Source organism: Bacillus sp. BB081 (assembly GCF_008368895.1).
Lineage (GTDB): Bacteria > Bacillota > Bacilli > Bacillales > Bacillaceae_G > Bacillus_A > Bacillus_A wiedmannii.
Map to the genome: position 1 here is coordinate 173,014 of NZ_QOZX01000041.1, position 42,386 is coordinate 215,399.

44 protein-coding genes and 1 riboswitch (1 of these 45 running past the window's edge) are annotated in these 42,386 nt (G+C 34.5%); of the genes, 10 read left to right on the forward strand and 34 right to left on the reverse strand.

The genetic code is table 11. From position 1 onward, the window contains the following. The 5 genes from DN394_RS18765 to DN394_RS29030 all read right to left on the reverse strand — a co-directional run. On the reverse strand, nucleotides 1-1,280 hold the 5' portion of the coding sequence (locus DN394_RS18765) for a hypothetical protein (protein WP_179953654.1). 211 nt of this gene lie to the left of the window's left edge; the window shows 1,280 of its 1,491 coding nt (coding positions 1-1,280); the start codon lies at nucleotides 1,278-1,280; the stop codon falls past the left edge of the window. A 183-nt stretch (nucleotides 1,281-1,463) separates the two neighbouring features. Continuing rightward, nucleotides 1,464-2,513 (reverse strand): type 2 isopentenyl-diphosphate Delta-isomerase, encoded by a 1,050-nt coding sequence (locus tag DN394_RS18770; RefSeq protein WP_149294108.1) that lies wholly within the window; start codon nucleotides 2,511-2,513, stop codon nucleotides 1,464-1,466. 12 nt (nucleotides 2,514-2,525) lie between these two features. Further along, nucleotides 2,526-3,674, reverse strand: coding sequence for a 30S ribosomal protein S1 (gene rpsA / locus DN394_RS18775; protein WP_097994178.1), 1,149 nt, complete (start codon nucleotides 3,672-3,674; stop codon nucleotides 2,526-2,528). A 334-nt stretch (nucleotides 3,675-4,008) separates the two neighbouring features. Then, a complete protein-coding gene (gene cmk / locus DN394_RS18780) occupies nucleotides 4,009-4,686 on the reverse strand; it encodes a (d)CMP kinase (protein WP_000361262.1) in 678 nt (225 codons plus the stop codon). 128 nt (nucleotides 4,687-4,814) lie between these two features. Next, the gene (locus tag DN394_RS29030; RefSeq protein WP_000738047.1) at nucleotides 4,815-4,988 is read right to left on the reverse strand and encodes a YpfB family protein; all 174 of its coding nucleotides are present in this window, start codon (nucleotides 4,986-4,988) and stop codon (nucleotides 4,815-4,817) included. A gap of 180 nt (nucleotides 4,989-5,168) precedes the next feature. On the opposite strand from DN394_RS29030, the gene ansA reads away from it, so the two are divergent. After that, nucleotides 5,169-6,143, forward strand: a complete 975-nt coding sequence (gene ansA / locus DN394_RS18785; RefSeq protein ID WP_000822014.1) for an asparaginase — start codon at nucleotides 5,169-5,171, stop codon at nucleotides 6,141-6,143. A 36-nt stretch (nucleotides 6,144-6,179) separates the two neighbouring features. Here ansA and DN394_RS18790 read toward each other — a convergent pair whose 3' ends face one another. The 12 genes from DN394_RS18790 to DN394_RS18845 all read right to left on the reverse strand — a co-directional run bounded on the left by DN394_RS18790 (nucleotide 6,180) and on the right by DN394_RS18845 (nucleotide 16,177). Continuing rightward, the gene (locus DN394_RS18790) at nucleotides 6,180-7,160 is read right to left on the reverse strand and encodes a YpdA family putative bacillithiol disulfide reductase (protein WP_149294109.1); all 981 of its coding nucleotides are present in this window, start codon (nucleotides 7,158-7,160) and stop codon (nucleotides 6,180-6,182) included. 109 nt (nucleotides 7,161-7,269) lie between these two features. Beyond that, nucleotides 7,270-7,800, reverse strand: a complete 531-nt coding sequence (locus DN394_RS18795; protein ID WP_097914854.1) for a peptidoglycan recognition protein family protein — start codon at nucleotides 7,798-7,800, stop codon at nucleotides 7,270-7,272. 79 nt (nucleotides 7,801-7,879) lie between these two features. Then, entirely contained in the window at nucleotides 7,880-8,116 is a 237-nt protein-coding gene (locus DN394_RS18800; RefSeq protein WP_001983018.1) for a DUF3961 domain-containing protein, read from the reverse strand. Between the two features lie 93 nt (nucleotides 8,117-8,209). Next, entirely contained in the window at nucleotides 8,210-8,419 is a 210-nt protein-coding gene (locus tag DN394_RS18805) for a hypothetical protein (protein WP_000426773.1), read from the reverse strand. A 78-nt stretch (nucleotides 8,420-8,497) separates the two neighbouring features. Next, the gene (gene gudB / locus DN394_RS18810; RefSeq protein WP_000225171.1) at nucleotides 8,498-9,784 is read right to left on the reverse strand and encodes an NAD-specific glutamate dehydrogenase; all 1,287 of its coding nucleotides are present in this window, start codon (nucleotides 9,782-9,784) and stop codon (nucleotides 8,498-8,500) included. Between the two features lie 351 nt (nucleotides 9,785-10,135). Further along, the gene (locus tag DN394_RS18815) at nucleotides 10,136-10,744 is read right to left on the reverse strand and encodes a genetic competence negative regulator (RefSeq protein WP_001235391.1); all 609 of its coding nucleotides are present in this window, start codon (nucleotides 10,742-10,744) and stop codon (nucleotides 10,136-10,138) included. A gap of 77 nt (nucleotides 10,745-10,821) precedes the next feature. Then, nucleotides 10,822-11,697: a MerR family transcriptional regulator gene (locus DN394_RS18820; RefSeq protein WP_141523386.1), complete on the reverse strand. Its 876-nt coding sequence runs from the start codon at nucleotides 11,695-11,697 to the stop codon at nucleotides 10,822-10,824. Next, complete coding sequence (locus DN394_RS18825; protein ID WP_098110373.1) at nucleotides 11,697-12,473, reverse strand: metallophosphoesterase; 777 nt, start codon at nucleotides 12,471-12,473, stop codon at nucleotides 11,697-11,699. The genes DN394_RS18820 and DN394_RS18825 overlap by 1 nt, the downstream gene beginning before the upstream one ends. A gap of 58 nt (nucleotides 12,474-12,531) precedes the next feature. Further along, nucleotides 12,532-13,011 carry a LysM peptidoglycan-binding domain-containing protein gene (locus DN394_RS18830; protein WP_001231546.1) on the reverse strand — a complete coding sequence of 160 codons (480 nt, stop codon included), beginning with the start codon at nucleotides 13,009-13,011 and terminating at the stop codon, nucleotides 12,532-12,534. 22 nt (nucleotides 13,012-13,033) lie between these two features. Continuing rightward, nucleotides 13,034-13,597 (reverse strand): CPBP family intramembrane glutamic endopeptidase, encoded by a 564-nt coding sequence (locus tag DN394_RS18835; protein ID WP_001025770.1) that lies wholly within the window; start codon nucleotides 13,595-13,597, stop codon nucleotides 13,034-13,036. Beyond that, nucleotides 13,597-15,126: a RecQ family ATP-dependent DNA helicase gene (locus DN394_RS18840; RefSeq protein ID WP_046958919.1), complete on the reverse strand. Its 1,530-nt coding sequence runs from the start codon at nucleotides 15,124-15,126 to the stop codon at nucleotides 13,597-13,599. Before DN394_RS18840 ends, DN394_RS18835 begins: the two co-directional genes overlap by 1 nt. Further along, nucleotides 15,116-16,177 (reverse strand): YpbB family protein, encoded by a 1,062-nt coding sequence (locus DN394_RS18845; protein WP_097914852.1) that lies wholly within the window; start codon nucleotides 16,175-16,177, stop codon nucleotides 15,116-15,118. The genes DN394_RS18840 and DN394_RS18845 overlap by 11 nt, the downstream gene beginning before the upstream one ends. A 298-nt stretch (nucleotides 16,178-16,475) precedes the next feature. On the opposite strand from DN394_RS18845, the gene DN394_RS18850 reads away from it, so the two are divergent. After that, on the forward strand, nucleotides 16,476-16,724 hold the full coding sequence (locus DN394_RS18850; RefSeq protein WP_001151994.1) for a ferredoxin: 249 nt from the start codon (nucleotides 16,476-16,478) through the stop codon (nucleotides 16,722-16,724). 123 nt (nucleotides 16,725-16,847) lie between these two features. Here the strand turns inward: DN394_RS18850 and DN394_RS18855 are convergent, their stop codons facing one another. Further along, the gene (locus DN394_RS18855) at nucleotides 16,848-17,426 is read right to left on the reverse strand and encodes an ECF transporter S component (protein WP_000810851.1); all 579 of its coding nucleotides are present in this window, start codon (nucleotides 17,424-17,426) and stop codon (nucleotides 16,848-16,850) included. A 162-nt stretch (nucleotides 17,427-17,588) separates the two neighbouring features. Then, nucleotides 17,589-17,728, reverse strand: a riboswitch (FMN riboswitch). Between the two features lie 245 nt (nucleotides 17,729-17,973). On the opposite strand from DN394_RS18855, the gene DN394_RS18860 reads away from it, so the two are divergent. Continuing rightward, the gene (locus tag DN394_RS18860; RefSeq protein WP_000711800.1) at nucleotides 17,974-18,660 is read left to right on the forward strand and encodes a hypothetical protein; all 687 of its coding nucleotides are present in this window, start codon (nucleotides 17,974-17,976) and stop codon (nucleotides 18,658-18,660) included. 30 nt (nucleotides 18,661-18,690) lie between these two features. Here DN394_RS18860 and DN394_RS18865 read toward each other — a convergent pair whose 3' ends face one another. The 14 genes from DN394_RS18865 to DN394_RS18930 all read right to left on the reverse strand — a co-directional run bounded on the left by DN394_RS18865 (nucleotide 18,691) and on the right by DN394_RS18930 (nucleotide 31,737). Further along, nucleotides 18,691-19,305, reverse strand: coding sequence for a peptidoglycan DD-metalloendopeptidase family protein (locus tag DN394_RS18865; RefSeq protein WP_000866129.1), 615 nt, complete (start codon nucleotides 19,303-19,305; stop codon nucleotides 18,691-18,693). 87 nt (nucleotides 19,306-19,392) lie between these two features. Beyond that, complete coding sequence (locus DN394_RS18870) at nucleotides 19,393-19,974, reverse strand: cob(I)yrinic acid a,c-diamide adenosyltransferase (protein WP_060489586.1); 582 nt, start codon at nucleotides 19,972-19,974, stop codon at nucleotides 19,393-19,395. A 137-nt stretch (nucleotides 19,975-20,111) separates the two neighbouring features. Beyond that, nucleotides 20,112-21,887, reverse strand: a complete 1,776-nt coding sequence (gene resE, locus DN394_RS18875) for a sensor histidine kinase ResE (RefSeq protein ID WP_149294110.1) — start codon at nucleotides 21,885-21,887, stop codon at nucleotides 20,112-20,114. Next, nucleotides 21,887-22,603 carry a DNA-binding response regulator ResD gene (resD, locus tag DN394_RS18880; RefSeq protein ID WP_000426862.1) on the reverse strand — a complete coding sequence of 239 codons (717 nt, stop codon included), beginning with the start codon at nucleotides 22,601-22,603 and terminating at the stop codon, nucleotides 21,887-21,889. The genes resE and resD overlap by 1 nt, the downstream gene beginning before the upstream one ends. A gap of 302 nt (nucleotides 22,604-22,905) precedes the next feature. Next, complete coding sequence (gene resC / locus DN394_RS18885; protein WP_149294111.1) at nucleotides 22,906-24,063, reverse strand: cytochrome c biogenesis protein ResC; 1,158 nt, start codon at nucleotides 24,061-24,063, stop codon at nucleotides 22,906-22,908. 14 nt (nucleotides 24,064-24,077) lie between these two features. After that, nucleotides 24,078-25,703, reverse strand: a complete 1,626-nt coding sequence (resB, locus tag DN394_RS18890) for a cytochrome c biogenesis protein ResB (protein ID WP_149294112.1) — start codon at nucleotides 25,701-25,703, stop codon at nucleotides 24,078-24,080. 121 nt (nucleotides 25,704-25,824) lie between these two features. Beyond that, the gene (gene resA / locus DN394_RS18895) at nucleotides 25,825-26,346 is read right to left on the reverse strand and encodes a thiol-disulfide oxidoreductase ResA (RefSeq protein ID WP_000742211.1); all 522 of its coding nucleotides are present in this window, start codon (nucleotides 26,344-26,346) and stop codon (nucleotides 25,825-25,827) included. A gap of 94 nt (nucleotides 26,347-26,440) precedes the next feature. Further along, complete coding sequence (rluB, locus tag DN394_RS18900; RefSeq protein ID WP_046955231.1) at nucleotides 26,441-27,169, reverse strand: 23S rRNA pseudouridine(2605) synthase RluB; 729 nt, start codon at nucleotides 27,167-27,169, stop codon at nucleotides 26,441-26,443. A 292-nt stretch (nucleotides 27,170-27,461) separates the two neighbouring features. Next, the gene (gene spmB / locus DN394_RS18905) at nucleotides 27,462-27,992 is read right to left on the reverse strand and encodes a spore maturation protein SpmB (RefSeq protein ID WP_000029511.1); all 531 of its coding nucleotides are present in this window, start codon (nucleotides 27,990-27,992) and stop codon (nucleotides 27,462-27,464) included. Beyond that, nucleotides 27,989-28,585, reverse strand: a complete 597-nt coding sequence (gene spmA, locus DN394_RS18910) for a spore maturation protein SpmA (RefSeq protein WP_000247806.1) — start codon at nucleotides 28,583-28,585, stop codon at nucleotides 27,989-27,991. The genes spmB and spmA overlap by 4 nt, the downstream gene beginning before the upstream one ends. Beyond that, nucleotides 28,578-29,702, reverse strand: a complete 1,125-nt coding sequence (gene dacB, locus DN394_RS18915) for a D-alanyl-D-alanine carboxypeptidase DacB (protein WP_141475000.1) — start codon at nucleotides 29,700-29,702, stop codon at nucleotides 28,578-28,580. Before dacB ends, spmA begins: the two co-directional genes overlap by 8 nt. 111 nt (nucleotides 29,703-29,813) lie before the next feature. Continuing rightward, the gene (locus DN394_RS18920; protein ID WP_000082674.1) at nucleotides 29,814-30,728 is read right to left on the reverse strand and encodes a superoxide dismutase; all 915 of its coding nucleotides are present in this window, start codon (nucleotides 30,726-30,728) and stop codon (nucleotides 29,814-29,816) included. Between the two features lie 105 nt (nucleotides 30,729-30,833). Further along, nucleotides 30,834-31,325 carry a YpuI family protein gene (locus tag DN394_RS18925; RefSeq protein WP_000067570.1) on the reverse strand — a complete coding sequence of 164 codons (492 nt, stop codon included), beginning with the start codon at nucleotides 31,323-31,325 and terminating at the stop codon, nucleotides 30,834-30,836. A 22-nt stretch (nucleotides 31,326-31,347) separates the two neighbouring features. Beyond that, nucleotides 31,348-31,737 carry a hypothetical protein gene (locus DN394_RS18930; RefSeq protein ID WP_000583791.1) on the reverse strand — a complete coding sequence of 130 codons (390 nt, stop codon included), beginning with the start codon at nucleotides 31,735-31,737 and terminating at the stop codon, nucleotides 31,348-31,350. Between the two features lie 186 nt (nucleotides 31,738-31,923). On the opposite strand from DN394_RS18930, the gene mprF reads away from it, so the two are divergent. Beyond that, complete coding sequence (gene mprF / locus DN394_RS18935; RefSeq protein ID WP_097994158.1) at nucleotides 31,924-34,509, forward strand: bifunctional lysylphosphatidylglycerol flippase/synthetase MprF; 2,586 nt, start codon at nucleotides 31,924-31,926, stop codon at nucleotides 34,507-34,509. Nucleotides 34,510-34,513: 4 nt separating this feature from the next. Here mprF and DN394_RS18940 read toward each other — a convergent pair whose 3' ends face one another. After that, nucleotides 34,514-35,302 carry a hypothetical protein gene (locus DN394_RS18940; protein ID WP_149294113.1) on the reverse strand — a complete coding sequence of 263 codons (789 nt, stop codon included), beginning with the start codon at nucleotides 35,300-35,302 and terminating at the stop codon, nucleotides 34,514-34,516. 175 nt (nucleotides 35,303-35,477) lie between these two features. On the opposite strand from DN394_RS18940, the gene deoD reads away from it, so the two are divergent. The 4 genes from deoD (at nucleotide 35,478) to DN394_RS18960 (ending at nucleotide 39,105) form a co-directional block, all read left to right on the forward strand. Beyond that, nucleotides 35,478-36,185 (forward strand): purine-nucleoside phosphorylase, encoded by a 708-nt coding sequence (gene deoD, locus DN394_RS18945; RefSeq protein WP_000110707.1) that lies wholly within the window; start codon nucleotides 35,478-35,480, stop codon nucleotides 36,183-36,185. 156 nt (nucleotides 36,186-36,341) lie between these two features. Next, nucleotides 36,342-38,153 (forward strand): sensor histidine kinase, encoded by a 1,812-nt coding sequence (locus tag DN394_RS18950; protein WP_000797535.1) that lies wholly within the window; start codon nucleotides 36,342-36,344, stop codon nucleotides 38,151-38,153. A gap of 107 nt (nucleotides 38,154-38,260) precedes the next feature. After that, nucleotides 38,261-38,791, forward strand: coding sequence for a tyrosine-type recombinase/integrase (locus DN394_RS18955; protein ID WP_000806231.1), 531 nt, complete (start codon nucleotides 38,261-38,263; stop codon nucleotides 38,789-38,791). A 119-nt stretch (nucleotides 38,792-38,910) separates the two neighbouring features. Continuing rightward, nucleotides 38,911-39,105, forward strand: coding sequence for a DUF3924 domain-containing protein (locus DN394_RS18960; RefSeq protein WP_001094861.1), 195 nt, complete (start codon nucleotides 38,911-38,913; stop codon nucleotides 39,103-39,105). Nucleotides 39,106-39,402: 297 nt separating this feature from the next. Here DN394_RS18960 and DN394_RS18965 read toward each other — a convergent pair whose 3' ends face one another. Then, on the reverse strand, nucleotides 39,403-40,248 hold the full coding sequence (locus DN394_RS18965; protein ID WP_000897337.1) for a DUF72 domain-containing protein: 846 nt from the start codon (nucleotides 40,246-40,248) through the stop codon (nucleotides 39,403-39,405). A 160-nt stretch (nucleotides 40,249-40,408) separates the two neighbouring features. Between DN394_RS18965 and DN394_RS18970 the strand changes: the two genes are divergently transcribed. Both DN394_RS18970 and DN394_RS18975 read left to right on the forward strand, forming a co-directional pair. Further along, complete coding sequence (locus DN394_RS18970) at nucleotides 40,409-41,707, forward strand: ATP-binding protein (RefSeq protein WP_149294114.1); 1,299 nt, start codon at nucleotides 40,409-40,411, stop codon at nucleotides 41,705-41,707. A 95-nt stretch (nucleotides 41,708-41,802) separates the two neighbouring features. Then, nucleotides 41,803-42,386, forward strand: a 584-nt coding sequence (locus tag DN394_RS18975) for a collagen-like repeat preface domain-containing protein (protein ID WP_149294115.1), incomplete at its 3' end; no start/stop codon positions are given.

Here is a 42,386-nt window from a genome sequence, read left to right on the forward strand (position 1 = left end):
ATTTTAATAATATTTTGCTCTTTACTATTCGCTTTTTGTACCCTCTGCATAACGCTTGACAAATCACGCAATTGTGTTTTTCCAATTCCCCTCTCATTATATTTCTCAATCTTTAATTGGTACTGACAGTAAAGTACTAGCGCCTCATATTGATAAAAATTCTTCAAATAAAATTCTATTAATTTTTTTGCTATATTTTTATCAATAGCCATATAACATAATACCTGCTTTACTAACTCTTCTTCATCTATTTCCAAATCTAATTCATTCAAAATATCTACATTTTGGATGGCCCTATAGTCCTTCTTCTCATAAAAATTAAAAATATAGTTAATATCATATTCTTCTACTTGTTTTTTGATTTCCTTGCCAATCCCGATAATTCGCTCTAATGAAAAAAAGACGGTTATAAAGATAGATAACGTTTTAACTACATTAGAACTATTAAACACATCATTAGCTAATATTACAATAGGTATAAACAATACATAAACTACTAATTTTCTAACTAGTTCTATTACTTTATTAGAACTCGAATTCATCCATATTAACAAAAATAAAGAGAGACCAATCAAAGCGTTCATCTTAAGAGATATACCCCAAAAAATCATTTTCGTACAATAAGTCACGACAAAAAAGCTAATTAAAATTACTAACCAATAGCTAAACCGACTCTTGATAACCCTCGCTTTTTCTTCTGTTTTATTTAAATGATAAATGCGAATTGCACCACTTAAATACATAAAAAAATTAACATATTTTAAACTTCCTACACTTATATATCGTGTCATCCAAAAAAGAATTACTAGCCCAATTATTAATGCAAAAATCATATTTTCTTCAAGCATTATCAAATATACAAAAGACAACACACTTTGTACAATCAATCGAACCTTTATAGATTTAAATACCACTCTTATCACTTGACTAATTAACATAAAGATACATACGATAATTGTCCATTTTATGTACAGACTAAAACCGCTTATATATTCATTCGTAAATTTTACTAACTTATCTGTCATCATGATTAATTTGTTTTGCGTTTCGTAGCTAATATCCCCACGTAAAACCCCTTTAAGTATATCCAACAATTCAACAAAGTAATTTAATAATTCTATTATACCGACTTTTTTTAACAACATAGGAACCAACATTAATATACTAATAAAATATATTATATATAAAATCGCTATCAAATCTGATGTCTTTTTATTGTCTTCTCCTTGTTCTAATAAATGAATTCGAAATTTATCCATATAAAATGCTATATCCCTCAAAACATTTGCTCCTTTCTAATACTGCCTTTCTATATTACAGTAATAAATTCACTAAAGAATAACCTCTTTATACGCAATATTTTTGTATATATTAATGTATAAATTTAAAAACCTCTATACGCAATTCATATTAATTTAGTATCAACCGGATATAAATAATTCTCCAGTTGATACTAAATAACTTTATCTCCTACTATAATGCGCAGTATCAATACCACGTTGCGTTAACCAATGATACGTTTCGCCCTTTACAACAAGAGGTACAGACTGTAACTCTTCTATCGTCTTCGCACCAAGAGCTGTCATAATAAATTTCAAATCTGTATGTAAAAGATCAATTTCATCCACTAACTTCTCGATACCATCTTGCATTAAAACACGTAAAAAATATCCAGCAAACGCAGTTGTATTCGCCCCTAATGCGATTGCTTTCGCTACGTCAAGCGCTGTTTGTATACCCCCAGATGCAATAAAAGAGAGGTTATTGTTTGTAGAGGTTGCTTCAATAATCGAGGTTGCTGTTTGTATGCCCCAGTTATTAAAATAAGAAAGCATTCGCCGTCTTCTTTCATTTTCAACAGCAGCAAAATTTGTACCACCTTGTCCACCAATATCAATTGCCGTTACACCTATGCTGGCTAACTGTTGTACAGTTTCCTTACTCATACCAAATCCAACTTCTTTCACAATGACAGGAACTTTACTATTTAATACAATTTTTTCAATGCGCTGAAGTACACCAGTAAAGTCACGGTCTCCTTCTGGCATCGTTAACTCTTGTATGACATTTAAATGAATTTGCAATGCATTCGCTTCAATCATATCAACGGCACGCTCTGCCTGTTCGATAGTTGCCTCACTACCTAAATTAGCAAAGAAAACACCATTTGGGTTTACCTTTCTGATAATCTTATAAGAAGCAGCCTCACTTTCATCTTTTAACGCCGCCATTTGCGACCCTACAGCCATAGCAAGATTATGATGTTTCGCTACATATGCTAATTGCTTATTAATATGTAACGTTCTCTCTCCCCCACCACCAGTCATCGCATTGATAAAAATCGGCGAACTTAGTGAAAGTTCGCCGATTTTTGTTTCACATGTTATTGTGTCATAACTTGAATTTGGCAATCCTTGATGCACAAAATCAATATCATGAAAGCCATGCGTACGAGACTGACCAGTAGAAAGAGCGTATTCAATATGATCTAATTTACGTTTTGCCCTTACCACTTGTACCCCTCTTTATTTCTTTAATTTTTTCAGTTGTTCACCAATAATATCACTTAATTGGAAAGTAGCAGAATCAGCATTTGGTTCATACTGACTATAATCCTCAATTACATTATTTTCCTCAAGCGTTTCTTTTATACTTAAAGAAATACGTTTCTCTGCAACATGGACTTCAAGCACTTTCACTTTTACTTGTTGTCCCATTTCCAATACTTCATTTGGATTTTTCACGTGACGATTTGCAATTTGAGATACATGCACAAGACCTTCAACGCCAGGTAAAATTTCAACGAATGCACCGAATGTAACAAGACGTTTTACTACTCCCTCACGAATATCTCCAGCTTTTATTTCGCCAGCAACATTCTCCCAAGGTCCTGGCTGTGCTGCTTTAATTGATAAAGAAATACGTTGTGTATCAGCATCAACAGATAATACCTTTACCTTTACCTTTTGACCTTGCTCTAATACTTCAGAAGGTTGCTCTACACGTTCGTGTGAAATTTGTGAAATATGAACTAAACCGTCCACACCACCAACGTTAACGAAAGCACCAAAATCCGTTAATCGTTGCACTGTTCCTTCAACAACGTCTCCTTCTTTTAATGAAGAAATCGCTTCTTTTTTCTTAGAATCTAGTTCTAATTCTACTACTGCTTTATGCGAAAGGATTACACGATTTTTTTCGCGGTCTAATTCAACAATTTTCACGGCTAATGTTTTGCCTTTATAGTCAGTAAAATCTTCTACATAATGTACTTCTACAAGTGAAGCTGGGATAAAACCACGAACACCAAGGTCCACAACTAATCCACCATTCACGATATCTTTTACAGTAACATCAAACACATGACCAGAAGTAAATTTATCTTGTAATTCTACCCATGCTTTTTCTGCATCAACAGCACGTTTAGATAAGACAAGATCATCTTCTTCTAATTTAATAATTTTCAATTCTAGTATTTGATCTAATTCTACAACATCGCTTGCTTTTTCAATATGAACGTTAGCTAATTCACTAATTGGAATTACGCCATCTGTTTTGTATCCAACATTTACAAGCACTTGTTTCTCTTCAACTTTCGTTACAGAACCTGTAACAACGTCACCAACTTGTAATTCTTTTGAATCCATAACTTCTTCATTCATTTTCTCTACCATGGAAATACCTCCCTACAGAATTGACAAAGCATTTTTTATGTATATACGAAATGAAAACATATGTTTTCATTTGCATGTTTAAGAATTTATCATCACATACTCAGTTTTCATACATTTCACTAGAAAATATATTAAACCTATATAAATAGTATACAGCAAAATCATCTTGAAGAAAGTATGTTTTGAAATATAATAGCGAATATATTCTGAAAGTTTTATCCTTCTTTTACTAACTTCTTACAAATCTGAGCATTTGTCAAGGAAAGAGACTCACAATTCACGCATCCTTTACATTTCTATATAAACAAAAAAAGAAAGAGGTTATCCCCTTTCTTTATTTCGCAAACACTCCTGAAACAATACTCATAATTTTTTGGACAACTTCTTCAATTGATAAAGAAGTTGTATCTAATTCCAATGCATCATCAGCTTTCTTTAGAGGAGAAACCTCGCGTTCTGAATCTAATTTATCACGCTGAGCAATTTCTTTTTTTAACTGCTCTAAATTAGAATCGAAACCTTTATTTATATTTTCTAAATGTCTTCTTTCTGCTCTTTCTTCAACAGAAGCAAGCATAAAGATCTTCACTTCAGCATCTGGTAACACATGTGTACCAATATCACGGCCATCCATTACAACGCCGCCTTTTTCCGCTAACTCTTGTTGACGACGTACCATTTCTTCACGAACAAGGCGATGTTTCGCCACAATAGATACTCGATTCGTCACCTCAGGTGTACGAATTACTTCAGAAACATCTTGTCCATTTAAAAATACAAGTTGTGTATTTTCTCCTTGCTGAAACTCAATATTTACATTCTTTACAACTTCCATTAACTTCTCTTCATTTTCAATGTCCACTTTTTGTTCAAGGGCTGCATATGTAATCGTGCGGTACATTGCGCCTGTATCAATATAAACATAAGAAAGTTTCTTTGCCACAACTTTTGCAACCGTACTTTTTCCAGCAGCTGCTGGACCATCTATAGCAATTGAAATTCGTTTATCCATTGTAACACCTCATTTTTTCACTTATAAAACAAAACGAAAAGCAGGTATTCTCCTGCTTCTTCTCATTTGCTTCACGTCATTAAATCCTCAATTATTGTAGCATAATCCTCCATAGAAGAAAATGAAAACTACCTATTCACCTGTAAGATTTCTGCTTTGTTTTTTACCATGACACCTTCATAATAAACAATTTTAGATAAATATTTCACTGATGACTTATGTATAAATAACAATTGCACAACAGAAAGACAAATGAATTGTATTACTAATATACGAATAAAAATTTTCTCCATCTTTTTCAATGTAATTGCTCCCTCCTATCCTACATTTACACATTTCGTTTCGTGATTTTATACATCGTATATATAGCAGCTAACTTTATTGTCATTTTCGAGGCATACTTTTATACATTTCCATTGTCGAATTTACTCAAAACATGTTATGTTCTAAATGTATTTTTCAACTTGAAAGGGGTATAAGCATTGAAAAGAATCCTAGTTTTACACACAGGTGGAACAATTGCAATGGAGGAAGATAAAGAAACTGGGGTCGTACAACCAGGTGAAAAAAATCCTCTTTTAAAATTTATTCCTGATTTAGAAGGCGATGTTGATTTAATCGTTGAAGACGTGTTCCATCTACCATCTCCTCATATGACACCGAGCGAAATGTTACAATTACAAGTCATCATTGATGAAAGAGTAAAACAAGACAACATTCATGGCGTAGTCATTACGCATGGTACGGATACATTAGAAGAAACAGCCTATTTCTTAGATTTAACAGTGCAAGCAACTATTCCAATCGTTGTAACAGGTGCAATGCGTTCTAGTAATGAATTAGGTGCTGATGGTCTATATAATTTCTTATCGGCTGTAAAAGTAGCTAGCTGTAGTGAAGCTGCTGAAAAAGGTGTTTTAGTCGTATTAAACGACGAAATCCATTGCGCTACAAATGTAACGAAAACACATACAAGTAACGTGGCAACATTCCAGAGTCCACAGTATGGACCAATTGGTATGGTAACAAAGCGCGGCGTTGTATTCCATCATGCTTTAGTACACCATGAAACATATTCAGTAAATAAGGTTTCTAAAAACGTAGTTGTTCTAAAAGCATACGCTGGTATGGACGATACATTGTTAGCAGCAATTGAAAACCTTCCAGTAGATGGGATTGTTATTGAAGCACTTGGACAAGGTAATTTACCTCCAAGAACACTTCCTAGTCTAGAACGATTAATCGACAAAGGAATTCCTGTCGTATTAGTTTCTCGCTGTTTCAATGGCATCGTGCAAGATGTATATTCATATGAAGGTGGCGGCAAACAATTAAAAGATATGGGTATTGTATTCACATACGGTTTAAATGCTCAAAAAGCACGTATTAAATTATTAGTTGCATTAGAGAATACAAATTCTCATGAAACAATCCAAAATATGTTTATGCACAATTAAAAAGAAGCTGTCGAAGTTTATTTCGACAGCTTCTTTTTATATTTCCCTTGACGCAATGGTTTGCGCAATCGCATCCCCATGAAATCGACCGTTCTCAATAAATATTTCATTTGCATTATTTCCAGCAGCAATTACACCTGCAATGAAAATATTTTCAGTGTTCGTTTCCATTGTATCCTCTGCATAAATCGGACGCCCTGTTTCTTCATCAATCCGAACACCCATCTTCGTTAAGAAACTATGATCAGGATGGTAACCAGTCATCGCAAATACAAAATCATTTTGGATTGTATATGCCTCATCATCGACTGTAAACGTTACTGTATGTTCAGTAATTTCTTTCACGTGAGCCCTGAAATGCATTTGAATTGTGCCGCTTCGTACTAACGCCTCAAACTCCGGCAAAATCCACGGCTTAATGCTTGGTGAATACTCACTTCCGCGATATAAAACCGTTACACGCGCACCGGTTTTAACAAGTTCTAACGCGGCATCTATACTCGAGTTTTTCCCACCTATAACTACTACATCTCGATCAAAATAAGGATGTCCCTCTTTAAAATAGTGAGCTACTTTCTTCAGTTCCTCGCCGGGAACATTCATATAATTTGGATTGTCATAATATCCAGTTGCTACAACAACATATTTCGCTATATATATTTCTTTACTTCCGTCACGCTTTGTTGTCTCAACATGAAAAACTTCTCCATCTTTTTGTACTTTCTCCACTCGCTCAAAAGCATTTACACGTACAGATTTACGCTTTACTACTTCACGATAATACGCAAGCGCTTGATTTCGAACTGGCTTACGATTTTCTGTAATAAAAGCTACATCACCAATTTCTAATTTTTCACTAGAAGAGAAAAATGTTTGATGAGTTGGATAATTATAAATCGCATTTACAATGTTTCCTTTTTCAATTACTAACGGATTTATCCCTACCTTTTGCAACGAAATTGCTGCTGCTAATCCGCACGGACCGCCTCCAATTATGATAGCTGTTTCTTTCTGCATACTCAGCTCACTCCTAGTCTTCTACCAATACGCTATTTATAAAAACAAGAAAAAACCTACTTACAGCAGTAGGCACCTATCTTTATTGTATTCATTTTTCATATATTTGTCATCTAAACGAAACGTACATCCGATAGACATCTGCTAAAAACTGCTGAAATTTAATACCTTGTTTCCCTAATACATTTTCAGGATCAATCTTTCTAACTGGGTCAAGTGTTTTATGTGATACGATATCTTTCTTCGGATTCAAGCCGAAGTTTTGACATAAATACGCATGATACCACGTAAAACGGGTATATGCTTCCCAAAAGTTAACATCACCGCCATAACAAAGTTCCACTCCAATGGCAGCCTTATTAGCATCATAACCATATAAGTCATTATCTGTCGGCACACCATATCGAACGTGATAGGCAACTTCATTTATAGGAACAATTTCCAATATTGTTTTATCATCTATAAATGTATGTGCCGAAGCTTTCGGTTGTATTTCATTAAAATAATCCCGATTCCCTATCGCATTGCTACCAGGGTTCCCCGTATCATGACTTACAATAAACCTTACTTTAGAAAGAGGAATTCCCGGTCGTGAACTTCCATACCCAATATAGTTACGCTCTATAGGAAACATCGCCATTACTACCAACTCCCGCTTCAGAAGATTACCTTACTTCTTTATATATGTATTCGGTAGCAATGTCCTTATCGCATATTTCTTACGCGAAGAGAAAATCGAAAATATTTGATGTGAACACCATAAATAATAAAATACTTACAGCAACTCCATAAAAACCGTAAAACCAAACACAATCTTCTTTCGTATCTAAACCGAAAAATTTATTTACAGATTGTAATAATGTGCCGCGCTTACTTTGTTTGTTTCTTAATACTTCCACTCGTTCTACAACATCTGCTGGCATCATAAATCTTTGGTCTACTGTCATTTTCATCATTTATCTCTCCTTAAAATCATTTCCGTTTTGTTTATCTAAGGAAAGTATAGCACGTTTGTTCGTGTAGAACAAGCGTTCTTTTTTGTTTTTATTTTATTTTTCAACAATCCAAGTAAGAATTGAGATTACAAAAGCGATAATCGGCCCTACTACAACTGCACCAAATATTAAAAACAGTAGTCCTTCTCCGAACATCCGAACGTTACTTGTTTTTCGGGCTTTCATCGTTCTTGAGAGTTCTCCCTCTAACCTCTTAACCTTTTCTTCTAATTGTTCTACTCGTTCCATCATTTCATTTTCCATATACAACACCTCACACTAATACTTCAACAAAAAAACGTGATTCCCTCGAAAGGAATCACGTTTTCTCACGATATAATATTATACCCAACCTCTGAAGCGACTTGCTTCAGCCATTTTACGAACACCGACCATATACGCAGCTAAGCGCATGTTCACTTTACGAACTTGTGCTGTTTCATAAATAGAATCAAATGATCTTACCATTACTTTTTCTAAACGTTGTTCTACTTCTTCTTCAGTCCAGTAGTAACCTTGGTTATTTTGTACCCACTCAAAGTAAGATACTGTTACACCGCCAGCACTTGCTAATACGTCTGGAACAAGTAAAATTCCGCGATCTGTTAAAATTTTAGTTGCTTCTAATGTTGTTGGACCATTTGCAGCTTCAACAACGATTTTTGCTTTAATATTATTAGCATTTTCTTCTGTAATTTGGTTCTCAATTGCAGCTGGAACTAAAATGTCGCAATCAAGTTCTAACAATTCTTTGTTTGAAATTGTATTATTAAATAGTTTTGTTACTGTACCGAAGCTATCACGACGGTCTAATAAATAATCAATATCTAATCCGTTTGGATCATGCAATGCACCGTAAGCATCCGAGATTGCAATAACTTTCGCGCCTGCATCATGCATAAATTTAGCTAAGAAGCTACCAGCATTACCGAATCCTTGAACAACAACGCGTGCACCTTTAATATCAATGTCGCGTTTTTTTGCAGCTTCGCGAATACAAATTGTTACACCTTTCGCCGTTGCTGTTTCACGTCCATGTGATCCACCTAATACAAGTGGCTTACCTGTAATAAATCCTGGTGAATTAAATTCATCAATACGGCTATATTCATCCATCATCCATGCCATGATTTGAGAGTTTGTGAATACATCTGGAGCTGGAATATCTTTCGTCGGTCCTACGATTTGGCTAATTGCTCGTACATAACCGCGGCTTAATCTTTCTAACTCACGGAATGACATTTCACGCGGGTCACAGATAATTCCACCTTTACCTCCACCGTATGGTAAATCAACAATACCACATTTTAAACTCATCCAGATTGAAAGTGCTTTCACTTCATTTTCTGTTACATTCGGATGGAAGCGAATTCCACCTTTCGTTGGACCAACAGCATCATTATGTTGTGCACGATATCCTGTAAATATTTTAACAGTCCCGTCATCCATACGAACTGGTATTTTCACTGTCATCATACGAATTGGTTCTTTTAATAATTCATATACTTCGTTTGGATAACCCAATTTTTCTAATGCTTCACTAATAACAATTTGTGTCGAATTCAATAGTTCAAAATGTTGTTCCCTTTGTTGTTGTGTTTTTGTTTGAGTTCCCTTTTCGGCTACCATAGTAAGTAAACCCCCTGTAATTTCACTTGTTTAGTAAACCTTCATTGCCTAGTATACACCGTTAAATTTGGAATGCAATAGAAAACGCTAACAAATATATACAAACTATTTCCTGTTGCAAGCGTTTTCACTATCATTATAGTCCTTTTATTGCTTTTAGAAAAGTAAAATACTTAAATATTTAAATATTTTTTATTTTACTTATATATAACAACTTAAGAAGATATTTTTAAATATAGTAAAGAGCGCCCAAATATTTATGATTCCCGCTATCCCATTAATCGTTTTGACATTTTCAGACCAATATTTTATGTTTCTCCAAATAAAAAACAAAACCTTAGCTTTGTTATATTAGCTAAGGTTTTGTTTTTTCACAAAGTAATTGTGTATTTGTTCAATTGCTTGAGAAGCCATTAATTCTTTACCATACTCCATTAGACGATAAATAGTTGCTGTAGACGGATTACCATATTCCGCTAAAATAGCTATGAAATCTGCCTTCAGTAATTGAACTTGCTCCTCTTCTTCCATCCAAAGATAGAAACGCCCATCCCACGTATATAGTTTTCCGCCAGTTACATCAAGGTTATATAAACGATTCGACAGGTTAATTACGTCATCTAGTGTAGCAAACTCATAAAGTATATGCTCGCTTTCATCTAGAGTCACTTGCATTTCAATAAACTCGTCACGGAACTCATCATCTGTATCCACATCTTGATGTTCTTTCGTTACAATTACGACCATTCCTTGCGCTTGTAGAGAAAATACTTCAACTGCAATCGGACCATCCGCTTCAAACCCTAGTTCCTTATTTGCTTCTTGCATCATATCACGAAATAATTGCTGTACTTTCGGTGCATTTCTCCACAAATCTTCTTTCGTTAATCCTCGTTCAGATAAATCATCAAATGTTAAGAAAATTTTTATCTTATTGTAATTTAATCGTTCCAGCCTCATCTCATACCCTCCCTACGTAACCAATGAATATAATTTTTATTATATGAAATAGAAAATAGATGGTTCTTTTCGAACAACTATTCTAACATTTTTAACCAATCATCCCATTCTTCTTTCGTATCACCAATTAGGCATGTTTGAATGTTCAACTGATCTCGAGCACCTATTTCTCCTATAAACCCAACAGAAAGTTTCTCACTTTTTTCTTGCAACAAATTCATGTCTTTCATCGCGTTCTTAAGTTCTCGTTCCTCATCAAAAGAGACTACTACATATGTAGGTTGTATTTGCTCAACAGCTAAAAAAATACCCTCTTCCGCTAAGCTTGACCTAATATATATCACCTCATATCCCTTTAAGCGTAAATACGTTGAGAAAACAAACCCTTTCAACATATTATTTTCTAACACGACAACTTTGTGTATAGAAGAAAATGATGATGCATTATGATACACCATTCCTAGACGAGTTTGTAAAAATGATACGACATATTGGAATTGCACCATTGTAACTTCATTATTATTTTTTAACGCTAACAATTTATTTGACATTTGAAGAACAATACTTGCTATGACTTTTTCTGTTGCATAAATACTGAAAGCCTCGTTTAACAATGCAGAAGTTGTAATTTCATCAAATTTTAACAAAGCTTGCAGTAAATCGTCCACTAAAACAACTTCTCTATCGTAATGTATTTCTTTTTGAACATTACTCTGCAAACGATTCCCTTCTAATAATTGAACTGCTTGTCCAATCATCATGCCAGAAGAAACCTTGTCCATTAACCATTTCAAAATTTGAATATGCTCTTCTGTATATAATCGATGCCCCGCATGATTCCGCTTTGGGGCAATAATTTGATATCGTCTTTCCCATGCACGAAGCGTACTCGGCTGAATTCCAATTATATTCGAAACAGCTTTTATGTTATATTTCCCGTTTAGAGTTGGCATCATTTCCCTCCGCATAACGTAATAATATGTGTTTGAGAAGGTGCTCGGAAGCGAAGTGGAATCAACGTTGTTCCATACCCATTACTAACAAAAAGAGTCATATTTGAATGCTTATATACGCCACCTTTTAAATATTTTTTAGATGGGAATAATCGAATCTGTCCTCCATGTGTATGTCCACTTAACACAAGTGAAATTTGTTCTTTTCCAGACATTTTATTTATTATATCAGGGTTATGGCTAATTAATATGCGAAAACCATCTTCTTTGCAATCAGCCAAAGCTAAATCTAAACGATCACGCTTCAAACCAACATCATCTACACCGAGTAAACAAATTTTTTCTCCTAGTTCAGATTCAAATACAACTCTTGTATTATCTAAAACTTTCACATTATTTTCTAATAACAAAGCATCTAATTCATGATATTCAATCTCATAATCATTATTTCCCCACACAAAATATACAGGAGCTATCGCTCTTAACTTTTGTATATTCGCAGAAATTTTCGATAAAGGGACGCCTCTTTCCGCTAAATCACCGCCAATAATTACAAGGTCTACTTTTCCTTTTACTTGTTCAATTAATGAACTTGAAATGACCCTTCTATGAATATCAGAAATAAAAAACACCTTTACTTTTTGAAAACTTTTCGGAAATTCTTCAAAAAGTAAAGTATGTTCTAACACAGTATTACGCATCGCTTCTGTATACATTACAAGAAGAAATATAATACCAATACATATGAGAGCACTTAATAAGATAATCCATATCATATATTTTTCACTCCCTTCCGCAGAAAGATAATCCTCAGTTTTTATAGTAGGTATGTTACTAGCTATCCTGTTTTGCGGACTTATCTTTTATCGGAATTTTTATTTCTTGACCTACATTCACTTCATCTTCTTGTAAATCATTGTACTTTTTAATCACTTCAATCCCAGTTTCATCTGAAAAATATTGCTTCGCTATACTTTCTAAAGTTTCTCCTTCTTTTACCGTATGCGTTACTACTTTCTCAGATGTTGCCTCAGACTCAGATTTAGCTGAATCAAAGAAAATGACCTCAAACGCACTTTTCCCAGCGTTATTACCATCACTTTTCACCTGAATATATTTATCTGTATACCATAAGATACTAATTGGTAGTAATATGAATAGAAATGTTAAAACTCGGACGAAAATATGATTCATTTTAAACTTTTCTTTTTTCTCTTTATTTCTATGAATTTCACTACGCGGCGGTAAACTTTCTTTTTCTTCCACTCGCTCAACTTCTAATTCCTCTTCGAAATCAGGAATTCGTTTTCTCATGTTGTTCACCACCACCTTCCATTTATTTTCTTAATTGGAGTCCCATTATAAAATCAACAAGAAAGTGTGCAAAGATTGTTATAAATAAATTTCCTGTCCATTCAAATACATAACCAAAGACAAAACTAATGAAACAGACGAAACAAAACAAAAATGGCTTTGTTATATACCGAATATGTAACACTGCAAATACTAAACTAGCTATTACAATTCCAAAGTGCGTCTGCACTACACCTCTAAATAAAAATTCTTCTGCAAAGCCGATAATGAACGTAATAACGAGTAGGTGCATAACTGACATTCCTTGAAACATCTTATCGTTAATACCACCATCATCAAACCAAGACTCTGGAAATACTCGCATTGCAACATAATCTAATAACACAATACCAATCGCCAACAAGCCACCTATTATAAGTATAGACACCGGTTCCCACTTCCACAGACTATACACCGATTTTATATCTCGGAATAATACATATGCTAGTAAACAACCGATACCGATAATAATGAACTGTGTGATATACAGATTCAGCCTTATTTCTTTCGGACTCATATCTTCAATATTATGCCTTTGAATGTTCATCATTCCCCCATCTTTTCTAGACCGAAAAGCTTTTGTAACTCTGTTTCCCAATTATAGTCGAAATCCGATTGTTGCGCTTGTCTTTTTTTATAATCTGTTTTTGTAATACCACAATAGTCACAGCAATTTTTCAACTCGTTCTCTTTTCTATAACCGAACTGTTGTAACAAATATTCACGCCTACATTCTTTCACTTGTATCCACGATTTCATGTTTTCTAGCTCACTATATTTATTACGTAGCCTTATTTCTACTTCAGCTATTAATCTGTTCATAATTTCATCTGACAAGCCCTCTAATTTTAATTTTCGCTGTTGTATGATTCCAAGCTGTTCAAGATGATAGCGGATGAAGCGCCAATATTGTTCATTAAATCTTGCTGCATTATAACAAATTTCTTCTACCTCTTCTATTGGTAATTCTTTCGTTTGAAACATTCTTTCTTGTAGTAAAGAGAATAAAAATTGTATTTGCGACTGACTTGGCAATTCATCTTCAATTATTGAAATTGGTAAATCGTGATCTAACGGACTACATAGTAAGATAGCTATACTCGGTTCACCATCTCTTCCAGCTCTTCCGATTTCTTGTAAATAGGAAGCTATATTAGTCGGATAATGAAAATGAATAATATAGCTCGTATTCGACTTATTTACTCCCATACCAAAAGCACTTGTACATATTACAAGCTGCAACTGGTCATTCATAAACTGCTGTTGAATTAACATACGCTCTTCATGTTCCATACCACCATGATAAAAAGCAACACCAGTCACGCCTTTTCCTCTTAAATACTCCGTTAAACGTTCTGTCCACGCTCTGCTTGAACAATATACAATCCCTGGCCCTTGTAAATACATCACCTGGTTCAAAAGCGCTTCTTTCTTCTCTTCTATCGTCTCCACAAATTGTACTTCCATCGCAATATTTGGACGATCAATAGAGTATACATGCTGCGTCACTTTCTTCAAATCTAAACTCTCTGCTATATCTCGGAGTACATCTTTTGTCGCTGTTGCCGTTAATGCTAGCACCGTAGGAGACCCGATATTTTCAATGACTACATTTAGTTTTTTATAGTCTGGCCTAAAATCATAACCCCATTGTGAAATACAATGAGCCTCATCCACAACAAATAATGAAATATGAACTTTCTTCAATTCTCTTATTAACACTTCCGACTGCAACATCTCTGGTGAAACAAAAATAAATTTATATGAAGCTAATTTTTTCATCGCTTCTCTTTTTTCATGTAATGTCCGAAAACTATTAAATGCTATTACTCGGTTTTTCACAACATACTTTAATTGTGTAACTTGATCTTCCATCAAAGATAATAATGGTGATACAACAAGCACGGTTCCCTCTTGCATTAGCCCTGGAAGTTGATAGCACATAGACTTCCCCCTTCCAGTCGGGAGCATTGCTATAACATCTTTTCCTTCTAATAAATCTGTAATTACCCCTTTTTGCCCTGTACGAAATTCAGAATATCCAAACCATCTATATAAATATTCCTCAAGCTTCATTTATACCCTCCATCCGCGCCAATACAAGACGAACTTCAAAATAAGAGATACCCTCTCCAACCGCTTGTTTCAACTCACGCAACTTACGTGTTTGTAATGTCTCAATTACTTTTGTTACTTTATCTATCTTGTCTTTTTCCATAAACATCTCGATTGAAAACTCTTTTTCCCGCAAAGCAATTTCAACAAAATGATCTTCTATCGTTGCAACCTTTAAATTTCTAATTGTCGCTATTTCATCTAAAGAGCGTCCTTGTCTCCAAAAATTATATGTTTTTTTCGTTGATAAACTAAATAATTCAGCTCTCTCATTTGGATAAGAGATAATCTCAGCCAATAGCGGAAATTCATTTTCTTTATCGTGAACTTCTTGTATAAAGAAGTGAATTGTACCCCAAAATAAAAAATACACCCGGAATATATCTTGTTTCGTAATTTCCGCTAATTGCTGCAATGTACAACCGATACGTTCATATCCTGTTAATCTATATGTTACAATCGTCGCTTCTACCACATCACCTTTTCCTAAAAGATTATGTATTTCTTTCCATAATCTTTTAGCCAATTCACTTCGCCTATATGGTATACCTGTTAAAAAACGTTTTACCCACATCATTATTTCTGTATCTTGTTGAATGGGAATAAACTTCGTATTATTCTGTTGTAAATTAGATATAGTTTGAATAATTAATGATAATCGTTTCCAAAATGTTTCACCTAATTCACCATAGTGTAAACCATGTAAATGCGTGGGAAAAGCATACACTTCCTCCCATGTATGTAACTGCATTTTACCTTTAGATGTTAACAAATATGTATTTTCATGTATTTCTCGAATCAAATCTGCTTGCAACAACTTTGCAACTTCACGATCATAGTCTGTTCTATTTAACGATTTATATATTCCAAACAAAAATGAAATGCGGAACATATTTCCATCTTGTAACGTTTGCGAAGATCGTTTTCCTTTTAATAAATAATAAATAGAAGAAACGGTCCTTTCACCATTCAATTGTTTTAAACAATACAATAAAGTATATTGTAGTTGCATTACCGCTTCCACCTTTCAATCTAGCTTAATTACTTTTTAGTATGATTGCACCATTCTATGTTACTCATTAAACTTATCATATCGGCACTATGTACTTGTATATAGTATATTGTACCAAACGAAATAACATTTACGTATTTTGAAAATCTTATGACATAATGCAAAAATTAGTTGACACTCTAATTGATAAGGATTATCATTATAATTTTATGTTGAAAAGTTTTAAAAACCGTTTTACAATAAGGTTATAATTTTTATGGCGAGCTTTTCACATACATATTATCAGGAGGGAAAAAAGATGGCAAAATATACAATCGTTGATAAAGATACTTGTATCGCATGTGGTGCTTGCGGCGCTGCTGCACCAGACATTTATGATTATGATGATGAAGGTATTGCATTTGTAACGTTAGACGATAACCAAGGTATCGTTGAAATTCCAGATGTATTAATTGAAGATATGATGGATGCATTCGAAGGTTGTCCAACTGACTCAATTAAAGTTGCTGATGAATCATTTGATGGCGACTCTTTAAAATTCGAATAGTCTTTTATTAACTTCAAAAAATATCCCTCATTAATATGAGGGATATTTTTTGTTTTCTATTTTCATTCTACTTAATAAAAAACCACTAGTAGTTCCATACTACTAATGGTTTTATTTTATATTTTATGCATTTTTCATTTTTGCAAACACCCATACTTTCAGGCGTGAGAATAACGCTACAAATACAATTGTCACAACAATTCCTTTAATCAAATTAAATGGTAAGATTGCCGTTACAACCGTTGTTCTTATAGCCTCGCTAGACATAGCTGGTGAATTTAAAAACCAAGTGTAAGCTGGGAATATAATGATGTAATTTAATACACTCATAATGAGCGCCATTGTAATTGTCCCTAGCATTAATCCTGTCGTTAAACTCTTAACAGTACGATACTTTCTAAATAAGAAAGCTGCCGGTCCAATAAATAAACATCCTGCAATAAAGTTAGCAATTTCTCCAACTGGCACTCCCGTTAAACTCCCTTGAATCCCGTAATGTAGAATATTCTTTATCGCCTCTACAATTATCCCTGCAACTGGCCCAAAAATAATTGCTGCAATTAGAGCTGGTACATCACTAAAATCAATTTTTAAAAATGGCGGAAGCCCTGGAAACGGGAAATCCAACATCATCAGTAAATATGCAATACTACTTAGCATCGCTACACTCACCATCTGCACTACACTGTTTTTTTGTTTCATCTTTCTCTCTCCTTTTCCATCGATCATCTCATGGAAAGTGGAAAGGTTCTGCTATGCCTACTTTTTCATAGAACGAAAAAACCCTTTGTGTTTTACACAAAGGGAGAATTTAAGGCACATCAAACAGACGTTCAAATCCATATCTTTTTTGAACGCTTGAACCTCCATCTTCTCCCATCCAGACTATACTGTCGGCTTTGGAATCACACCAAATCCTGCCTTAACGGCTCGCGGGCTTAGAACAAAATCACATATAGTTCATCACCGCCGGTCGGGATTTTCACCCTGCCCCGAAGATAGACCGATATTCTATTTTCCACTTTATTATACAACAACATAATCGTATTGTGAACAAAAAAAGTGTAACTTATTAAAAATAAGTTATTAATTTTATATAATTAAAACCAATCACTATATTTTACAATACACCCCAGATTTTTTAGTATTCGGCATTTCCCCTATGAATCCCCTAGTCATATATAATGAAAAGTGATAAGATGTTGAATTGTTAAGATAAGAACATTTTCTGGATTATGGAGGAAATGTCATGAAAAAAGAAAAGAGACACTCTATTCGAGAAGCAATGAAAAAAAACTTAAGAAAAGAATACTTTTACTTAAAAAAAGAATTACTTTTCTACTGTCCAATTGATTTAGGCACATTCTCAAGCGAGACATACTATGCTGCTTTCGATGAAGATGGCATCAGTATTTATCAGTATGATAAAAAAACAGAGAGTAAATTAAAACTGTGTGAGCGTCACCCGTGGAAGAGCTGGAATAAAGTGAAGGTGGATCATTATTTGACAACTTCTCAATTTATTTTTCAAGGTGAGCGAAACTGGATATTATCCCTTTTCCAAAAAGGAAAAGAAGCTCAAAAAATAATTGAAGAGCACACATCTTTACAAACTGAAGTTGTTTCCCGCTCTTTCTTAAAAAAACTTCCAGGGTTCCGTTCTAATGCACCGTTGAATAAATACATCGGCAGCATTTGCTACACTGCACTTATTGCATTTTTATTAAAATGGATGATTCCATTTCAAGCACCACAAATCGCCCTGTACTCCATTTCAATCGGTTGTATGCTTCTTGGTTTACTTTGTTTGACAATCGGTTTAATTGAACCGACTATTGTACTATTTCGAACGAACGAAAAAACAAGAACGAAAGTATTTTACTTATATAGCTACTTAGCTATTTCTGGATTTATATGTGTCTTTATTTTTTGGTAAAAAAAAGAGCTAGTTTAACTAGCTCTTTTTTTACTTTACGTATAATTGTTGATTTGGATAAATCCGATCTTGCTGCAGTCCATTTTTATCTTTAACTTCCTTAACTGACATACTAAATTTCCGTGCAATACTAACTAAAGTGTCCCCTTTTTGGACGACATATAAGGATGAGGAAACAACTTCATTTCTCTGTTCATTTAGAACAAGCAATGGATTCATCGCATTCTTTTTCGCCATCGTCCATCTTCCTTGATGAACTTCTAAATGTAAGTGTGCACCTCTCGATTCTCCTGTATTTCCTACTTCTCCAATTATTTCTCCTTTTGAAATATAATCCCCTTGAACTACATATCTCTTATTTAAATGCGCATACACGGCCTCATATTCTCCATGTTTAATAAATACAACGTTTCCATAACTACTTGAATAATAAGACTTTGTTACCTTACCTTCTTGAATAGCTGCCACAGGCGTGCCAATCGGTGCCGCTATATCTATACCGTAGTGTTTTCCATGCCTTGTCCCAAAATAATCACTTATCTGCCCTTCAACAGGCCATGTCCATTGATTTCCCTCTGCGTACACATGTAATTGAGATAAAAACAATACCGTCAATAACATGACGCCACATTTTAACACTTTCATATACATCCTCCGTTTTCTAATTAACACCATACCTTCTCTTATTTTGGTATATTACAGAAAAAAGTATACAAAAAAAAAGAAAGTGAATCACTCCACTTCCTTCTCGTTTTTATCACGAAAAACGATTGCACTGCGATTATACTCCACATCTTTTACTTGTAATCGAGCGTTTATTACTCTAGCTACCGCAAACAAATAATCAGATAATCTATTTACATACTTTAGAACAACTTTATTTATTTCCCCTTCTTTTTGCAAGGACACTACACATCGTTCTGCTCGCCTTACAACTGTACGTGCAATATGAATAGCAGCTGCGGCTTCGCTTCCACCTGGTAAAATAAAACGCTCTAACGGCGGTGCTTCTTCTATATACGAATCAATCCTTCTTTCTAAGCTTTCAACCATTTCAACCGTTACTTTATAAGGAATTTTCCCCTCTACTATCGCCAAGTCTCCCCCGCAATCAAATAGTTCATGTTGAATATTTTCAAGTTCATTGTAAATATCTCCAAAAGATCCGCCTTGTAGCTTAGTCATTGCATATCCAATATGAGAATTCGCCTCATCTATCGTGCCATATGCTTCAACTCGGATATTATCTTTATCCACTCTGCCGCCTATTACACTTGTTGTCCCTTTATCTCCTGTTTTCGTATATAATTTCATCGCTTCACGACACCCCTCTTGCTATTCTTCATTCGACTAAGATAGAAAAAAAGTTCTACTGTTATTTATTTAATTGATTTTACAAAAAAATAAAAAACAGTAGAACTTTATTCATTATCAACTTTAAAAACGTATATCTAAATTATACGATTCGATAAATATACAGAGAATGTAGTTCCCTCTCCAACAACACTTGAAACAGCAATTTTACCATCATGGCCTTGCACAATATTTTTTGCAATCGCAAGCCCGAGCCCCGTTCCACCTTTTTTCCCACGTGTTCTTGCTTTATCAGCTTTGTAGAAACGATCAAATAAAAATGGAATATCTTCTTCTGGAATACCAGCGCCCGAATCTTGTACTTCAAAAGTAAGACCATTATTTTTCGTATTAATTACAAGCGTTACATGTCCGCCTGCATTCGTATGACGAATTGCGTTATCAATTAAATTCGTCAATACTTGTTCCATACGATCTGCATCAAACGGGTATTGTTCAATTGGATTCTGGAAATCAACCGTTAATGCGACTTCTTTATCCTTTGCAATTCCTTGGAATTTACGACCTATTTTTTCAACGAAAGGATGAATATCAACTTCACCTATATGTAACTCTACATTACCACTTTCCATACGCGCTAAATCTAATAGTTCATTTACAAGTTTACCTAAACGAACAGATTCATCATAAATAATTTGAACGAACTCATTAATTTCTTCTTTCGTTTGCACAATATCATCTAAAATCGCTTCACTATACCCTTGAAGCATTACCATCGGTGTACGAAGTTCATGTGATACGTTTGCAATAAAGTCTTGACGCATCTTCTCAAGACGGCGTTCTTCCGTCATATCACGTAATACAGCTACAGCGCCACGAATTTTCGTTTGGTTGTAAAGCGGCGTCATAAGAACTACATAGTTCCCTTTTTGTAAATTAATTTCAACCACTTGTTGTTGTTCACTTTCTACAACGAGATGGAATAGTTCAACAAGTTCAGAAGGTAGTTTTTTACTGAGCTCTACTTCCTTTTCCTCTTGCCAAACTTGTAAGAAATGTTCAGCCGGCGGATTAATTACAACGACTTCACCTTCTTGATTTAACGTAATAACCCCATCTGCCATACTACTTAAAATACTTGCTAACTGTTCTTTTTCTTGCTGCAGAGCATTCATATTAAACTTCAACTGTTTCCCCATTTGATTTAAGGCCGTTGCAAGCTCACCAATCTCATCCTGAGATACCATAGGTGCTTTCGCATCAAACTTCCCACGCGCGACCTCAAAAGCAACCTCACGCATTTTACGGAGTGGTGCTGTAATTCGAGTAGATAAGAAGAATGCAAAGAACGTTGTTAATATAATCGCAATCCCTGCTGATAAGAATATAAAATCAGTCGTTCTTTCCATACCTTGTATCGGTACTTGTAAAGATTCGTATACAAACACTGCACTTTGATTTTTTGACTGTACTGGTTTTCCGACAATCATAATATCATTTTCAGTATTTTTATTCTTTCTACTATTAGAGGCTTTTCTAATGTTATTCTTAATTTCTTTTTTGTCTGTAAACACAGCCGCTAATTCTTTATCTTCTTTTAAGTCATCCATTGTAAGAGTGACTAAACCTTCTTGTTTCGGTGAAGAAGATATTTCTTTACCATCTTCTACAATAATGATCCTTGAAAGTGGATCAGAGAATTTGTATGCGATATTCTCAATCGTTTTTACATCGGCACCTTCTTCAATTAACTCTGAAACACTTGTTGCAACTTTTTGAAGCCTAGCTTCACTCATATCAACATAATATGTTCTAAAAAACTGTGAAAGTAAAATCGCAACAAATCCAAGCACGAACGAAACGAGAAGTAATATGGTCATCCATAACTTCCCTACTACACTTCTCCAAAGCATCAGTCGTTCACAACCTCAAACTTGTAACCTACTCCCCAAACGGTAACAATCATCTTCGCAGCATCGGGTGATTTTTTACTTAACTTCTCACGTAAACGCTTTACATGCGTATCAACTGTACGTAAATCTCCGAAGAATTCATATTGCCATACTTCTTTTAGCAATTGCTCACGATCGAATACTTTATCAGGCGCTTTCGCTAAGAATAATAGTAATTCGTACTCTTTTGGTGTTAAATTCACCTCATTACCATCTGCTGTAACACGGTGTGCATCATTATCAATTGTTAAATGAGGGAATACAGTAACATCTTTTGTCGTTGTATCTTGTGTAAAGAACGTTGTTGGTACAGAACGGCGTAAGACCGCTTTCACTCGAAGCACTACTTCACGTGGGCTAAATGGTTTCACAATATAATCATCAGTTCCTACCTCAAACCCTTGTACTCGATTTACTTCTTCACCTTTTGCTGTCAACATAATAATTGGCGTCGCTTTCTTCTCACGAACCCCTTTACACACTTCGATACCATCTTTACCAGGCATCATAAGATCTAATAAAATTAAATCATAATCATTTTGCAGCGCCATTTCTAAAGCTGTATCACCATTGTCTGCTTCTTCAATTGTGTATTGTTCTCTCTCTAAATACATTTTCAACAAACGACGAATACGATCCTCATCGTCTACAATTAAAATTCTTGATTCATTTTCCATTTCTACCCGTTGCGTACTTTTACCACAACGGTTCACACCTACCCTTCTATACTATTATGTTGCGCTATTCTCGTTTATTTAAGCAATCTTCTAAATGTTTCACTTCCCATATTATGCTTCACAAGAATAATAAAGTTTGTTCAATTTTTTTCCAAAACTATGTATTTTTTTTGAACAGTATATAATGTCCTCGACATCATTTTACAAAATCAACTGCTACTTTGTCATGTTTTTCTCAAAAAAGAAGAAAAGTTGACAAAAATAAAATAGGAAAGTGACATACACTCTCCTATTTTATTTCTCTATGCGTATGAATGTAAACCCGCGATAATTAAGTTTACTACAATAAAGTTAAACATAATGATTGCAAAACCAATTACAGCTAACCATGCTGACTTCTCTCCGTGCCATCCTTTTGATAAACGTAAATGTAATACCGCCGCATAAAAGAGCCAAGTAATAAGCGCCCAAACCTCTTTTGGATCCCAGCCCCAAAAACGTGTCCACGCTATTTGAGCCCAAATCATGGCGAAAATTAATGCACCTAATGTGAAAACTGGGAATCCAATTGCAATAGAACGATATCCTATTTCATCTAACAAATCGCTATTCGTATTTTTCACTAACGGCTGAAGTGCCGCTGATACTCGTTTACGTAAAATTAACCTTAATACGATATAGAGTAACGTTCCGACTAACACTGACCAAATAACAGTATTTAATTTTTTCGCATTTACAATCGCCGGAACTTCAACTGTCGGCTCTAATTTATTTTCTGTCAGTAACTTCCCTTCATGCGGCCCCACTAAAGCTGGAAGATTGTACTTCATTTCCACTTGTTGTTCATTTTTATCAATCCATTGAAACTTCGCTTCATATTTCATACTAGAAAATACCGTTGTTACTCCAATAAACCCAACTGTACAAACAAGTGTGAATACTACCGTCTCTAGCCAAAATGTACGTTTACTTTTCACTGATTGATCTACATTTTTCAATAAATACATAACGCCCGTAATAAAACTAATTGCTAAAATTGCTTGTCCTGCAGCCGCAGTCGTCACGTGAATATGTAACCAATTACTTTTTAAAGATGGAATAAGCGGTGATATTTCCCTCGGAAACATACTTGCATAAGCAATTAATAAAAGCGCAACCGGTAATGCAAATAGTCCGATTATACTTACGCGGTACATAAAGTACATGGCAATAAATGCTCCGACAAGCATCATGCCGAAAAACGTACCAAATTCAAAAAAGTTACTAACTGGCGCATGACCTGATGCGATCCACCTTGTTACAAAATAAACTGTTTGTGCAATAAACCCTAAAATTGTAATCGTTATTCCTACATTTGCCCATTTATGACCCTTTTCTTTAATTGCTCCCCCAAAAAATAGAGTGGCAATTAAATATAAAATAAATGCGGTAAAGAGAAAGTTACTACTTATTTGCACCATATCGTTTCCCCACCTTAACTAATTTTTTTATCGACTACTTTATCATTTGGTTGCGGAATTGCTGTACCTTCTAGTACTCTTTCAATATCTTTCTTTAAACCGAACCAGTTTTTATTCGTATGTCCTGCAATCCACCATTCATCATTAACGCGTTGTATCCAAATACGGCGATGATTCCAATACATTCCTTGAATGACACCAACCATAAATATAAATCCTCCAATACCGAGAATCCAAAGTGTTAAATCTTTCCTTACAGTAAGTGCTGTTGCATTTTGCATTTCCACGCCTGCAAACGACATTTTATATTTATTATTTCCATCAGGTTCTATATTTTGCTGAATACCAACAAAACTCACTTCACCATCTGGTGTTTCAGGCGTAAACATTTTAAATACAAATGCAGGGTTGTTTGGTAATTTTGTTTTTGTATTTGGTCTTCCATTCTCATCAAAATAAAAATCAGGGAAATAGCTTAATAGTTCTAAAGAATAACCATTTCCTAAATCATATTTTTCTGCAGGGTTTGTTAAATCAACTTTAATCGGTCCCCACTTTTGATTATTTTCTTTATTTTGCAAACGGAAGGACATACTTTTAAATTCATTTTCTCTATAACTCAATTGATAAACAGCAAATTGATCAAATTTCAGCGGTTCATTTACTCGAATTTCAACTTCTTTTACTTTTTCCAATTTTGGTTTTTGTCCAGCTATCTTTTCACCTACCGCTTTATATAATACGGCATTCGTTTGGAAGTTTTTCGCAATCATTTTATCACCTACACGGTCAATTGCTTCATCAAAAACTTCCTTGTCCTTACTTTTATCATAAACTTCCTTTATAAACTTCTCACTTTTTAAATAATATTGGCCATCCGTCCCTGGTATTTCTTTCGTTTCACCATCACGTAACCAAAGCGTTTCATCTACATACATACTCGGTAAAAAACGAAGCATCGCACCGAATAAAAAGATAATAAGACCGATATGATTCACATATGGACCCCAGCGTGAAAACCGTCCCTTTTCCGCCAAAATATTTCCGTCTTCCACTTTCACGTTATAGTTTCTTTTCTTTAAATTCTTTTGCACTCTTTCAAGATCACCATCTTGCGGTGTACCAGTACCGTATAATCTTTGTCTCTTTAAAAAGCTAGGGTGTCTTTTCACCCCTTGCTTCTTTAAAGCTTTATAAAGTGGAATGACACGGTCTAAGCTACATATCACAAGTGAAATACCAATTGAAGCAATTAAAATCATATACCACCATGAACCGTATAAATTATTAAATCCTAATTGATAGTATAGTTGCCCTAAAAATCCGTATTCTTGCTTATAATATTCAGCTGGTGCAATTCCTGGAGTTATGTACATTTCTTGCGGAAAAATAGTTCCTATTGCTGATGCAGCTAAAGTGATTACAATGAGCCATACACCCACTTTTACAGAAGAGAAAAAGCTCCAAATTTTATCGACTATCGTTTTTGTTTGTGTGAGAGATCTCCGAGCACTCCCCTCATAACGCATATCCAATAGTTTTATATTTTCATTGCTTTCAAATGGTTTCCCACATGCTTCACAAAAAACAGTTCCTATCGGATTCACATGTCCACATTCACACTTAATTTCTTTCAACACTCTCACCGCCCCTATATCTATATGTACTATTGTATATTCTACCCTCAAGTTACCGCAATACTCAGAATTTTTAAATCAAAGACGCTATAGGTAAGCGCCTCGTATGTAAAGGCTTTCTTTATTACGGAGTAATTTTCTTTAAATACTCTTCCAATTGTTCTATCGTTTGTTCACCTTTAATCTCTTGAATCACCTTACCATCCTTATCAATCAAGAAGCTTGTTGGTAACGGTATTACTCCATACGTTTTTATAATTTCTCCACCTTTATCAATTGCGACTGGGAACTTAAGATCGTATTGTTTCACAAAATTCTTAACAGCAATATCCGTTTCATCTGCATCTAACGCAATAATTTCAACGCCTTTTTCTTTATACTTTGGATATAATTCGTTCATATAAGGCATTTCTTTTTCACACGGTTTACACCAAGTGCCCCAAAAGTTTAAAAATACACCTTTTCCCTTTAAATCTTTTAATTCAATTTTCTTTCCTTCTAAATCTGTTACAACAAAATTAGGTGCTTCTTTTCCGATTTGCATTTTCTCTTCTTTAGTGAAATATCCTTGATAAAGTGTAAATCCTACAGCACCGCATAAAATGAGTAGAATCATAACGCGAAATAATAAGCGATTTTTTTTCATATTGTCTCCCCTCTCTTCGACGAGTGATGAATATATGTATTTTTTAATAAATCACCAGCGGAGCATTCCACTGGTGAAAGTTTCACACTATCGATTAGCGCGGCTTTGTAGAAGCCAATGCACGTAATTGTTTCACCTCATGTGGTGACAATTCTCTCGCATCACCAGGTCGCAAGCTACCCACTTCTAAAAAGGCGTAGCGTTCACGCTTTAGTTTCACTACTTTACAATCTAACGCTTCAAACATGCGGCGTACTTGACGATTACGTCCTTCATGAATCGTTAATTGTACAATCGCAGTCTCTTTACGCTTGTCCCAAGAAATAATTTTCACTTGTGCTGGTGCTGTTTTCCCATCTTCTAATGCAACACCTCGTTCTAACATGCGAATTTTCTCACCTGTTAATGGCCCTTTAATTTTTGCAACATACGTTTTTTCAACTTTATATCTTGGATGCATTAATACATTTGCAAATTCCCCATCATTTGTCATCAATAATACACCAGACGTATCATAATCTAAGCGTCCGATTGGGAATAAACGTTGTCTAATTTCAGGGAAAAAGTCTGTTACAACACTTCTTCCTTTATCATCTGATACACTTGAAATTACGCCAGTTGGTTTATATAGTAAAAAATAAATAGGTTCTTCTTTTTCAAGAGGGATGTTATTTACTTCTACTTTATCTTGAGGAGTTACTTTCGTTCCTAACTCCTTCACTATTTTTCCATTCACTTTTACTTTTCCTTGCTGAATTAATTCCTCAGCCTTTCTTCTCGATGCAATACCTGCTTGCGCAATCACTTTTTGTAATCGTTCCATTTCTTTTTTTCACCTCGAATTTATCTTACCTTACATTAGAAAGACTTGGCAACCGCATACGCTTGACGGCTATTCGCTTCATCTTACTTAAACAACATAGCGATGATAATAAACATATAAAGGGCAAATCATCTTTTTACCTTTTATTATTGTCCATATTCTTCATATTGCTCACAATAAAAGTTCATCATTTTGTCAAAAATACCGCATAAAAAAACCACTATTAAGCAACACCTTAATAGTGGTCGTATACGTATTATAAGCGAAATAGCATAAAAAATGAATAGCCGCCTTACTTAAACATTAAAGAAACAAACACAATTGAACAAATAATCCCGATTAAATCGGCAAAAAGTCCTACTTTTAATGCATCTCCCATTTTTCTAATTCCGACAGCTCCGAAGTATACTGTTAAAATATAAAAAGTCGTATCTGTACTCCCTTGCATCGTAGAAGCCAATCTTCCAATAAACGAGTCTGGCCCATATGTGGCAATTAAATCGGTCGTAATACTTAAACCAGCAGAGCCTGAAATAGGGCGTATAAGTGCTAGTGGAACAATTTCTGCTGGGACATGAATTAAATCTAACATCGGCTTCATTACTGATATCATTGCATCTAACGCTCCAGATGCCCGAAAAATCGAAATAGATACAAGCATTCCAACCATAAACGGTAAAATAGAGATCGCAATTTGAATCCCTTCTTTTCCCCCCTCAACGAACGATTCATACGTCGGCACTTTCTTTATCGTGCCATATAAAAGGATAAAACCGATTACACAAGGGATTACCCATAATGATATCGTATTGACAATACTCATTTTTTCCGCCCCTTCCTACTCCTTCTTCGGTAAAAATAGCGGTCAATCCAAATCGCTCCGATCATAGAGAGTACTTGTGCAATGAATGTTACCCCAACAATTTCAGTAGGATTCGCTGATTCATACGTCATTCGAATCGAAATGACAGTAGTAGGAATTAAAGTAATCGCTGATGTATTTAATGCGAGAAACGTCACCATAGAACGGCTCGCCGAATCCTTTCCTCCATTTAACTCTTTCAATTGTTCCATCGCTTTAATACCAAGAGGGGTTGCTGCATTCCCTAATCCAAAAAAGTTCGCCATCATATTCGATAAAATAAATCCCATTGACGGATGATCTTTCGGTATTTCTGGAAACAACCTTTTTACTATCGGCATAAAAAGTGACACTAACTTTTTTAACAACCCTGCTTCCTCTGCAATTTTCATTAAACCGAGCCAAAATACTAATACACTAATAAGTCCTATACAAATTGTTACTGCATCTTTTGCTCCGTCAAATACGGCTTTATTTATTGCTTCCATCGTTCCATTTATCATGGCATATACAATCCCTATGACTGCCATCGCTACCCATACGAGATTAACCATCGCTCCCAACACCTATCATATGAGAAAAAATTTCTTTCACATTATTCCAATACATTCCCGTTGTAGCTACTAACTTTCGTTTACTATAAAATAAATTCCGTTCTCCAACTTTCTCATTGCCAACATAAATTTCCGTCTTTCCAACTTTTACGCCATCATTAAGTTTTGCACTTTTATCGAGTTCAACTTTTAATACGACATTCTTTCTTTCCTGCTCAGTTAATGGCACCGCAAAACTATTTTTCGTATATACATGATTGGCATATTTCTTTTCAGTTATTTCAGCAAGAGCTCCTTGTCCTACAACGTTCGTTTGCTTGAAACGTTCAAAACCTTTATCAAATAAATTCATATGATCATCCCAATCGCTAGAAGCGCTCAAAGTTACGACAATTAGATCTAGTCCATCTTTTGATGCTGTTGTAACAAGTGTCCGTCCTGCTTTCTTCGTAAAACCTGTTTTTCCTCCTGTCGCAAATTCATAATAAGATGTCACGAGTTTATGTTTGTTTTTCCACGGATAATCCCACGAATCTGATTTATACGTTTTTGTCCCAAAAATCTTCTTAAAGGTTTCATTCCCCATTGCATACTTTGTTAAAAGTGCCATATCATAGGCTGATGAATAATGGGATCCATCTCCATCCAAACCATGTGGGTTTGAAAAGTGAGTATCTTTCATTCCAATTTGTTTCGCCTTTTCATTCATTAAATATACGAACCCTCCTATACTTCCTCCTACATTTTCAGCAATTACTTGTGCTGCATCATTACCAGATCTAAGCATGAGTCCGTATACTAAATCCTCTAACTTCACTTTCTGTCCAGGCTTTAAATAAATTGCTGATCCTTCTACTCTCACCGCTTCATTACTAACCGATACCATTTCTTTCATTTTTCCTGATTCAGCAGCTAACAAGGCTGTCATAATTTTTGTTATACTAGCAATTTTTTGTGGTTCATGTTCTGCTTTTCCGTATAATACACGACCGGACTGTTGCTCCATTAATACAGCATTTCGAGCACTGACATTACTGTTCATCTTTGCATATGTAGGAATTGGTATAACGCTTGCATACATAATAAGAAGCGTGATTATTACACAAATTCGTCTCATATTTTCCCCCACGTCCTTTTGGCACTTTTTGTACAAGTGTATGCTTGGCCTTTTAAAATATGAACGAAATCTCTTTCTCCTTCTAATAAAAAAGACGCAGAGAACCTGCGTCTAATACGGTGTCCATTCAATTTGTTTCGCACTTTCAAATCTTTTTTCTACATCAGGCCAATTTACAACATTCCACCAGTTTTTAATATATTCATCTTTTCGATTTTGGTATTGTAAATAATACGCATGTTCCCACACGTCTAGCACGAGGAGCGGTATCGTATCCCATTGTGTAAATAATTGATGAAGTGTACTCTGCAAAATTTCTAACCTTCCAGATCGTGGTACCCAAACGAGAAGCGCCCAGCCTGATCCTTCCACTTTAGAAGCTGCTTCTGTGAAATGTTTTTGAAAACGTAAAAAACTCCCAAAATCTTGTTCAATCTGTTGTGAAAGAGCCCCTCTTGGACTTCCGCCACCATCTTTTTTCATGTTATTCCAAAATATCGTGTGTAAGTAATGACCTGATCCATGAAAAGCCGCTTCTCTTTCCCAATGCTTAATTAAATCAAATTGATTTGTTTTTCTCGCTTCTTCCATCATTTTCTCTGCCTTATTTAATCCTTCCACGTAACTGCGATGATGTTTATCATGGTGTAACATCATAATTTCTCTAGAAATATACGGTTCTAACGCATTATATGGATAAGGTAATGGTGGAAGTGTATGCCCTCCAATTGGAACAGCTCGTTCACTATCCCCTCTTTCATATAGTTCATATTCCTCTTCTCCTTGCACGAATACTTCCTGCAAATGATGCTGAATATGTTCTACATCATCACTTATTTCATACATAAACTCTGCATCTGTATCATACTCATGCTCTTTCATACGATCTAATAACGTTTGAATTTTATAGGCAAGCATATGGACATCATACACTTCCATTGCACGGCTATCTAATACGTGAAGAACACTTTCACACCAGCTTTCTACTTCATGAAAGTAATCTGTAAATACACCTTGCTGACTCATGTTACACCTCCTTAATGCTATCCCCATAAATATATTCAAAGGAAATCCCTTATATAACTTTACAAAAGGAAAAGAAGCTAAGTCCTCTTAGCTTCTTTTTCACAATTAATATTTGTGTAACATCTTTGTTTGGTAATCCGTCTCATAATATTCTAGTTCTTCACGCATCAATTGAAATTTTCCTTCTAAACTCTTCATCACTTGCTCTATAGATGCTGGTGGCGTTTGTTGAAAAACGATGGAGTTTTTCCCTGTATAGGCAGACCGACTATTTTCATACCAATGATCACTCTTTGGTGAGAAAAACTCTGCAATTACTTGATGATAAATTTTATATAAAATTTTCTCAGCTGCTGTTTTTCGAAATGGCTGGCTATTTAACAAAACAAAACATGCATCATGTCCTTCTTCACAAAAAACGAGAAGACGTCTTATTGATGCTAATAACCCTTTATAATATTGCTCGTTCCCTGCTGGTTTTTCTTCTAATAAAGAAGGCAACGTATGATAATTTACATAATTGGTTATCAAAGTAATAACATCTTCTAAAAACATAGAAACTTGTTCTGTTTGATTTTCAACCATTAGATTAGACATTTTTTCCCTCTCCTTTGCCATTTCACGCTATTTCTACTCTTTTATTTTTATGTAATTCAGCTAATATTTCTTGTACTTTCACCACTGTTTCCTCATCAAAATATTGTTGGAATGCTTCTATATTATTTAAATATAAACGTTTTTGCATGCGATGCTCATTCTCTTTCAGTAAACAACATATCGCTACAATATCCCGTAAATATATGTCTTGTTCTTCTACTTTACATACTGGATTTCCTTCAAAAGGAGTAATTTCTTGTAAAACTTCTTCAAAATATCGAACGTATAAAACGGAAAAAGTTCTCTCTTTATTATTTAATATATATGTCACTTCAGATCTATTAAAGAAATCTTCTGATGTATTAGGTTTCGCTTTCTCTAACTCATATCCCGCATAACCTATTATAATCATCTACTTCCCCTCTCTTCCTTCTTTCAATTCATTTTAACTTAACTTTCTGATAAACGAAATACTCTTTTAAATATAACCCATATAAAAAATAGCTTCCCTATACAGGAATTTACCTTTTTATTTTTCTTGAAGTTTGTCATAATAATATTATTGTCTCAGTTTTCTTATACAAGGAGAGTTGTATTTATGTCGTTTTCATGGAAACGTTTCTTACAAATCGGGAAAATTATCTTCCCATTTGTTGTATTAACAATTGTATTCTTTCAAGCAAAAAAAGAATTAGCAGGCATTTCTTTTTTAGAAGCAATCAATACAATTAAAAACATTCCAACCGGAGGAGTCTTTTTAGCAATTACACTTGGTGCATTTGCCGTATCAACAATGTTCTTTTATGACTATGTTATGCTTCGTTATTTAAAAGCTGATATACCAGTCCAAAAGATTTTTCGTATCTCATGGATTGCTAATACTTTAAATGGATTTATTGGGTTTGGTGGTCTCGTTGGAGCTGGTGTACGCACAATGCTTTATCGTCCATACATAAAAGAAAATGGCAAACTTATTAAAAGTATCGCCTGGATGACAACTGCTTTTATTAACGGACTCGCAATTCTTTCTTTCCTCGGTCTTATTGGAATATTAGACACAAGTTTTATTTTGCATGAAAAACCGTGGCTATGGCCTGTTCTTATTTTCTTCGCCCTTTTCGTCCCTATATACATTGGCTTTTCTAAACTAAAAAATAGAAAACCAAAGCAAACCGAAGGGCAAGAAGAAGGGGAAGAAGAGAAAAATCCGACTGTTTTATACTCATTAGTTTCATTAGTTGAGTGGGTATCTGCCGGTATTGTTATGTACGTCATACTAATATTATTTGGTATCGATATCGAATTTCAAAAGTTTTTAGGTGTGTATGTAATTGCTGCTTTAGCTGGTGTTGTTAGTCTTGTTCCTGGTGGACTTGGTTCATTTGATCTTGTCTTTTTAACTGGGCTCGGACAATACGGCATTGATACAGGCGTATTACTACCTGCTATGTTATTATATCGCCTCGTCTATTACATTTTACCTTTCTGCCTTGGTCTTATTTTTGCAGCTTTTGAAATGACAGGCGTGGCCATTAAAAAGTTTGAAGATAAACCTTTTATTGCGCCTGCATTAGAAACAACTGGTGTTATATGGACTTTGCAGCGTGATTTTCTAGGAAAACTAGGTTCATGGGCCTCTGCTGCTTTAACAGTATTTGCTGGATTAATGGTTATTTTATCAACCATTCTACCGACAAGTATAAACAGAGCACACGCCTTACATATTCTAGCTCCAAAACATCTTATTCAATTTTCTTTTAGCTTATCACTAACATTTGGTATTCTCCTCCTGATCCTTTCGCGAGGGATATATTATGGAACAAAGCGTTCTTACTATATGACGATTATTTCTTTAATCGGAGCAGCCATCTTTAATACGCTAAAAGGGATTGATATTGAAGAGACGTTTATTTTATTAATCGTACTCGCTGTATTATATATGCTTCGTAAAAGATTTGTACGCGAGAAAATGGAAGTCTCACTTTCTGATATGGTAAAAGTTTTTATATTCTTACTCATAACTTTATATTTATATAAAAACTTAGGTATTTTATTTGCAGGTGCAAAAGAAGCTTTTAAACCTGATTTTGTCGTTCGTAATATTACGCAAGTGAAACGAAGTGCATTAGCAGCTGCCTTTTTCGTTCCTACATTTTTACTGATTGGCTCACTCATTGCCAATCGTTATCGAAATGAATTTCCCGGGCAACCAGCTAATGATAAAAGGTTGCAAAACTTTTTAGATGAACACGATGGTAATGTACTTAGTCATTTAGGATTTTTAGGAGATAAACAATTTTTCTTCAGTAGTGATGGGAAAGCGCTCCTTCTCTTCTCTATAACTGGAAAACGTCTCGTTGTGCTAGGTGATCCAATTGGGGACCCTTCCTCCTACCGTACTGTGTTACAAGAGTTTTTAACTGAGGCTGATCGATTTGGATACATTTGTGTATTCTACCAAATAGAAAGTAAATGGATGAGTTTATATCATGATTTTGGTTACAACTTCTTTAAACTTGGTGAAGAAGCTGTCGTTGATTTGAACACATTTACAATAACAGGAAAAAAACGAGCCGGTATGCGAGCGACTTTCAACCGTTTCGAACGAGAAGGCTATACATTCTCTATTCATCAGCCACCATTCTCAAACGAATTATTTGAAGAGTTAAGAAAAGTTTCAGATGCGTGGCTCGGCGGAAAAAAAGAGAAAGGTTTTTCACTCGGATACTTTGATCGTGAATATATTAGCCGAGCACCTATCGCTACATTATGTGATGCTGATGGAAAAATCATTGCATTTACAACCTTTATGCCCGTATATCAAGACGGATCATTGTCTGTTGATTTAATGCGCTATTATCCAGATGCACCTAGCGGCATTATGGATGCAATTTTCATCCACCTATTCCAGTGGGCAAAAGAAAATGAATTCCACTCCTTTAATATTGGTATGGCACCACTTTCAAATGTAGGTTTATCGACACAATCTTTTTGGTCCGAACGAGTTGCTGCTGCCATCTTTAATAATGTTCGTTATACGTATAGCTTCAGCGGGCTACGTCATTTTAAAGAAAAATATAAACCAGCATGGAGCGGTAAATATTTAGCATTTAGAAAGAATCATTCTTTACCAATTACAATGCTCTCTGTAACAAAATTAATAGGAAAAAGAAAAAACAGCTAAACATTTAGCTGTTTTTTCTTTTTTGAACTTGTACAATAAATTCTTTTTCATGTTTCTTACCATTTATATAGAAATCTCCCCATATTTTATACGTTCCTTCTATAGGAAATGTAATACGGTATTGTAATTGCTCATCTGTATCAACAGGTATTGCGTATAAAAAGTTTTCTCTCGTTTCGTCCATGATATAGAGCGCTTCCACTTCTCCTCTCTCTGAATGTAATTTCAATTTCTCACCCTTTTTCGCTTGGAATTGAAATGTTAACGTCGCTGGTTCATTCGGATGCAATGCACCAAATAATAGAGAAACTTCATACTCCCCTATTTTTTTTGTAAGCACACTATCGATTGGAAATTTTACTTTTTTCTTATTTTTCTCCTCTATTTCTCTCCCAAAATCTTTCTTCGCAAATGATTTCACAGACTTGTTTTTGTCTTCATATAAAAATATTGTATATCTTTCATCTTTCGCTATTTTGGAAGATACCTTATATGATCCATTCCCTGCAAATGTAGGTTTCATTTGTTGTACATGTTTTAATTGTCCGTCTACAATAACTGCCCGAATTTGATCATTCACACCACGAACTTCGTTATTTTTATTATTTAGCAATTGAAACAAAATATCTACTTTCTCATTTCCTTTTCCATTTGACACATCCCATTTTACTTCCTGAACATCACCTACAGTCTCTGTAGTTTCCTGATACTTTTTTATGTAAAATCCGCCTACTACAATAAATAGCAAAGCAACAAGTCCAATGACAAGATTTTTCAAAACATCACCTACCATTTTTATTGTCTCTGTTCATACAAAACTTCTTACATATATATTCTAGATTATGATTTATGAAATCCTCCTGCTTTGCACATATTACAAATAATTAAAAGATTTTAATTGAAAGGATTGATAGTGTATAATGCAAATGATATTGATTTCTATCAATACATTATAAGGAGGACTTTTCATGAGTGTACATATTGAAGCAAAACAAGGCGAAATTGCTGAATCTATTCTATTACCTGGTGATCCATTACGTGCAAAATATATCGCTGAAACATTTCTAGAGGACGTTACTTGCTATAATAACGTGCGTGGTATGTTAGGTTTCACTGGAACTTATAAAGGAAAACGCGTATCTGTTCAAGGTACAGGTATGGGTGTTCCTTCTATTTCTATTTATGTAAACGAATTAATCCAAAGCTACGGAGTTAAAAATTTAATTCGCGTTGGAACTTGCGGTGCGATTCAAAAAGACGTAAAAGTACGTGACGTTATTATTGCAATGACAGCTTGTACGGATTCTAATATGAACCGTTTAACATTCCCAGGTTTTGATTTTGCCCCAGCTGCAAACTTTGACCTTTTAAAGAAAGCTTACGATGCTGGAACTGAAAAAGGCTTACACGTTCGTGTTGGTAATGTTTTAACAGCAGATGTATTTTACCGCGAAAGCATGGACATGGTTAAAAAACTTGGAGATTATGGTGTACTAGCAGTAGAAATGGAAACAACTGCTCTTTATACATTAGCAGCGAAATACGGTGTAAATGCGTTATCTGTATTAACAGTAAGCGATCACATTTTCACTGGTGAAGAAACAACATCTGAAGAGCGTCAAACTACATTTAACGAAATGATTGAAATCGCTTTAGATGCAGCAATTCAACAATAATACATTAAAGAACTCGTCATACGTCTGTCGAGTTCTTTTTATGTGACTTTTTATTAAAAACTACTTTCAGAAGAGACAGATTTTCTCCTCTACTTTTTTGTAACGTTTGTTATAATTAAGAAATCATTTACAGTATTTCTCACAAGAGGTGACGCAGTGAAAAACAGAAGTATCGTCTTTAAACTATTTTTATTAACATCAACATTATTTACAATCATATTCCTCCTTTTTTTCTTAGGACAATCTCTATTTTTAGAGAAATTTTACATTAATAAAAAAGTAAAAACAGTTCAAACTGCTTTTGAGAAGTTCGTAAATACTTACGAAGAAAGTGGTAAAACTTATGAAGAAATTCGAAAACTAAAACAAGAATTTCATGATAAAACAAATGCTGAAATGCAGTTTTTAAATACGAACGGCATTATTAAAAGTGACAATAATTTCTACATTGATGTAATTAATCCTAAAAATAATAAAGCATATTCCATTCCACTCAATAATGTTTTAACGCCAGAAGAATATAATAAATTCGAAAACTTAGGATTGAAAAAAGATGGGATGATAAACGTCGTCGGTTTTGTACAAGATTCCACCATAACACCACTAGAATTGACAACAAACTATAATCGATGGCAAAACGAAAATGTCAACTCAGATTTTCAATCCATTAATGGAAACCCTGCTAAAAATAGACTTACAAGCCGATCCAAAACTGTGACTCAAATTGAGTTTACTGGTATCGTATCTAAGTTACAGCTTCCATCCAAAGCAGATGTTCGTCTTGCAAATGATTTTGAAACATTACAAGCCGTTCAATATTTTGCAGAGATTATTAGAAATGGCACTGCTAACTCACACCAATTAAACACTTATATAATAGATGGTGGAGAGAATATAAAAAATAGTATCTTTGTAAAACCTATTGTGGAAAATGGAAAAATTACAGAATACGCTTTTGCGATAGCATCTTTACAACCTGTTAATGAAGCGATGCTCGTTTTAAAGGATTATTATGTTTATGCCTTAATCATCGTATTTCTCGTAATTATTTTATTATCCTTCTACTACTCAAAAATCATTGTGAAACCATTAATTAAAATGAATCGCGTTACAAAAAAAATGGCCAATTTTGATTTTAGTGAAAAATTACCTGTGACAGCAGACGATGAAATTGGCGGGCTTTCCGGTAGTATTAATACGTTATCTGTAAACTTAAAAGACCGAATCGATCGATTAAATGTTGCCAATACAAAATTACAACAAGATATTGAACGTGAACGTCAATTAGAGAAAACGCGAAAAGAATTCATTTCTGGTGTATCACACGAATTAAAAACACCACTTAGTGTAATTAGAAGTTTCGCAGAAGGAATTAAAGATGGCGTTAGTAAAGATACGATGTATTACACAGATGTTATTTTAGAAGAAACAGAAAACATGAACAGACTTATTGTTGAAATGTTAGAATTAGCAAAACTAGAATCTGGTACGTACAAACTAGATATGACGACATTCTCAATCGGTGAATTAATTCAACAAGTCTATACAAAGTTATTATTTAGCATGGAGGAAAAGCATTTACAAGTGAACGTAGATGTAGACTCTTCTATATTCGTTAAAGCGAATCGTAGTCGTATTGAGCAAGTCGTTGTGAACTTACTTAGCAATGCAATTCGCTATACGCCAGATGGAGAAAAAATACACGTCTCCGTTATAGAACTGGAAGATATAGTAAAAGTCGAAATCGAAAACACAGGAAACCCTATCCCTGAAGAAAGTCTTGAAAAAATTTGGGATCGTTTCTACCGTTTAGATGCATCTCGTAGCCGTCATACTGGAGGTACCGGTCTCGGGTTATCTATTGTAAAAAACATTTTAGACCTCCACCATGCCGAGTACGGTGTATATAACACGACTAATAGTGTTGTATTCTACTTTAATTTACAAAAAGTAAAAGAAGTCAAATAATTTGTCTTAATTTCACTAGGAGTTCACATGAAATTCACACTCTCCCTTTATAGTAGGAAACAAGTTAATCCTTTCCTTTACACACATAAAAGAGGAGAGTGCGTGAAATGAAACAAGCAGGACAACCTATTCAAAATGAAAAACAATTAGAAACTATCAAAAATATACTTTTACAATCTTCGAAACGTGATGGCTTATTATTCGTATTAGCTGTAAATTCTGGCTTAAAAGTAAGTGAAATCTTACAATTAAAAGTTAGTGATGTAATCGATGAACATGAAAATGTTCGCCATTCCATTTTATTTTACAATGAAAAAGTAAAGAAACATAAATGGTTTGCTGTAAATGAAGACTTGCAGCACGCGATCGAAGACTACATGAAAGAACGTAAAACTTGGAAACGTAATGAACCATTATTAAAGTCTCAAAAAGGAACAAAATCTATTACGAGACAACATGCATGGTACATTTTAAACAAAGCTGCAAAAGAAGTTGGATTAGAAGGGATTAGCTCACATACACTTCGAAAAACTTGGGGATATTGTGCATACAAATCAGGTGTTGATATCGCATTTTTACAACACTTCTTTGATCATAGTACTCCATCAAAAACTTTAAAGTATATCGGTATTGCTTAATAACTCTTATACATAAAAAAGGTTACCATTTATAAATGGTAACCTTTTTTATGTTTCACATTCTCTTTTCTTGTCTCTCCTATATTGTAGTGGTACTCTAATAGTAAGGGGGAGAAATTATGAACACATTAACAATTGAATTACCGAAAGAAACGGCTGAAAAACTTGATTTATTAAAACAAGCTTATGAAAAGAAAACAGGTGCTTCCATTTCTGAGAGTACTCTTGTTCAAACACTTATCTCAAAAGAGTTTATCCAAGCGATAACTCCTTTTGATTTACAACAATTCGTCACTGGAAAAGAACAGCATTAATTGCTGTTCTTTTTTTTGATATTTTATTAGGAGTTTACTAGCATTCTCCCCCGAAAAACTTCTTTGCTTCAGCCAAACCTTTTATCAAGAATCTTCCTACCCGTTAATGTCTCATAAAAAGTTTTTTATTTATTTTTCGGAAAACTATTGACAATGATAATGATAACCATTATCATTTATTACGAAGCCAACAATTGATGAATCAACCAAACGCTCAGTAACATTGTTACCCCTCTTTTTCATATAGAAAGGCACTGTACATTCCCCCTGTTTGTACAGTGCCTTTCTTGTTTATTATCATTCAAACAAATTTAATTGCTCAGGCTTCGGCTCACCATATGTAATGTTCATCATTTTCATAAGCTGTTTCGCATTATCCGCTGCATCTCCGCCCGAATTATTGTTAAATAGTACATATATGTCCTTTGTCTTCTTTTTTAATTGCTCTAGTCTTTCTACCCATTCTTCTAATTCTTTATTGTTGTAGCGATATAAGCAACGAACCGCTCTCCAATTTTCCCCTTTATCAAGCCACCCATGAACATTCCTACCATGAAAACGTATTAACACCATCTCTGCATTCGTTACTTCTAATACGAGCGGTACCGAACCTATCCCGGCCTGCGGCTCATCGCAAATGGTATGAATCCATTTCTCATGTTCTAGAAACTGTATCGTCTTATCTTTCATTTCGGGATAAAACCATGTTTGATTTCGAAATTCTATGGCACACGGTAAACCTTCCATTTTTTCTTTCGTATATCGAAGAAAATCCACATTTTTCTTTTTACAATCAAACCATGGTGGATATTGAAATAAAATCATTTTTAATTTATCAGCTTCTATTAAAGGCAAAATAGATTGTTTGTACACATCAAACATCTCATCAAACGTAGAAAAAGGGATTTCACCTTTCATATGTCCTGTCATTCCTTGATATGCTTTTACTATAAAAGCAAAATCTTTCGGTGTTTCCATTGCCCATTTTGTATAGTTTCGTGCAGGTTGCATTGCATAAAATGAACTATCCACTTCCACTATAGGAAAATACTCACTATATGTTCGTAATTTATTTCTATTTTCATAGGGATCTATATATAAAGAATCATGATCTCCCCACCCTGTCACTCCAATGAAAAGCAAATATATCCCTCCCTTTTTAACTTCACCTTCTATTCATTCTACTCACTTCCCGAACACTTCTGCTAATCAATTTTATTAAGTAGCCCCTTCTTTAAGAGTATCCGTATAAAAATATGATATACTAGATGGAAGAATTTTTAAATTGAGGGGTTATTTATTTATGCTTCCAAACGATGATATTGTATCTCATGAAAAACGAATAGAAGAATTAGAAAATAAAGTACGTTTTTATGAAGAACTTGTGAATCAATTACCACATCATTTCACATACAAAAATCCAAATATTGGTTTACAAATAAAGAAAATGAGAACGACTCATTCCATTCAAAACATAAAAAAAGAGAATAAAGAGGCTGATTTTCAACTTACTTGCGATTCATTATTTTTATTTGAGCAACTTGAAACATACTTTATTCATATTTTTGATGCTTTTTCACATCATGTAACCTTTGTTGATGCTAAAGGAAATATCACTTTATGTAACCAAGCTGCAGCAGATGATTTTGGTGTAGTACGAAATGATATAATCGGAAAGCCAATTCAACAATTACTACAATTGCCAGAAGAAAAAATTAAAGCTCTTGAAACATTAAGAACGGGAACAGAAATATATAATGAAGAAGTTTTAGACAAAAACTATGGCATTTTAAATAACCGAATTATTCGTGATTATAACGGAGAGATTTTTAGAGTTATTAGTGTCTTTCATTATTTAAACACAGAACGTGATGCAGAGAAATTTTCGTTAGCAGGGCGAATTGCAGCTGGGATTGCACATGAAGTACGTAATCCGCTTACAACCGTACGGGGTTATTTACAATTTTTACAAGAAAATGTTTCTCCATCTAATAAAGAATTATTTAAAAACTTACTTATTCCTGAATTAGACCGCGCAAATAGTATTATTACAAAATTTTTAGCTATTTCAAAAACACGCGAATTTACAAGAGAACCGTTTCCTATTAATACATTTTTACGTGAGTATATTCAACAGTTACTAGCTAGTGAAGTCTTTTTACATAATATTTCCATTGATTATAATTTTTCTAACGAATTAGATGATGTATTAGTCCATATTGATCGTCATGAACTTGTGCAAGTTTTTTTAAATCTATTTCAGAACGCTGTCGATGCTCAAGGCGAAAAAAAACTTTCTATCCAAATCACTAGTTATCGCCTAGATAATTTTGTTCGTATTACTTTCACTGATAATGGAATTGGTATTCCACCAGCCATTCAAGAATATATCTTTGATCCATTCTTCTCAACAAAAGATTCGGGCACAGGACTGGGCTTGTCAGTAACGAAGAAAATTATTCAAAATCATAACGGTACATTAAAAATGACCAGTAATCAAGACGGCACAACTTTCACTATTTCAATTCCAATTTTACCTAAAACAACTCTTGAAAGATTAAATGATATAAAGGTTTCTCTAGACCTTACTTATTTTTACTAGGTGGTCCAATTTCTTATTTTTTTAGAAATGGTAGTTTGTCCATCACGAATTTAGTATAAATTTCATTTTAATATATAGTAACGACTATTGATTCTATGAAAGAAAGGAATGAACAAATGAACAATAAAAATAAAGGAAAAGTATTTTATGGTAATGATTGTTGCGAAGTCAGAGCTTGTAGTCATATTAACATCTCTAAGTCCGAACTTACAGAATTTGTTAGACTGCTTCAAGCTCTTGGTCAAGCTATTCAAGCGGTCTTTCAAAACCCTTCTCAAAACAATATCAATAACTTGATTGCTGCCCTAAATAACCTACAAAAATTCCTCAATTGCTTAGATTTGTCTCCAGCACAAAAACAAATTGGAAATTCTATTATTGCTAATCTATTAACTATTTTAAGAACAACACCTTTCTCATGCGGAGCATTGTACGTTGAGCTACAAAGCCTGCTTAATTATTTATTGTATATCGCTAAGTTATTCAAAGTAGATTGTTGTACGATCGACAAACTAGTTAGACTTATAACAGAGATCCAAACTATTCTAGTTCAATACGGATCAGGTTGCCTTGGAGGCGGAGGAGCAACAGGGGCTACTGGCGCTACTGGTGCAACAGGGGCTACCGGACCTCGAGGACCGGCGGGTGCTCAAGGTCCGGCTGGCGCTCAAGGCGCTAC

Bases quoted from the DNA above. Each gene is read 5' to 3' on its own strand.
- DN394_RS18970 (WP_149294114.1), top strand. From the start codon at position 40,409: ATGCTTCCAAACGATGATATTGTATCTCATGAAAAACGAATAGAAGAA.
- resC (WP_149294111.1), bottom strand. From the start codon at position 24,063: ATGGTGCAAATAAGTAGTAACTTTCTCTTTACCGCATTTATTTTATAT.
- DN394_RS18805 (WP_000426773.1), bottom strand. From the start codon at position 8,419: ATGGAAAATGAAATGATGGAACGAGTAGAACAATTAGAAGAAAAGGTT.
- DN394_RS18830 (WP_001231546.1), bottom strand. From the start codon at position 13,011: ATGAGAAAACGAATTCCTGATTTCGAAGAGGAATTAGAAGTTGAGCGA.
- DN394_RS18925 (WP_000067570.1), bottom strand. From the start codon at position 31,325: ATGTCTAATCTAATGGTTGAAAATCAAACAGAACAAGTTTCTATGTTT.
- gudB (WP_000225171.1), bottom strand. From the start codon at position 9,784: ATGGTAGCCGAAAAGGGAACTCAAACAAAAACACAACAACAAAGGGAA.
- DN394_RS18795 (WP_097914854.1), bottom strand. From the start codon at position 7,800: ATGGCGATGTTTCCTATAGAGCGTAACTATATTGGGTATGGAAGTTCA.
- resD (WP_000426862.1), bottom strand. From the start codon at position 22,603: ATGGAAAATGAATCAAGAATTTTAATTGTAGACGATGAGGATCGTATT.
- spmB (WP_000029511.1), bottom strand. From the start codon at position 27,992: ATGAGTATTGTCAATACGATATCATTATGGGTAATCCCTTGTGTAATC.
- resA (WP_000742211.1), bottom strand. From the start codon at position 26,346: ATGAAAAAAAATCGCTTATTATTTCGCGTTATGATTCTACTCATTTTA.
- DN394_RS18835 (WP_001025770.1), bottom strand. From the start codon at position 13,597: ATGAACATTCAAAGGCATAATATTGAAGATATGAGTCCGAAAGAAATA.
- DN394_RS18815 (WP_001235391.1), bottom strand. From the start codon at position 10,744: ATGAGGCTGGAACGATTAAATTACAATAAGATAAAAATTTTCTTAACA.
- DN394_RS18865 (WP_000866129.1), bottom strand. From the start codon at position 19,305: ATGAAAGTGTTAAAATGTGGCGTCATGTTATTGACGGTATTGTTTTTA.
- DN394_RS18920 (WP_000082674.1), bottom strand. From the start codon at position 30,728: ATGAGTCAGCAAGGTGTATTTACAGATTACTTTCATGAAGTAGAAAGC.
- deoD (WP_000110707.1), top strand. From the start codon at position 35,478: ATGAGTGTACATATTGAAGCAAAACAAGGCGAAATTGCTGAATCTATT.
- resE (WP_149294110.1), bottom strand. From the start codon at position 21,887: ATGCTTTGGAGAAGTGTAGTAGGGAAGTTATGGATGACCATATTACTT.
- cmk (WP_000361262.1), bottom strand. From the start codon at position 4,686: ATGGATAAACGAATTTCAATTGCTATAGATGGTCCAGCAGCTGCTGGA.
- spmA (WP_000247806.1), bottom strand. From the start codon at position 28,585: ATGGTTAATCTCGTATGGGTAGCGATGGCAGTCATAGGGATTGTATAT.
- DN394_RS18930 (WP_000583791.1), bottom strand. From the start codon at position 31,737: ATGATTATAATAGGTTATGCGGGATATGAGTTAGAGAAAGCGAAACCT.
- DN394_RS18840 (WP_046958919.1), bottom strand. From the start codon at position 15,126: ATGAAGCTTGAGGAATATTTATATAGATGGTTTGGATATTCTGAATTT.
- DN394_RS18960 (WP_001094861.1), top strand. From the start codon at position 38,911: ATGAACACATTAACAATTGAATTACCGAAAGAAACGGCTGAAAAACTT.
- DN394_RS18955 (WP_000806231.1), top strand. From the start codon at position 38,261: ATGAAACAAGCAGGACAACCTATTCAAAATGAAAAACAATTAGAAACT.
- DN394_RS18845 (WP_097914852.1), bottom strand. From the start codon at position 16,177: ATGCAACTACAATATACTTTATTGTATTGTTTAAAACAATTGAATGGT.
- DN394_RS18940 (WP_149294113.1), bottom strand. From the start codon at position 35,302: ATGGTAGGTGATGTTTTGAAAAATCTTGTCATTGGACTTGTTGCTTTG.
- rluB (WP_046955231.1), bottom strand. From the start codon at position 27,169: ATGGAACGATTACAAAAAGTGATTGCGCAAGCAGGTATTGCATCGAGA.
- rpsA (WP_097994178.1), bottom strand. From the start codon at position 3,674: ATGGTAGAGAAAATGAATGAAGAAGTTATGGATTCAAAAGAATTACAA.
- DN394_RS18850 (WP_001151994.1), top strand. From the start codon at position 16,476: ATGGCAAAATATACAATCGTTGATAAAGATACTTGTATCGCATGTGGT.
- dacB (WP_141475000.1), bottom strand. From the start codon at position 29,702: ATGAGACGAATTTGTGTAATAATCACGCTTCTTATTATGTATGCAAGC.
- DN394_RS18820 (WP_141523386.1), bottom strand. From the start codon at position 11,697: ATGCCAACTCTAAACGGGAAATATAACATAAAAGCTGTTTCGAATATA.
- DN394_RS18870 (WP_060489586.1), bottom strand. From the start codon at position 19,974: ATGAAATTATATACGAAAACAGGAGATAAAGGGACAACAAGTGTAATA.
- DN394_RS18860 (WP_000711800.1), top strand. From the start codon at position 17,974: ATGAAAAAAGAAAAGAGACACTCTATTCGAGAAGCAATGAAAAAAAAC.
- mprF (WP_097994158.1), top strand. From the start codon at position 31,924: ATGTCGTTTTCATGGAAACGTTTCTTACAAATCGGGAAAATTATCTTC.
- DN394_RS18790 (WP_149294109.1), bottom strand. From the start codon at position 7,160: ATGCAGAAAGAAACAGCTATCATAATTGGAGGCGGTCCGTGCGGATTA.
- DN394_RS18855 (WP_000810851.1), bottom strand. From the start codon at position 17,426: ATGAAACAAAAAAACAGTGTAGTGCAGATGGTGAGTGTAGCGATGCTA.
- DN394_RS18825 (WP_098110373.1), bottom strand. From the start codon at position 12,473: ATGATATGGATTATCTTATTAAGTGCTCTCATATGTATTGGTATTATA.
- DN394_RS18800 (WP_001983018.1), bottom strand. From the start codon at position 8,116: ATGATGAAAATGACAGTAGACCAAAGATTTATGATGCCAGCAGATGTT.